Consider the following 50,122-nt stretch of genomic DNA (forward strand, 5'->3'; position numbering starts at 1 on the left):
ACCCCTCCGCCCCGCCGGCCCCCGCCCCTTGTGATTGCGTCGCCCCCCCGCGCTTCCCACCCTCACCTGCCCGGCCGCACCGTCCGAAAGGCAACAGCGCGGGGGCTGACGGGGTCCCTCCCCCGGCCCCCCCCGCCGTTCGGCCCCGCCGGCCGGCACCCACGCCCGGCTGGGCACCGCGCGGACGCTCTCCCGGGCTCGGGCCGCCCGACTCCGGGCCCGGGCCCGGCCGGGCCCCGCGCTCGACTCCTGTCCGAGTTCGGCGCGGGACCCGTCCGGTCGTCCGTCGCTCAGTTCCCCCGGCTCAACTGCCTCCGGCGAGGCATCCTTTGAACCGCGCGGGCCCTTCGCGCCGGCTCAGTTGACGTTGACCGCGGTCCAGGTGGCGGCCACCGCGTTGTACTCCGCTCCGCCCGAGCCGTACAGGTCGGCCGCCGCGCTGAGGGTGGCCGCACGGGCGCCCGCGTAGTCGGTGGTCGAGGTGAAGTACGTGGTCAGCGCGCGGTACCAGATCTGCGCGGCCTTGTCCCGGCCGATGCCCGCGAGCGTCGAGTTGTCGTACGTCGGGCTGTTGTAGTTGAACCCGTTGAGCGTCTTCGTGCCGCTGCCCTCGGACAGCAGGTAGAAGAAGTGGTTCGCCACACCCGACGAGTAGTGGACGTCCAGGTTCCCGACGTTCGCGTCCCAGTAGTCGGCGGACTGGCCGTCCTTGCTCGGCTGGTCCATGTACCGCAGCGGGCTGCCGTCGCCGCGCAGGTTGATCAGCTCGCCGATCCAGTAGTTCGGCGGGTTGGAGGGCAGGTTGGCGTACCACTCGACCATCGTGCCCATGATGTCCGAGGTGGCCTCGTTGAGGCCGCCGGACTCGCCCGAGTAGTTCAGGTTGGCGGTCGCGGCGGTGACGCCGTGGGTCATCTCGTGGCCGGCCACGTCGATCTCGGTGAGCGGGGCGGAGTTGCCGTTGCCGTCGCCGTACGACATGCAGAAGCAGTCGTCGCTCCAGAACGCGTTGACGTAGTTGGAGCCGTAGTGCGCCCGGCTGAGGGCGCCGACGCCGTCGTTGCGGATGCCGTTGCGGCTGAAGGTGTTCTTGTAGAAGTCCCAGGTCGTGGCGGCACCGAACTGGGCGTCCACGGCAGCGGATTCGCGGTTGCCGGTGGTGCCGTCGCCGAAGCTGTTGCTGGTGTTGGCGAACAGGGAGCCGCTGCCCGAGGTCCCGTTGTTCATGTCGGTGGTGGACTGGCCGCCGCGGCTGTCGTCCTTGAGCTGGTACTGCGAGCCGCTCTGCGCGGTGGTCAGCGGCACCTGGCCGACGAAGACGCCGTTGCCGGTGCCCGCCGCCGTCTGAACCTTCTCGTGCGTGGACAGCACCTGGCCGCTCGCGGCGTCGGTGACCAGGATCTGGCTGCTCGGGGTGCCGTCGGCGCGCACGCCCTCGACGGTGGTGCGGTAGGCCAGGCGGGGGCTGCCGTCGGTGGCCCAGACCACCAACTCGGCCTTGCCGGTCTGGTGGACGTCGGCCAGCGGCGACTCGTCGGCATCGAGGGTGACCCCGACCGTGGCCTTGACGGCGCCGGTGGCCTGCGCGGCGGCCTGGTCAGCCGGGACCTTCGGGGTCACGCTCGGGAGCGCGATGCGGGCGGAGACCGCCTTGGACACGGACTTCACCGCGCCGTCGGCCTTCTGGTGGACGACCAGGTCGCCGCCGATGACCGGCAGTCCGGCGTAGGTGCGCTCGAAGCGCAGGTGACGGGTGCCGTCCTTGTCGACGACGGCGTCCTTGGCGACCAGGTGCTCCTTGTCGCCGAGGCCGAGCGCCTTGGCCAGCGGGCCGGCCTGGCCGCTCGCCACGGCGAGCACGGTGGCGTGCTGCCGGGCGGCCTGGGCCTGCGGCGAGGCGGCGGGGACGGCCTGGGCGGCGGTGCTCACCTGGATCACACCGGTCAGCAGGGCGGTGGCCGAGAGTACGGCGACGGCCGCGAGCTTACGCTTCACGTACGAGTCCTTCCGGGAAACCGCGTCTGGGCGCGGTCACGCCGCGTCCCGGGGGCCGGGGTCGGCACCTGTGGGGCGGAACGGGCGCTGACGTGCTGAAATCCCGTGCAGTCGAGCGGCTCGCCACCAAGGGGTGGGGGTGGGGGCTGCCGCTGGGGGATGACCAGAAGCATGACAATCCAGCAGGTGAATTGACAGGTCTGCTTCAGTTATTGGCCAGGTCCCGCCACCAGGTAAAGGATGTTCATGTGGTGGGCAAAACGGGGCAATTCATCTCAACTCGCAAGTGGTCAATACACGAAGCACGTCCGGCCGCCTGCGCCGACAGGCGCCCGCCCACCGAACGGGGGTTCGGCGGGCGGACCCGATCGGTCGGCGATCGACTTTTACATCTGTGTAGAAGTTTCCATACGGTCCCTTGACACACGGGTGGCGAGGGTCCGCCACCCCGCCCCCTTGCCGATCGGCCGGACGGCTGCTAATCCGCCGGGATCGCGCGCCGTTCCCGCAGTTCCACGAGGCGCCGCTCCAACCCGGCCCGCCGGGACGGCCATTCCTCCCCCGTGATCGAGAAGATCGCCGAGTCCCGCAGCAGCCCCGCCTCCCCCGGCGCCCACGAGCGCGACCAGTTCCGCAGGACGCCCTCGAACGTGGCCCCCGTCTTCTCGACCGCCGCGCGCGAACGCCCGTTGCGGGCATCGGTCTTGAGGTCGACCCGGGCCACCCCCCACACCTCGAAGGCGTGCCGGAACAACAGGTACTTGGCCTCCGTGTTCAGCCCGCTCCCCTGTGCGGAGGCCGCCAGCCAGGTGAACCCGATCTCGATCGCGAACAGCGAACCGTCCTCCGCCCTGCGGCGCGGATCCCAGAACGCCGTCGCCCCGACCACCCGGCCCGAGGCGCGGTCCACCTGCACGTAGGGAGCCAGCAATCCCGCTGCCCGCCGCGCCAGTTGGGCCTCCAGGTAGGCACCCATCCCATCCGCCGACGGCACCCAGGTGAACCCGTACTCGCCGCGGTCCTCCTCGGCGGCGAGTGCCAGGCCCGGGAGATGCCCGGGCCCCAGCGGTTCCAGACGGACGAACTCGCCCTCCAGCACCGGTCCTTCGAGCAGCGGGCTTCCGGGCGACGATGCCTCGGTACCGGACCCCATGGTTCCTCCTTCGCGCAACGGCGGCAGTGACCCCGGCAGCCTCCCAGGACACCCCGCCCCCCGCCTGCCAATTTTCACCCCGCGGACAACAACCGCCCCGACCGCCGGGGCAGTCGGGGCGGGGCGGGGCGAGGTGAGGCGGGGCGGGACGATGCCCGTCGCCGCTACTGGAAGCGCCACTCCTGACTCGCGTTGCCCGGAGTGCAGGTGACCAAAGTGACGGCGTTGCCCGGACCGTTGTTGGTCATGCAGGTCGAGTTCATGTAGTCGGCCAGCGTGTACGAGTTCGCCGTACTGCCGTTGCGGACGGTCCAGTTGGTGAGAAAGCTGTACCCGTCGCTCAACACGACCTTCCCGTCCATGGTCTGGACGAGTGCGGGGCCACCGCTGTTGCAGGCGTTGAACAGGATCCACGCGCCGGGGTTGGTCGACCGCACCCAGCCGTACTGCGAGGCGCCGCCGACCACGATCGGGTTGCCGCCGCTCAGGTTGTCGCTGCCCATCCCGATCGGGCGACCGTCCTTCACGCTGACGATGGTGGTCCAGCTGCTGCCGCCGCAGGACGGGGGCCGGGCCGGGACCTGCGGGGCCGCGGTGGTGCCGCCGCCCGTGGTCTGGGCCGGGGGCTGCGGGTTCTGGTTCGCCGGCGGCGCGGGCGGGTTGCCGCCGGCGCCGCCGCCGGGCTGGTTCGCCTGACCGCCCCCGGAGCTCCCGCCGGACGTACCGCCACCGGAGGTCGTGGCCGCGCCGCCGCTGCGGCCGCCGGCCGCTGTGCCGCCCGCCGTGCCACCGCTCGTACCGCCGCCGGACGCACCCTGTGCCGGGGCCGGAACGGGCTGCTGCGGGTTGGGGGTGCCCGGCGCGGGCTGGTCGGCGACCGGGGTGGCCGCCGGACTGTCGGCCGGCGGCGGGGTGGCCGGCGCTGTGGTGCCCGCGGCCGTCGGGGTGCCGGCGGCCGGGTTCCCGGAGACGGTGACCACGACGGTCGGCTGGACGGCGGGCGAGGCACCCGCGTCGGAGCCGCCCGCGCTGCGGTCGATCAGCAGAGCGGTGGCGGTGCCCATCGAGATGATGACGGGGATGATCACGGGTATCAGCACGGTACGCCGCGACCGGCGCTTGCCAGGCTCGGTCTGCGCGTGCGGCTGTGGCTGCGGCTCCACCTTCGCGACCTCGTCCGGCACGGGTACGGGGGCGCCGCCGACGACGGGAACGACCACCGCCCCGGCCGCTCCGGCCTTGACCGGCTCACCTTCGGCGGCGCCGCCCTCGGCCGGCTCGCCTTGAGCCGCACCTCCCTTGGCAGCGCCGTCCTTGGCAGCACCGTCCTTGGCAGCACCGTCCTTGGCACCGTCCTTGGCAGCACCGTCCTTGGCAGCCGAGCCCGCCCCCGGCCGGAGGGGCAGCGTCCCGGTGTCGGCCGCGCCGGCCTCCGCACCCGCCTCCGCGCCGCCCTCCTGCCCGCCGATCGCCGCACGGGCCGCCGCCGCCATCTCGGCGGCGTCCGCGAACCGATCCTCGGGCTTCTTCGCCAGCGCCTTGGCCACCAGCGCCCGGACCGCCGCCGGGAAGGTCTCCGGCAGCTCGGGCACCGGTTGGTTGACGTGCTTCAGCGCGATCTGCAACGGCCCCTCACCGGAGTACGGCGGCACGCCGACCAGCAGTTCGTAGCAGACCACACCGATCGAGTAGAGGTCGGAGGCCGGTCCGAGGCTCGATCCCTCGGCCTGCTCCGGGGACATGTAGAGCGCGGTGCCGATGATCGCGAACGGAGCGGTGAGCTTGGTGCTGGCGACCGCCCTGGCGATGCCGAAGTCGGTGATGGCGACCCGGCCGTCGTCGCGCACCATCAGGTTGGAGGGCTTGACGTCCCGGTGCACGATGTCCCGCCGGTGCGCGGCGTGCAACCCGTCCAGGGCGTCGGCCACCAGGCCCAGCGCCCGCTCGACGGCCATCGGGCCGCTGTCCTCCAGGACGCGGTCCAGCGGACTGCCTTCGATCAGCTCCATCACGATGTACGCGCAGCGGTCGTCGCCGTCCGTGCCGCTCTCACCGTAGTCGTGGACATCCACCACACCGGGGTGGTCGATCGCGGCGACCAGCTGCGCCTCACGGCGGAAGCGCTGGGTGGCGGTGCCGTCCTCGAAAAGCTCCGAACGCAGGATCTTGACCGCCACCTGCCGTGCCAGCACGGTGTCCTCGGCCCGCCAGACCGAGCCCATCGCGCCGCCGCCGATCTTCTCGACCAGCCGGTACCGCCCGCCGAGCACTCTGCCAGCCCCGCCCATACCCCGGTCCCCCAGTGTGTCGTGACCCGCCCCGCCGGATCGTCGGCACACAGTGTGCCAGAGCGTGTCGTGACCACAGCAGACCGGATGTGAAAAGGAATTGAGGACGGCTGACAAGTAGTGGTCAGGTGCTCCGGGCGTACCGGGCGTGGTCGGCCACTTCCAGGACGGCCGCGATGACGGCCCGGGGTCGGTCGGCGTGGATGGCGTGGCCCGCGCCGCGCACCACGATGTGGGTTCCCCTGGTGGCGCCGGACGCGATCTGGGACTGGAGGGCCGTCCAGCGGGACCGCAGCACCCGGGGCAGCCCCTCGGTCGCGCTCAGGACTGCCACCGGCACCTCGGGCAGGCGGGCGGCGGAACGGCGCCGCCGGATCTCGGGGACGGCGGTGGCCGTCAGCCGGTTCTCGGCGAGGACGGTCCACCGCTGGTGGGGGTAGGCCACCACGGCCGCCTCGGCCCGGGCCGAGCGGTCCGCCCGGTCCGCCCGGTCCGCCCGGTCCGCCGACTGCCCCGGGCCGGGCGACGAGGTCGCCAGCGCCGTCCGGAGCAGCCACAGCCGGTTGAGCGCGGCTTCGGCGACCCGGATGGACGGGGGCTGGAACTCCTCGTGCGCCGGGTCCACCAGGACCAGTCCGGCCACCAGATCCGGCCGCTGCCAGGCGAGGAGTTGGGCCAGCTGGCCGCCCCAGCTGTGCCCGACCAGGACGGCCGGGCCGGCGTCCAGGTGCCGCACCAGGGCGGCGAGGTCCTCGACCTGGCCGCCCAGCGTCGGCGCGGTCCGGCCGACGGCCCGGTCGGTGGCGGCGTGGGGGTCGCTGGCGCCGAGGCCGGCCCGGTCGTACGCCACAACCCGCCCGTGGCGGGAGAGTTCGGGCAGGACGGACCCCCAGGTGAGCGAGGAGGCGCCGCAGCCCGCGACCAGGACCACCGGCGCGCCGCTGCCCTGTCCGGCTTCCACCCAGCGCAACGCGCGCCCTTCCCGGTCGAGTTCGCCCGTTCGCACCCCGCCGGGCGTGCTCTCCGCGAAGACCTGCGCGATGGCTTCCCGGACGTCCGGCAGGCCCGACCCGGCCCGCCCTCCCCGCTTGCCCTGCATGCTGTGCACCTGCGATCCCCCCTTGGTCCGCCGCGTCGCCCCGTTCCCCCGGTGCCCCTGTTTCCTGGGCGGCGCGGCCGGACTCCTCGTCAGAACGCCGACGTTGTCCGCCGGGCTGTTCCGGCGCCCGACGGCCGCCCGTCCGGGAAGTGAACCGGAGACCAACAGATCGGGCGCGGACCGTACCAGCGGCAGCCGGCAGCCGGCCGACGGGCCTCAGGCCGGCAGGGCTCGCTTCAGCAGGCCGAGCAGTGCCTCCCAGTGCCGTTCGTCGGCGGCCGCGTCGTAGCGGGTGGTGTCGGCCTGGGTGAAGCCGTGCGGCGCCCCGGCGTAGACCTCGGCCCGGAACCGGACCCCGGCCGCGGTGAGCGCCTGGGCGAGGCGGTCGATCTGCTCGGGCGGCAGCGACGGGTCCTGGTCGGCGTGGCCGAAGTACAGCTCGGCCGTGATCCGATCGGCCCCGAGGTGCGGGCTGTCGGGGCTCTCGGTGGCGAGGCTCCCGCCGTGGAAACCGGCCGCGACGGCGATCCGGTCCGGGTGGGTGGCGGCCGTCCGCAGGGCGAGGACGGCCCCCCGGCAGTACCCGGTGAGGCCGACCGGTCCGTCCTGGACCAGCGGGGAGTCGGCGAGCCACCGCAGGAAGGCGTCCGCGTCCCGGGAGGTCGCCTCGGGGGTGAGGGTGGCGAGCAGCGGGATGATCCGGCCGAAGAGTTCTTCGGCGTTCTCCACGTCGATGAGCTCCGGCAGTTCGACGACGGGCGCGCGGCCGTTCCGGTAGAAGGCGTTGGGGACGAGCACGGTGTACCCGGCCCCGGCCAGCCGGTCGGCCACCCGCTCCAACTGCGGCCGGAGCCCGAAGGCGTCCATGTAGAGGATGACGCCCGGGTGGGCCCGGTCGTCGTCGGGGTGGGCGAGGTAGGCGTCGGCGGTGCCGTCCGCCGTCGGGATGTCCACGAGGGTTCCGCGTACGGTCATGGTGAGGGGTGCCCCTTCCGTTTCGTGCGGCAGTTTCGTGCGGCAGCGTATCCGGTGGGCACCGGGCCCCGAGCGGCCTGCGGCACGGCCGGGCCGCCCGGGGAGGCGTGCCGGGAACGCCGCCGTACCGGTGCGGCGTTGAGCGGGCATGGGGTTGATCGTGGGTGTGGCGGCGGCGGTGGCGGCGGTACTGGGGCTGATGGTGCTGGCGGCGTTGCAGATCCGGGACGAGTCGTCACCGCGCCCGCGAAAGCGCGGCCCGGGTGCGGGGATGGGTGCCGGCGGGCTGGACGAGCTGCACGCGCTGTTCAGCCCGGGCAAGCGGATACAGGTCGAACAGAAGCGGGAGCAGCTCGCGCTGCGGGACGACGCGCAGGCCGGGTCGCCCCCGGGCTTCGGTGTGGACCTGGACCGGGGCGTAGCGGTCCTGCGCGGCGGCGCCGGAGAGCCCGCGCCCGGCCCCGCGGCTCGCGAGGGGCACGGAACGGATCCGGCCGGTCATTCCCCCCAGGTGCGGGAGCAGAGGACCAGCCGGTAGCCGTCCGGGTCGGCTATCGTCACGCCGAACTCGTCCCAGTACGGGTTGTGGGCCTTGACCCGGGTGCCGCCGGCCGCTTCCAGCCGGGCCACCAGGGCCTCGTCGACCGGGGCGCCGAGGTAGACGACGAAGAGGTCGTCCACCGTCGGGGTGGGCTCCAGCGGATGCTCCGGGTCGTGGGTCAGCTCGAAGTGCCAGGCGCCTCCGGGCGGACCGACCATCAGCAGGTCGTGCTCACCGGACACCCGCTCGGTGGTGCGCCACAGCACACCGAGGCCGAGGCCGCCGACGTAGAAGCGCTCGGCCGCCGCGAGGTCGCGTGAGGGGCGGGCGACCCGGATCCGCATCGTGGAATCGATCATGCCCGCGACCATAGCCGATGCCACTGACAGCGAACCTCCCTGCGGGGCCAGCCTGTGGACGACCCGTCAGGTCCACTGCCCTCGGGCCGTCCGCACTCCTCCCGTCGGAGACAGCTGCCGGAGCCGGCTGTCAGAGCCGCCGGAGCCGCTCCTCGTCGGAGGTCCGCGGGCAGGTCAGGCAGGCGACGGCCGCGGGCTCGACCGCGTAGTAGAGGCAGCAGCCGAGCCGGGTGCGGGTGTGGTGGGCGCGCCCGTCGGGGGTGTGCAGGCGGCGGAAGTCGGCGGCGCCCGGGAGGGGCAGGGTGCCGCCGGGCAGGACCGCCTCGGCGGCCGCGACGGCGGCGTCCTCCTCCGCTACGGCGACGGAGGGGTCCTGACCGCCGAGCATCCGGCCGAGGTACCAGAGGGCGGAGGCGAGATCGTCCGTCACCATGCCCCAGAGCGCGCGGTCGCGGCGCCGGGTGGGCCCGGCGAACGCGGCGAGCACCGGCTCCAAGTGCGCGACCACGGCGGCCCGCAGTTCGGCGCGGAGTTCGTCGTCGCCGGGGAGGGTCACGTGTCCGCCCGGACGCAGCGCGAGCGCGCCGGTGGGGGCGTGCAGCCAGAGGCCGGCGGGGTCGATGACGGGGACCCGCCGGGCGAGGTGCCAGGGTCCGGCGGTGATCAGACAGGCCGACCAGACGTAGTGGTGGAGCAGCCGGGAGGCCGTGACGTGCGGTCGCGGGGCGCGGCCGTGCGCGTCGGCGATGCGGGCCTCCTCGCCGGCCAGGACGGCGGCCAGGGCCCGTTCGTCGGTGGCGACCTCGACCGCGGAGTACCAGCCGTCGGCGGCGGACGGCGCGGGTTCCGCGGCGTCGAGCAGGCGTAGTTCCAGCACCGGGCAGAGTTCCAGCAGGCGCCGGTAGTCGCCGACGAGGGCAGCGGACGCCGGGCTGGGCAGGGCAGCGGACGCCGCGCCGGGCTGGGCGTGGTGAGGCGTGACGGACAGGGGTGTTCCGGGAACCATCGACACTCCCGAGATCGATTCCACATGATCGATTAAGGTGAGGCTCACCTTACAATGCCCCATGCGGCATGGTGACCATCCCCGGTCGCACCGGTCGGCACCGGTCCGCATCGGCCGGTACATCGGACCGATCGAGCCAACCGACCCATTCGGCGCAACAGGCCCAACCGGCCCGATATTGACTGACTTAGGCAAACCTAACCTAAGATGTCGCCTCGTGCTGAGAACCGATCCGCCGGCCCCCACAGCCCCGGCGACGCCCCGCGCCCCGGCGCTCCGGCGGCCCCTGCTGCTGGCCGCCGGCCTGGGCGCGCTCCTGCTGTGCGCCGCCCTGAGCCTCGCGCTGGGCTCCCGATCCATCCCGCTGTCGACCGTCGTCGACGCCCTCACCGGCGCCGCCCACGGCGGTGACGCCGATGTGGTGACGGGCCTTCGGGTACCGCGCACGCTCATCGGACTGGCCGTCGGGGCAGCCCTCGGGGTCGCCGGGGCGGTCGCCCAGGGCGTCACCCGCAACCCGCTCGCCTCCCCGGTCACCCTCGGCATCAACGCGGGCGCGAGCCTCGCCGTCGTCGCCGCGATCTACGCGCTGGGCCTCTCCCGCCCGGTCGAGTACGTCTGGTTCGCCTTCGCCGGAGCCGCGGTCGCCGCCGTCTCCGCGTACGCGATGTCCCGGCGCGGCGGGGACCTGGACCCGGTCCGACTGGCACTCGGCGGCACCGTGCTCACCGTGGTGCTCACCTCCTGGACCTCGGCGCTGATGCTGGCCAGTCACCGCACCCTGGACGAGGCCCGGTTCTGGCTGGCCGGCTCGATCGCCGGGCGGCACCTGGACACCCTCCTCCCCGTACTGCCCTTCCTCGCCCTCGGCCTGGTCGGCGCCCTCGCCGTCTCTCCGGCGCTCAACGCGCTGGCGCTCGGCGACGAGGCCGCGCAGTCGCTGGGCGTGCCGGTGGCCCGGATCCGGGTGGTCGGCGGGCTGGCCGTCGTCCTGCTCGCGGGCAGCGCGGTGGCCGTCGCCGGACCGGTGGCGTTCATCGGACTGGCCGCCCCGCACCTGGTCCGCCCGCTGCTCGGCAACGACCACCGGTGGCTGCTCCCCGGCTGCCTGGTGGCCGGTCCGCTGCTGCTGCTCGCCGCCGACGTGCTCGGCCGGCTGGTGGTCAGTCCGTCCGAGATCGAGGTCGGCATCGTGACCGCCTTCCTCGGCGCGCCGCTGCTCGCGGTCCTGGCCCGGAAGGTGGCCCGGTGACCGCGCTCGCCCTGCCCGCCCGGGCGCTCACCCGCCGCCGGGCCCGGACCGCCCTGTGGTCGCTGGCCGCCGCCGCGCTGCTGGTGCTGCTGACCGGGATCGCGCTCGGCACCGGGCAGCTCGACATCCCCGTCTGGGACGCGCTGCGCGCGCTGGTCGGCCAGGGAGACCCCGGAAACGTCCTGGTGGTCCAGCAGTTCCGCGCGCCCCGCGTCGTCTCGGCACTGATCGCGGGTGCCGGGCTGGCGGTGGCCGGCTCGATGCTGCAGCGGCTGTTCCGCAACCCGCTGGCCGCCCCCGACACCATCGGCATCACCGGCGGCGCCTCCTTCGGCGCGGTGCTGATGCTCGCCACCGGCGCCTCCCAGCAGCTGATCCCGCTGGCCGCGGTCGGCGGCGGACTGCTCGCGGCCCTGCTGCTCGGCGGCCTCGCCTGGCGTTCGAGGATGGCCGTCACCCGGCTGGTACTGGTCGGCCTGGCGGTCCAGCAGGGCCTGGCCGCCGCCGTGAACCTGATGATCGTACGGTTCCCCGCCGAGCTGGCCTCCTCCGCGCTCCAGTGGACCACCGGCTCGCTCTACGGCCGCAACTGGAACGAGGTGTCGATCGGCGGCACCGCCATCGCGCTGACCGCCGTCGGCGTGCTGCTCTCCCAGCGGCGGGTCGCCGTGCTCGACCTCGGCGACGACTCGGCCGGCGGCCTGGGCCTCACCCCGGCCCGCGACCGGCTCTGGCTGCTGCTGCTCACCATCACCCTCGCCTCACTGGCCGCCGCCCTCACCGGACCGGTCGCCTTCGTCGCACTCGCCGTCCCTCACCTGGTCCGGCTGCTCGCCGGGCCGCCCACCCTCGGCACCCTCGGTCTCACCGCGCTCACCGGCGCCGTGCTGCTCCTCTCCGCCGACCTCCTCGTCCTCCACGTGATCCCCGTCCATGGGCTGCCGGTCGGTGCCGTCACCGCCACCCTCGGCGCGCCCTGGCTCCTGGTACTGATGATCCGCCAGGGCCGGCCTCCCCAGAGGAACAGCCGATGACCTCCCCCGCGACCTCCTCCGGGACCTCGACCTCCGCCGTGACCTCGACCTCCGCCGTGACCTCGACCATCGCCGCGAACCGGCTGGCCGTCCGGGACCTCGACCTGCGCTACGGCGACCGGACCATCGTCGAGGGACTCGACCTCGAACTGCCCGGCGACGCCGTCACCGCCATCGTCGGGCCGAACGCCTGCGGCAAGTCGACCCTGCTGCGCGGGCTCGTCCGGCTGCTCGACCCGGCCGCCGGCGCCGTCACCCTGGACGGCCTCGACATCCACCGGATGCCCGCCCGGGCGCTCGCCAAGCGGATGGGCCTGCTGCCGCAGCAGCCCGTCACGCCGGAGGCGGTCACCGTCGAGGCGCTGGTGCGGCTCGGCCGGTACCCGCACCAGCGGATGCTCAGCCCGTGGTCCAAGGCCGACCAGGCCGCCGTCGAAGAGGCCCTGGAGCGCACCGGCACCGCCGAACTGCGCGACCAGCAGGTCGACCGGCTCTCCGGCGGGCAGCGCCAACGGGTCTGGATCGCGCTCGCGCTCGCCCAGGAGACCGACCTGCTGCTGCTGGACGAGCCGACCACCTTCCTGGACCTGCGCCACCAGCTCGACGTGCTCGACCTGGTCGCCGACCTGCACGCGGAGGCCGGGCGCACCGTCGTCATGGTGCTGCACGACCTCGGGCAGGCCGCCCGGTACGCCGACCACCTGGTGGTGCTCAAGGACGGGCGGCTCGCGGCAGCCGGGCCGCCGTCCGAGGTGCTGACGGCCGAACTGGTGGAGGCCGTCTTCCAGGTGCCGTGCCGGGTCGTGCCCGATCCGGAGACCGGTACGCCGTTGGTCGTGCCCCGCGCGCGGGCACGGACGGCGGCACGTGGCTCCGGCGCCGCCGCCGGCTCCGCGACCGCGACCGCGACCGCGACCGCCTGAACTTCCACTCCCCTCCCTGTCCCCCGTTTCGATCCGATCCAAGGAATTCCCGATGAACCGCCGACTCCCCGTCGCCGTCCTCGCCGTCGCCCTCTCGACCACCCTGCTCGCCGCCTGCGGCAGCGGCGGGGACGGTGCCAAGTCCGGCGGCGACTCCGCGGCCTCCGCCCCGGCGGGTGCTGCGGCCGGGTTCCCGCGCAGCGTCAAGCACGCCGCCGGGACGGCCGAGATCAAGAGCGCGCCCAAGCGCGTCGTGGTCCTGGACAGCGGCGAGCTGGACGACGTCACGCTGCTCGGCATCACGCCCGTCGGCGCGGTGTCCCCGCACATGAAGACCGAGGGCGGGTTCCCGAACTACCTCAAGGACAAGATCAAGGACACCAAGGACGTCGGCCCGATGAACGAGCCGAACCTGGAACTGATCGCCTCCCTCAAGCCCGACCTGATCCTCTCCTCCAAGGTCCGCCACGCCAAGGTGTACGACCAGTTGAACGCGATCGCCCCGACCGTTCTGGCCGAGACCACCGGCTTCCCCTGGAAGGAGAACCTCGCGCTGTACGCCCAGGCGCTCGGCAAGGAGGACCAGGCGAAGAAGGCACTCGCGGACTACGAGGCGCGGGCGAAGAAGCTCGGCGATGAGATCAAGGCCAAGTCCAACGGGACCATGCCGACCGCGTCGGTGGTCCGCTTCGTGGCCGGCCCGACCCGCCTGTACGCCAAGGCCTCGTACAGCGGTGTGGTGCTCACGGACGTCGGTCTGGCCCGCCCGGCCTCGCAGGACGTGGACAAGAACATCGTCGAGGTCAGCGCCGAGCAGATCAACCAGGCCGACGCCGACCTGGTGTTCGTCACCACCGCCGACGACCCGACCAAGACCAAGGAGAGCGAGGTCCAGCAGACCCCGGTCTGGCAGGGCCTGAACGCCGTCAAGAACAACAAGGTGTTCAACGTGCCGGACGAGACCTGGATGTCCGGCATCGGCGTCCAGGCCGCCGACGCGATGCTCGTCGACATCGCCAAGGCCGCGGGCGTGGACGCGCCCAAGTAGTCGTCCCGCGAACGCCGGCGAGCGGATGACAGCTGACGGCTGACGACCCGCGGCTGTCGACCGGCGACCGGCAGCTGACAGCTGACAGCTGACAGCTGACAGCTGACAAGTTTCAGATGACAGATTTCGAAAGTTGTCAGCTGTCATCTGTCAGTTGAAATCCGTCAGCCGCCGGCTGCCGTCCGCTCGCCCTTCCTCCTCCGTCATCCCACCGAGGACCACCATGCGGCTCTACCTGCTCGCCCTGAACCCCACCGACTCGGTCACCGCCGGCTTCCTGCCCGCCGCCGTTCGGCTCGGGCTCGATGTCACCGTCCTCACCGACTGCGCCGACGCCCACCGGCGGGCCTACGCCGCGCTCCCGTTCGCCGCGCCCGAGGTCGTGGAGTGCGACGTGCGCGACTTCCGCGCCGTCGTCAGCCTGGTCTCGCGCCGGAGCATGGCCTCCGACGACCATGAACCCGACGCGGTGTTCAGCGACAGCGACCACCTCCAGACCCAGACCGCCCTGGCCGCCGAGTACTTCGGCCTCCCGGCGAAGGACTGGAGGGCCACGCTGCGCGCCAAGGACAAGGGCCAGCTGCGCCGCCACCTCGCCCTGACCGGCCAGGACACCGTCTGGTCCGCCGAGTTGGCCCCCGGACAGGACCCGGCCGAGCTGGATCCGCCGTTCCCCTGCGTGGTGAAGCCGCGCGAGGGGGTGGCCAGCGAGGACGTCACCCTGGTCGCCGACGCCGCCGAACTCGCCCGGCGCTGCAAGGAGGTCCAGCACCGCAGGGCCGGCGCCACCCTGGTGGTCGAGGAGTTCCTCGACGGGCAGCTGTACACCCTGGAGACCCTCGGCGACGGCCGCCGTCGGCACGTCCTCGGCGGATTCCGCACCCGGGTCTCCCCGCCGCCGGCCTTCATCGAGGAGGTGCTCACCTTCGTCCCGGCGCACCGGCAGCCCGCGGCGGACCAGGTGCTCGCCCAACTCGACGCGCTCGGCGTCGGATTCGGCGCCTGCCACACCGAGTACGTCCTCCAGCCGGACGGCCGCGCCCGGATCATCGAGGTCAACTACCGCGCCATCGGGGACCAGTGCGACCTGATGCTCGCCGAGATCCTCGGCATTCCCCTGTTCGAACTCATCCTCGGCGCCCACCTGGGCCGCGCACTGCCCGCCGACCTTGCCGAGCAGTGCGCGGCCGCCCCGCACCGGGCCCGCAACCAGGCGGTCTGCGCCGACCGCGCGGGCATCCTCACCGCCGCCCCCGGACCATACGACGAGGAACGCGACGGCGTCCGGCTCGCCTACCGCCCGCTGCGCCCGCTCGGCGAACGCCACGAGCACTACCGCACCAACCGCGACTACCTGGGCGTCGTCTGGGCGATCGGCGCCGACCAGGACGCGGCGGACTCCGCCGTCGCCCGCTTCCTCGCCGCCAACCACTGGGAGATCACCCCGTGACCGCCGGAGACCGTCCCGTACTCGCCGAAGCCCGCCCCGAGGCTGCCGCCCGTCCCACCCCAGCCGAAGGCCGCCCCGAGGCTGCCGCCCGCCCCCGGACCGCCGCCGATCGGCTCACCCTGCGGGTGCTCTCCGCCCTGCTGCGCGAGGACGTCCTCGGCCTGCGCACCCGTGGCACCGTCGTGGACCGGCCGGACGGCCCCTGGCTGACCACCGCCGGGGCGCGACTCGCCCTGCCGGTCGAACCGGAGGGCTTCCAGTGCGAGTACGCCGCCCGGCTGCCGCTGCTGGAGCTCGACGGCCGCCGGATCACCGGCCCGGACACCGTCGTGGCGGCCCTCGCCGAGTCGGCCGAGGCCGAGGACCGGCCCGGCTGGGCGGCCTTCGCCGAGGAGTGCCGACAGACCCTCGCCACCATGGAGTTGCACGAGCGGTCCCGGGCCGGGGTGCACGACCGGCTGACCGACCTCTACGGCGCCGACCCGGCCGACTGGACCGGCCTCGCCGCCGCCCTCGGCCATGACACCTTGGCCGCCTACCTCGACCACCCGGTCTACCCGACCGCGCGCGGCCGGTCCGGCCTCTCCGATCACCAACTGCTCTCCTACGCACCCGAGTTCCATCCGGCATTCGAGCTGCGCTGGCTGGCCGTGCCGCCCGGCGCGCTGACCGTCCACGGCGAGCGCCCGCTACCGAGCTGGTGGCCCACCCCGGCCTGGCTCGGCCTCGCCGACCGGTGCCCGGGCGACGGCTGGACGACCCTGCCGGTCCATCCGCTCACCGTCGGCGCCCCGCTGGAGGAGGCCCTGGCGGCCACCGGCCTGGCCGGTCGCGCGGTGCTCGCCGAGCGGCCGTACCTGACCGTCGTCCCGACCCTGTCCATGCGCACCGTCGCCGTCGCCGACGACCCCGCCTGCCATCTCAAACTCCCGCTCGCCACCGCCACCCTGGGCCGCCTCAACCGCCGCACCATCAAGCCCGGCACACTGCTCGACGGCGCCGCCGGGCAACGGCTGGTCGAGGCCGTACTGGAACGCGAACCACGGTTCGCCGACCGGATCCTGCACGCGGACGAGCAGACCTGGGCGCACGCCGGGCACGAGCTGCTGGCGGTCCTGCTGCGCCGCTCCCCGGCCGGGCTGGAACGGGCGTCGACCATCCCGCTGGCGGCCCTGCTGGCGCCCGCACCCGGTGGCCGGCTGGTCATCGACCACCTCGCCGACCGCTACCACGGCGGTGACGTCCTGGCCTGCCACGACGCCGTGTCGGAGCTGCTGCTGGACTGGCAGGCGACGCTGTTCGGCTACGGCATCGCCCTGGAGTCGCACCAGCAGAACACCTCGCTGGTGTTCGACCGGGACGGCCTGCGGCTGCTCTACAAGGACAACGACGGTCCGCGCGTGCACGGCTCCCGGACGGCCGAGACGCTGGGTGAACTAGCCCCCACCGCCGACGAGTTCGACGACGCCAGGATCTTCGGCGAGGACGACCGGCCGCTCACCGACCTGTTCGCCACCATCACGGTCCACCTGTGCGCCGGCGCGCTCGCCTTCGGCCTCGCCGACCACGGCCGGGCCGAACTCCACGACGTCCTGGCCCTGTTGCGCAAACGCACGGCCGAGGCCGTGGAGCGGCTCGGGCCGGTGGGCGAACCGCTGCGGGCCGCGTTGCTGGAAGCCGAGCGCCTGCCGGTCAAGGCGATGGTCACCGCCGGGACGCTGCTCAGCAAGCAGCGCTCGGGCGCCGCCGACATCAACAAGCACTACACCAGCGGGCCCAACTACCTCCGCGACCAGCCGGGTTCGCTGTCGCAGAGCGTCCCGCCCGGCCTGATCGGCCCGCCCAGCCCGCCCGGCGTCGCGGACGACCAGCGACGCGACCGTCCGCACGACCACCCGCACGACCACTCGCACGACGACCTTCGCGACAACCCACCGCCGGACGGTCCCGCCCGGTGACCGTGGAGACCCTGCCACGGCAGTCTCGGCGCCCGTCCGAGCAGTCCGGCGGGCTCGGCCGGCGCCAGGTGCACGCCGTCGCGGCCTGCTACTTCGTCGCGTCCTTCGCCGCGCTCGGCCTCCCGCCCTACCTGACCGCGATCCTGCCGACGCTCGGTGACCCCGAAGCCCGGTGGGCGGGCGTGCTGTACATCGTCCCGACGGTGTTCAGCGCGCTCGGCGCGCCGCTGTGGGGCCGGCTGGCGGACCGCTTCGGCCGCAAGCGACTGCTGCTGCGCGCCCAACTCGGCCTCACCGTCTCGTTCCTGCTGGCCGGAGCCGCCGACAGCCTGCCCGCCTTCACCCTCGCGCTGGTCCTCCAGGGCTTCCTCGGCGGGACCTTCGCCGCCACCAACGGCTACCTGGCCGCCGCGCTCGACGGGGCCCGGCTCTCCCGTGCGCTCACCCTCATGCAGGGCAGCGCACGGGCGGCGCTGGTGGCCGCTCCGGTCCTGGTCGGTGCGCTCTCCCCGTGGATCGGCCCGCACCGCCAGTACCTGGTGATGGCCCTGCTCCCCCTCGCGGCAGCGGTGTTCCTCGCGCTGCTGCCCGAGCCGGAGCGCCCGGCGGTACCGGGGGCCACCACTGCCGGGCGGTCGCCCGCGAGGACCGCCACGACCCCGCTCCTGCCGCTCTACGTCTTCGAGTCCGCCTTCGTCTTCGCGACGGTCATCTCCTTCCCGTACCTCATCGCCCTCGCCCAGCAGCGCCTGCCGGGTGTGGACGGCACCACCACCGGCCTGCTGTTCGCCCTGCCGCACCTCTGCTACCTGGTGTTCGCCGCCCGCACCCTCGGCCTGTTCGGCCACCGCCCGCACACCGGGATCGCGCTCGGCTTCGGCTTCGTCGCACTCGGCCTCGCCGGCCACGCGGTCGCGCACTCGCTCCCGGTGTTCGTCGCCGTCCGGCTGCTGCTCGGGATCGGGCTCACCCTGGGCCTCGTCTGCCTCGCCGTCCTCGCCGCCGGGGCCGCCCAGGGGCGGGCGCCGGGCCGGATGTTCGGCACCCTCGAACTCGTCTCCAAGGGCGGCGCCGTCGCCGCCGGCACGGTCGCCGCGCTGGCCAACGGACGGTTCGGCGCCGCCGCCCCGGTGATGGCCGGAACCGCAGCCGCCCTGCTGGCCGCCGTCGCGGCCACCGCACTCACCCTCCCGTCCCTCCGCCAGCGCTGGAGTCGCCGATGACCGCCGAGCAGAACGCCGGACAGACCACCGCGAAGGCCGTCAAGAAGGCCGCCGGAAAGCCCGCCGGAAAGCCTTCCGAGCAGCCCGCCGACGCGCCTGCCTGCGGCGAACTGCCCACCGCCGACGAGGCGGTGGCCCACACCCTGCTGAACTGCCTGCTGCGCGAGGTCTCCGCACCCGAACACCAGACCGCCGTCGTCGACGGCCGCCTGCTGCTGCGCCTGCCCCGGCGCGGCACCGTGCTACGGGTCGCCCTGCGCCGCACCTCGCTGCTCGGCGCGCACCGCTTCACCGGCCCGGTGGAGGTCGAACGGGACGACGGCTCGGGCGAGCCGGGCTGGGGCGAGCCCGGCTGGCACAAGCTGGGCTGGCACGAGTTGGGCTGGCACGAGCTGGGCTGGCACGAGTTGGGCTGGCACGAGCTGGCCGCGTACATCCAGGACGAGCTGGAGCTGCGCACCGGCACGGTCAACGAGGAGTTCCTCGACCAGGTGACGTCCAGCCACGACGGCCTCCGCCAGGCCCTGGACGGCCGCCCGGCCGCCGGAGCCGACCGCTACCTGGAGTCCGAGCAGGCCCTGCTGTTCGGCCACCGCTTCCACCCGGCCCCCAAGTCCCGCTCCGCCGCGCGCGGCGACTGGCGCCACTACGCGCCCGAATCCCGCGCGGCCTTCCCGCTGCGCCACCTCGCCGTCCGCACCGGGCTGCTGGCCGAGGAGTCGTCGGACGCCGGCACGAGCGCCCTGCTGGACGGGCTCGGCGAGGTGCCGGACGGCTACCGGCTGCTGCCGGCCCACCCTTGGCAGTACCGACTCATCGGCGACCACCCGCTGTTGCGCAGGGCCATGCGGCGGGGCGACATCCTCGACCTCGGCCCGCGCGGCGAGCGCTTCACCGCCACCGCCTCGGTGCGGACCCTGCACGGCGCCGATGCCTTCCTCAAGTTCAGCCTCAATGTGCGCATCACCAACTGCCTGCGCAAGAACGCCGCTTACGAGCTCACCGGCGCCGTCGCGCTCACCCGGCTGCTCGCCCCGGCGCTCGCCGACCTCGCCCGGCGCTTCCCCGACGCGGCGATGCTGCGCGAACCGGCCTTCCGCACCCTGGCCCTGCCCGGCCCCGACGGCCGGCCCGACCGGGCGCTGTACGAGGGCTTCGGCCTGATCGTCCGCGAGGGCCTCGGGAGCGCCCTGCGCCCCGGTGTCACCCCGCTGCTCGCGGCCGCCGTCGCCGACGAACACCCGACCAGTTCCGCTCACATCTCCCGCCTGCTGGAACGGAGTCCGAGCGACGTTCCGGACGACCAGGCGGCACTCGACTGGTGGCGCGCCTACCTGCGACTGCTCGTACCGCCGGTACTGGCCGCCTACTTCGACCACGGCGTGATACTGGAGCCGCACCTGCAGAACGTGCTGATCGGCGTGGACGCCACCGGGCACCCCGCCCAGGTGCTCTTCCGCGACCTGGAGGGCACCAAGCTCGTCCCCGGGCCGAACGCCGACATCGCCGAACTCCCGCCCGAGGTGGCCGGCCCGATGACGTACGACGCCGAACGCGGCTGGGACCGGGTGGTCTACTGCCTGCTGGTCAACCACGTCTCCGAGCTGCTCGCCGCCCTCGCCGACCGCCACCCCGAGCTGGAGTGCGCGCTCTGGCGGGCCGTCCGGGACACCTTGGAGGAGTACGCCGCGGCCCACGGCTGCCCGCCCCGGCTGCGCGCCCTGCTCGCCGGCGTCCCGCTGCCGGCCAAGGCCAACCTGCTGACCCGCTGGGAGCGCAAGGCCGACCGCGAGGCCGGCTACGTCCGGCTGCCCTCCCCGCTGGCCGGCTCCGTCCTCGCCGAGGCCGCCCGTATGCCCGCCCGCGCACACGCCCGCGTTCCCGTCCACGGGCCCGCCCACCTGCCCGTCCGCCTTCCCGCCGGGAGCAGCGCCCGATGAGCGAGACCAGCCGCCCTGCCCGCAACGCCCGCCCGCCCGCCCGTGCCAACCCGACCGACGGCGTCCGGCCGACCGAGAGCGTCCGGAACCACGTCGCCGCCCTCGCCCCCGACCAACTGCCCGCCTACGTCTACGACCTGGCCGCGCTGAGCGAGCACGCCGCCGCCGTCCGGGCCGCGCTGCCCGACCGGGTCGAGCTGTACTACGCCGCCAAGGCCAATCCGGAAGCGCCGCTGCTCACCGCGCTCCGCTCCGCCGTCGACGGCTACGAGGTCTCCAGCGGAGGCGAGTTGACACATGTGCGGGCCGCCGTGCCGGACGCCCCGCTGGCCTTCGGCGGGCCCGGCAAGACCCCTGCCGAGATCGCCGCGGCGGTGGCGGCCGGGGTGCACCGCTGGCACGTCGAGAGCGAGCACGAGCTGCACCTGCTCGCCGCCGCGCTCACGGACCGGCCGGGGACGGTCGTGGACGTGCTGCTCCGGGTCAACCTGGCGGTCGCCGCGGACGCGCTCGACGCGGTGCCGCTCGCCATGGGCGGACGGCCGACACCGTTCGGCCTCGACCCGGACCGCGCCGGGGAGTGCGTCCGGCTGCTCACCGGCGGCGGACCGCTGGGGCAGCAGCTGCGGCTCCGCAGTGTGCACGCCCACCTGGCGAGCGGGCTCGCGGCGCCGGAGCAGTTGTCGGTGGCGTCGCAGATCGTCGCCTGGTCGGCCGCGCTCGCCGAACGGCACGGCTTCCCACTGGCCGAGGTCAACATCGGCGGCGGCATGGCCGTGGACTACGAGGACCCGGCGGCGCACTTCGACTGGACGGCCTTCGGCAAGGGCCTGGCCGAGCTGCTGGACGCCCGTCCGGGACTCACCCTGCGCATCGAGCCGGGCCGGGCACTCACCGCCCACTGCGGCTGGTACGCGACCGAGGTGCTGGACGTGAAGCGGAGCCACGGCGAGGACTTCGCGGTGGTCCGCGGCGGCACCCACCACCTGCGCACCCCGGCGACCCGGGGGCACTCCCAGCCCTTCGCGGTGCTCCCGGTGGACGCCTGGCCGCACCCGTGGCGGCGCCCCGCCGTCACCACCGGCCGGGCCACCCTGGCCGGGCAGCTCTGCACCCCGAAGGACGTCCTCGCCCGGGCCGCCGAGGGCGCGGACGGACTGCGGGCGGCGGACCGCGTGCTGTTCGCCATGGCGGGCGCGTACGCATGGAACATCTCGCACCACGAGTTCCTGATGCACCCTCGCCCCGGCTTCCACTACCTGGGCGGCTGACGGCGGGCGGGCGGGCAGCGGCCGGGGCACCAGCCGGACAGCGACGGCAGGCGAGTCGCACCGGGCGCGCGGGAACAGATGACGAATGACAGATGACAGCTGACAGATTTCGAAATCTGTCAGCTGTCATCTGTCATCTGTTATCCGTTGGCTGTCATCTGAAGTCTGTCGCCTGTTGGCTGTCCGCACCCCCGTCCGCCGCCGACCCCTTCCTCCCACTCGTGGGAGAGTGGTAGGCAGCGAAGGGAGCGCGAACGTGCTGATGGACAAGGTGGCGGAGATACTCGCCGAGGCGTCGGCCGAGGTGGTGGAGCCGCGCTTCCGGGCGCTGGCCGCCGGCGAGGTCATGGAGAAGGCCCCCGGCGAGGTGGTGACGGTCGCCGACCGCGAGGCCGAGGCCATCATCGCCCGCCGTCTGCACGAGCTGCTGCCGGTCCCCGTGGTCGGCGAGGAGGCCGTCTCCGCCGACCCCTCACTGGCCCGGGCCCTCCACGACGAGCCTGCCGCCTGGCTGGTCGACCCGGTCGACGGCACCGCCAACTTCGTCGCCGGCCGCCCCGAGTACGCCGTGATGTGCTCCCTCGTCCGCGCCGGCCGGACCGTCGCCTCCTGGATCTGGCAGCCCGCCACCGCCACCGCGTACAGCGCCGAACTGGGCTCCGGCGCCTGGCGCGACGGCGAGCGCCTCACCCGCCCGCCGGCCCCGCGGGACGCCGCCGAGCTGCGCGGCTCGGTGAAGAGCCGCTACCTCGACCCCGAGCACCGCAGCCGCATCCAGGCCAACGCCACCGCCTTCGGCGAGATCCTCCCCGGTCGGCACGCCGCCGGGATCGAGTACCCCGACCTCATCGAGGGCCGCTTCGACTTCCTCCTCTACTGGCGCACCCTCCCCTGGGACCACGCGCCGGGTTCGCTCCTCGTCACCGAGGCCGGCGGTGTCTCCGCCCGTCTGGACGGCGTCCCCTACCGCCCCGAGGCGCCCGGCTGCGAGGACGGCCTGCTGGTCGCCGCCGACCCGCACACCTGGGAGCTCACCCACAAGGTGCTGATGGGCGGCTGACCCGCCCCGGGGCCGACCACCCGTCGGCCCCGGCCGGGACACCCCGCCCCGGCGACCGGAGGCCGGCCGCCGTACCCCGCGCCCGGCCCCCGTACGCCGCGCCCGGTACCCCGACCGTCACGGCGCAAGGCACGACCGCCCTACCCCGCGCGCTCCCCGGCCACCTTCCGGCCCGCGCCAACCACCTCCCGCAGCAGGGTCCCGACCTCCCCCACCGTCGTGTGCGGGTTGAGCAGCGTCAGCTTCAGCCGCACCCGCCCCGGGCCCTCCCCCGGGAGCTCGGTACGCCCCACCACCGCCCGCCCGGTGCGCAGCAGCAGCCGTCGCAGCCGGCCGTTCATCTCGTCCAGCGCCGCCTCGTCCGTCACGCCCGGCGGCCGGTAGCGGAAGAGGAGGGCCGTGAGGACGGGGTCGGCGTGGAGTTCGAGCGAGGGGTCGGCGCGGACGGCGTCCGCGGCGGCGCGGGCGAGGTCGTGGCAGGCGTCCACGAGGCGGCCGAGGCCGTCACGGCCGAGGGTGCGCAGGGTGACGGCGAGCTTGAAGGCGTCGGCTCGGCGGGTGGTGCGCAGGGAGCGGCCGAGCAGGCTGGGGTAGCCGGCCTGCTCGTCGTCGACCGGGTTGAGGTACTCGGCGCGGCGGGCGAGCGAGACGTACGTCTCGGCGCGGCGGGCCAGGAAGACCCCGGCGGCGGCCGGTTGCCAGCCGAGCTTGTGCCAGTCGAGGGAGACCGAGTCGGCGCGGGCGATGCCGTCGAGCAGCGGGGCGAGCCGGTCGGACAGCAGGGCTCCGCCGCCGTACGCGGCGTCCACGTGCAGCCAGGCGCCGTAGCGGCCGGCGAGGTCGGCGGCCGCGGACAGCGGGTCGATGGCTCCGGTGTCGGTCGTTCCGGCGGTGGCGACGATGGCGATCGGGGTCCGGCCCGCCCAGCTGGCTTCGGCCATCGCCCGTTCCAACTCCGCCTCCCGCATCCGGAGTTCACGGTCGACCGGGACGGGGATGACGGCGCGTTCGCCGAGCCCGAGGAGTGCGCAGGCGCGTTGGACGGAGAAGTGCGCGGCCTCGGAGGCGAGGACGCAGGGCCGGACGCCCGCCGGGATGCCGTCCAGTTCCACGATGCCGTCGAGCTTCTGGTCGCGCGCCAGCATGAGTCCCATGAAGTTGGACTCGGTGCCGCCTGAGGTGAGGACCCCGGCGGAGCGTTCGGGGTCGTAGCCGACCAGTTCGGCGAGTTCGGCGAGCAGCGCGGTCTCCAGGGCGGTGGCCGTGGGGGCCTGGTCCCAGGAGTCCTGTGACGGGTTGAGGGCGCTGACGGCGAGGTCCGCGGCGGCGGCGACGGCGAGCGGCGGGCAGTGCAGGTGGGCGGCGCAGGCCGGGTCGGCGGGGTCGGCGGCCCCGTAGGCGAGGAGTTCGGTGAGCCGGGCGAGGGCGCCGCGGCGGTCGGTGTCGGCCAGCGCCTCGCCGACCAGCGCGGTGATCTCGGCGGGGCTGCCCGCGGGCAGCGGCCCGGAGCGCATGGCGATGCCCGCGTCGAGGGCGTCGAGGACGGTGGCGAGCAGCGGCGCCAGCGCACCGGGGCCGCCCGCGCCGCCGGCCAGGGCGTCGACGGCGCCCTCGCCTCCCGGCAGCCCGGCCGACTCGGGCCCGGGGCCGAGCCCGCTCACCGCTCCACCCGGTCCGCGCCGCCCACGGCCCCGGCCCCGGACCCGGACCCGGCCACGGACGCGGGACCAGAGCCGGACCCGGACCCGCCCCTGGACGCTGCCGCGATCGCCTCCGCCAGCCGGTCCAGCACCGCCGTCACCTGCTCGTCCGTGACGGTGAGCGGCGGGAGCAGCCGCAGTACCGCGTCGTGGCGCCCGCCGAGTTCGACGATCAGCCCCCGCGCCAGGCACGCCTCACGGACCCGTACGGCGAGCGCCGGGTCCGCCGGACGGGCGCCGCACGCGTCGGCCTCGGCCGCCGGGTCGACCAGCTCCACCCCCAGCATCAGCCCCCGACCGCGCACGTCGCCGATCACCGGTAGTTCGCCCGCGAGTTCGCGCAGCCGGGCGGCCATCCGCTCACCGACCACGGCGGCGCGCTCGACCAGCCCGTTCGCCGTGACGTACCGGAGCGTCGCGGCCCCGGCGGCCATGGCGAGGGTGTTGCCGCGGAAGGTGCCGGTGTGGGCGCCGGGCCGCCAGCCGTCGTAGTCCTCGCGGTAGACGACGACGGCGAGCGGCAGGCTGCCGCCGATGGCCTTGGAGAGCACCATCGCGTCGGGGACGATGCCGCTGTGCTCGACCGCCCACATCGCGCCGGTGCGGCCGACGCCGGTCTGCACCTCGTCCACGATCAGCGGGATGCCCCGTTCGGCGGTGATCCGGCGCATCTCGCGCAGCCAGCCGTCGGGCGCGGGGACGACGCCGCCCTCGCCCTGGACGGCTTCCAGGATCATCGCGGCGGGCGGCACGACCCCGCCCGAGGGGTCGTCCAGCAGCCGTTCGACGTACGTCGCGGCGAGGCCGGCGCCCGCGTCGCCGCCGACGCCGAACGGGCAGCGGTAGCCGTACGGGTAGGGCAGCCGGACGACCTCGCCACCGCTCGGCAGCGGCTCCTTGACGGCGACGTTGCCGGTGAGCGCGAGGGCGCCGGCCGTCATGCCGTGGTAGGCGCCGGTGAAGGCGAGCGCGCCGGAGCGGCCGGTGGCGGTCTGCATCAGTTTGAGCGCGGCTTCGACGGCGTCCGTCCCGGCCGGGCCGCAGAAGTGCACCCGGGCGCGGGCCGCGAACTCGGCGGGAAGGCTTTCGAACAGCGTGTCGGTGAAGTCGTCCTTCTCGGCGGTGGCGAGGTCGAGCAGGTGCAGCGGGGCTCCGCTGTCGAGCGTGCGGCGGATGGCCTCCAGCACCACCGGGTGGTTGTGGCCGAGGGCGAGGGTGCCCGCGCCGGAGAGGCAGTCCAGGTAGCGCCGGCCGTCGGCGCCCTCGACGGTCATGCCGTTGGCGCGGACCGGGACGATCGGGAAGGAGCGGGCGTACGTCCGGGCGGCGGACTCGCGCACGCGCTGGCGGCGCAGGATGGCCTCACCGGCGGCCGGGGCTCCGGAGGCGGCCTGGACGGGTACGGCAGCGAGCGACACGACAACCCCCACAGGAAATTAGGTTAGCCTAACCTTACTGCCCTTGACCTGGCGGAATGCCATCCGGGCCCCTGGAACCACCCGAGTGAGTGAACCTCCCCCGATTCCCGCGCGCTCTCCCCCGGCGGACCCCACGACCGTACAACGACCGACATGACGAAAAGTCACGCCGCCCCCGGGCCCGAACCCTCCGGCGGGGCCTCCTGCGGGACCCGGCCCTTCCCGGCCCCTGCCCTTCCCGGCCCCGGCCCTTCCCGGGGCCCGGCCCACCCCGGGCCGGCGCCTCAGGGCCCGGCGCCTCAGGGCTTCGTCCTCCACCGGTAGCAGAGCTCCGGCCGCCCGACGCTCCCGTACTGCGGCTCCCGCACCGCCCGGCCGGTGTCCACCAGGTGCTCCAGGTAACGCCGTGCGGTGATCCGCGAAACCCCCGCGGCGGCACCTGCGGCCGCCGCCGACAGTCCGGTCGCCGCGTCGCGCAGCACCGAGGCGACGGTGTCCAGGGTGGGCGCGCTCAGCCCCTTGGGCAGGGTGCTGCGCTCGGGCGTGCGGAGCAGGGCGAACGCCTGGTCGACCTCGTCCTGGCCCGTCGCCTCACCGGTACGCCCGAGGCTGTCGCGGTAGCGGGCGTAGCGCTCCAGCCGGTCATGCAGGGCAGCGGCGCCGAACGGTTTCAGCAGGTACTGCACGACACCCGCCGACACCGCCTGCCGGACCATGGCGAGGTCGCGGGCCGAGGTCACCGCGATGACGTCGGTGCTGTGGCCGGCGGCGCGCAGCGTCCGGCACAGCTGCAAGCCGTGGCCGTCCGGCAGGTAGAGGTCGAGCAGGGTGAGGTCGACGGGCGTCCCGGCGGCGCGGGCCCGGTCCAGGAAGCGCAGCGCGTCCGCGCAGTTGTGGACCGTGCCGGCGGCCCGGAAGCCGGGTTCGCGCTCGACGTACAGGGTGTGCGCGGCGGCGGCCACCGGGTCGTCCTCGACGACCAGGACGGAGATCCCGGCCACGGCCCCGGGCTCCGCGCGCGCGGTCACGCCGACACCCCGTCGCGCGCACGCCCGGCTTCGCCCCCGGGTCCGGCTTCGGCTTCGGTTCCGGCTCGGATCCCGGTCCCGGTCCCGGTCCCGGTCCCGGTCCCGGTCCCGGGTGTACGCCCGGCTTCGGCCCCGAAGCCAGGGGACCCGCCCGGGCGACCGGCCAGCGGCAGCCGCACCGTGAGCACCGCGCCACGCTCCCGCCCGACCTCGACCGTGCCACCGTTGCGCCGGGCCGCCTGGGCGACCAGCGCCAGGCCGAGGCCGTGCCCGCGGCCGTCCTGCTTGGTGCTCCAGCCGTGCCGGAACACGTCCTCGACGGCCGACGGGTCGATACCCGCGCCGGTGTCGGCGACCCGCAGCAGCAGACAGTCGCCGTCACCACCCGCACCGTCACCCCCACCGGTACCGCCGCCACCACCGTCGATCCGCGCCGTGACGGTGACCTCCGGCGGGACGGGGCTCTGCCCGGCCCCGGCGATGGCGGCGTCCACGGCGTTGTCGATCAGGTTTCCGAGCACGGTGATCAGGTCCCGCGCGGAGAGCCCGGGCGGCAGCACCCCGTCATCGATCCGGCTGTCCTCGGTGAGGTTCAACTCCACTCCGCGCTCGGCGGCTTGGGCCGCCTTGCCGAGCAGCAGCGCGGCCAGCACCGGCTCGCCCACCGCCGCGACCACCCGGTCGGTGAGCTGCTGGGCGAGTTCGAGTTCGGCGGTGGCGAACTCCACCGCCTGCTCGTGGCGGCCGATCTCGATCAGCGAGACGACCGCGTGCAGCCGGTTGGCGGCCTCGTGCGCCTGGGCGCCGAGCGCCTCGGTGAAGCCGCGGACCGAGTCCAACTCGCCGCTGAGCGCCTGCAGTTCGGTGTGGTCCCGGAGGGTCACCACCCGGCCGAGACCGGTGCCGATGGTGGAGGTATTGAGCACCACCACGCGCTCGGCGGTCAGGTGCACCTCGTCCCGGACCGGCTCCTCGCCCAGCACGGCCGCCACCAGCGCCTCCGGCAGCCCCAGCTCCGCGACCGGCCGGCCGTCCACGTCGCCCGCCAGGCCGAGGAGTTCACGGGCGGCGTCATTGCACAGCACGACCCGGTGCGAACGGTCGAGCAGGACCAGGCCCTCGCGGACCGAGCGCAGCGTGGCCTGGTGGTACTCGTAGAGGTGGCTGAGCTCGTTCGGGCCCATGCCGTGGGTGTGCCGCCGCAGCCGGGAGTTGGCGAGGTAGGTCCCGACGCCGCCGAGCGCGAGCGCGGCCACCGCCACCCCGACCAGCGCCATCAGCGGCCCGCTGAGCTGAGCGGAGATCGACTCGACCGTGATGCCCGCACTGACCAGGGCGACCACCCGGTGCCGGTCGTCCCACACCGGCGTGACCACCCGGACGGACGGGCCGAGCGTGCCGGTGTACGTCTCGCTGCGGGTCTGCCCGGCGAGGGCCCAGTCGATGTGCCCGAGGTAGCGCTTGCCGATCTGCTCGGGCAGCGGGTGGGTCCAGCGCACCCCGTCGGTGTCCATGACGGTGATGAAGGAGACCCCGGTGTCCGTCCGCACCTGCTCGACGTACGACTGGAGCACCGCGGTCGGGTCCGGCCCGGCGACGGCGTCCCGGACGGTCGGCGAGTCGGCGACGGCGTGGGCGACCGCGGTGACCTCGCGACGCGCCCCGTCCTCGGCGCGGTCGGCGGTGAACAGGTACGCGAGCACCGCGCCGCCCGCGACGACGGCGGCGACGATCACCACCTGGACGACGAACAGCTGCCCGGCCAGGCTGCGGACCAGTCGACGGGGAAGCCGGCGGCGCGGGGCGGCGGGGGCGGTGCGCTCGGACATGCCAGCCAGTGTGCACCACGCTCCGCGCCCCCGACCCCGACCCGATCCCGGCCCGATCCGATCCGATCCCTCCTGGTCCCGCCCGGCCCCGACCAGGCGCCGCCGGGCCGACCGTGAACTCTATGAACGCAAACGTGACCTCCGTCACTCCCCGGCCCATAGTCAGAGCGGCCCACCACCCGGGGCCGCCAGGACTGCAGGGCGAAGGAGCCGCAGATGTCGATCGCTGGAGCCGCAACGGCGGGGGGACCCAGACGCAAGGACCGGACCCACTACCTCTACCTCGCCGTGATCGCCGCCGTGGTCGCGGGAGTGGTGGTCGGGCTGGCCGCCCCCGGCTTCGCCGTGGAGCTCAAGCCGGTCGGCACCGGCTTCGTCAACCTGATCAAGATGATGATCAGCCCGGTGATCTTCTGCACCATCGTGCTGGGCATCGGCTCGGTGACCAAGGCCGCCAAGGTCGGCAAGGTCGGCGGCCTGGCCATCGGCTACTTCCTCCTGATGTCGACCGTCGCCCTGGCCATCGGCCTGGTCGTCGGCAACCTGCTGGAGCCCGGCGGCGGCCTGCACCTCACCGCCGCGCTCGCCAAGTCCGGCCACGCCCAGGCCGCGGCCGGCGGCGCCCAGTCGACCACCGACTTCCTGCTCGGGATGATCCCCGACACCATGTTCTCGGCCCTCACCCAGGGCAAGGTGCTGCAGACCCTGCTGGTCGCCCTGCTCGCCGGCTTCGCCCTCCAGGCCATGGGCCCGGCCGGCGCCCCGGTGCTGCGCGGGATCGAGCACGTCCAGCGGCTGGTCTTCCGGGTCATGGCGATGATCATGTGGGTCGCGCCGATCGGCGCCTTCGGGGCGATGGCGGCCGTGGTCGGCGCCACCGGCACGGCCGCACTGAAGAGCCTCGCGGTCATCATGATCGGCTTCTACCTGACCTGCGCGCTGTTCGTCGTCGTGGTGCTGGGCACCCTGCTGCGCCTGGTCGCCGGGGTCAACGTCTTCGCGCTGCTGAAGTACCTCGGCCGCGAGTTCCTGCTCATCCTCTCGACCTCCTCCTCCGAGAGCGCGCTGCCCCGCCTGATCGCCAAGATGGAGCACCTGGGCGTCAGCCGCCCGGTCGTCGGCATCACCGTCCCGACCGGCTACAGCTTCAACCTCGACGGCACCGCGATCTACCTGACCATGGCGTCGATCTTCATCTCCGAGGCGATGGACAAGCCGATGTCGATCGGCGAGCAGCTCTCCCTGCTGGTGTTCATGGTGATCGCGAGCAAGGGCGCGGCCGGGGTCACCGGCGCCGGCCTGGCCACCCTCGCGGGCGGGCTCCAGTCGCACAAGCCGGCACTGGTGGACGGCGTCGGCCTGATCGTCGGCATCGACCGCTTCATGTCCGAGGCCCGCGCACTCACCAACTTCGCGGGCAACGCCGTGGCCACCGTGCTGATCGGGCACTGGACCGGCGAGCTCGACGCCGAGCGCGCCCGACAGGTACTGGCGGGCGAGGTGCCCTTCGACGAGCGGACCCTGGTCGACAGCCACGGCCACGGCGACAGCACCGGAGCCGCTCCCGAGACCGGCCCCGAGACCACTCCCGGAGCCGGCCCCGAAGCCGTACCGGCCAAGGGCGCCGCGCCCGTCGCTGCCTGAGCGACCGCGCGGACCCTCCCCCGCTCCCCCGGCCCGGCGCCACCCACCAACCCCCGGAAACGGCGCCGGGCCGGGGGTCCCTCATTCCCCGACCCCTTCGGCACCCCGACACCTCGCATCCGCGGCTCGTCGCGCCCCGGGACTCCAGCGTCCCGGGGCGCGCTGCGTTCCGGGGCGCGCTGTGTTCCGGGGCGCACTGCGTTCCGGGCCTCCGCCTCTCCACCTCCCCGCTCACCCACGGCCGCCCGCAGACCCTCGCCCGCCACAGCTCCTGCCCGTCACAGCTCCTGCGAGCCGCTGACCGCCCAGGCCACCCCGCTGGCCGGATCCTCCAGCGCGACGTGCAGGTGGTGCAGCCCGGCCGCCGGCTCGTGCCAGGTGAAGCAGCGCATCCGGTCCACCAGCGCGTTCACCTCACCCGGCTCCGGCCCCTCCGCCCCGGCCATCGTGGCCAGCGCCCGCCACAGCCCCAGCCGGCCGTGCGCGCACCCCTGCGCCCGGCCCACGGCGGCGGCCCGCACCAGCGCCGGGTAGGCGAGCGCGAACGGCAGGTAGCCGCCGACCACCCGTCGACCGTCGGCCAGCGACGCGGCCGCCAGCGGGGCCTGGCCCCGGACGCAGACCACCTCCGCCCACGGTGCGAGCGCGCTCAGCTCGACCAGCGCCCGGTTCACCCGCGGCCCGCCGGGCCGGCCGACCGCCCGTGCCGCCGGCAGTTCCACCTCACCCAGGCCCTCCCGGCTGGCCGGCAGGGTCAGCAGCGCGCTCCGCGCACCCCCGCCGGGCAGGTACTCGCGCACCCGCGCGGCGTCCTCCCACCCGGCCGCCTCCCACGGCTCCAACCGCAGCGGTACGCCCTCCGGATCGGGCTCGGCCCCGTACGAGAGGTCCTCGCCGAGCAGCACCCGGGTGTGCGCGACCAGCCGGCGCACCGGGGCCGGGCCGAGCAGCGGGGCCAGCCGCAGCCAGGAGTGCCGGGTCGCCAGCACCTCCCAGAGCGGACCGGCGTCGTGGTCGGCCACCCCGGCGAACGCCCCCTCGCCGCCGTCGCCGTCGAACAGCCGGACGGCCAGCTCGGGCGGCGCCGCGTAGGCGATCAGGTGGCCGAGCGGGGCCGTCAGGGCCGCCGCGGTCTCCTCCCCCGCCTCCAGCGCGGCGGCCGCGCGGCCCTGCCGGTAGGCGACGAGCAGTTCGTGCCAGCGGCCGTCCTCGGCCAGGGCGCGCAGGCGGTGGTCCTCGTACGTGATCACGATTTTCAGCGTACGGGCCGGGGTCGCGCATCAGCTGACTTGCCGTCAGCTCGGTGCGTCGGGCCACCGCGGCGACCGCCACCCGGCCCCGCGCTACCCGCCGCCCCGCTCGCGCTCCCGTTCGAGGACGGCGCGCAGCCGGCGGTGGGCCCGGCGCCGGGTGACGGCCAGGGTGCTGCGGTGCAGGCCGAGCAGTTCGGCGGCCTCGTCGACGCTGTAGCCGTCCAGGTCCACCAGCGCCACCGCGCGGGCCTGCTTGGCGGTCAGGAAGCCCAGCAGCCGGACCACCTCCCAGCGCGCCTGCAACTCGGCCGGCCCGCCGGGCCACGGATCCGGCTCCGCGCAGCCCCGCTCGACCGCCTCGCCCGCCTCCGACACCTCCGGCATCGGGACCCTCCGGCGCTCCCGGCGCCACTGGTCGCGCAGGATGTTCACCATCGTGGTGAACGCGTAGGCGTACGGCTGCGGATGACCGAGGAAGCGCTCCGGCCGGCGGGCGATCCGCAGGTACGCGTCGTGGACGACGTCCCCGGCGGCGAACGGACTCCCGGTGAGCGAGGCGGCCGCCCGCTGGAGTCTCGGCAGCAGATCGGTGAACACCCTGTTGAATTCGGCCGCTTGACCGCCGCTCCCGCACCGGCCGAAGCCCTTCTCCGGCCCGCCGCCCACGCATCGACCACTGCATTCCGCCATGCCGCTCTCCCCGGGAATCGGCACCCCACGCGCCCGGCCGGGCCTGACCGCACCCCGACCCGAGCCCTTGTGACACAGGTCACATCATAGGTCGTCGCATCACGGTGCGCAGTCATTCGTGTGCAATACGTCACCGGCCGTACGGGAAGCGGACCACCAACGCTCCACCTCCGTCCGCCCCGGACGGCCGAGGCACTCCGCCCGACGGGAACCGCTCACCAAGGAGGATCACCGTGCGAGGTCGTATCGCCAGAAGGATCGCCACGTTCGGGATGGCCGCCGCAGCCGCCCTCGGCGCGCTCGGTGCCACCGCCCTGCCGGCCGCGGCGGCGGCCACCCCCGACCAGTCCGTCACCCCGGGGTCCGTCGCGGCGTCGAACACGGTCGCGGCCGCGCCCTACCACTGCGTCATCACCGCGAACTACGGCTGGCGCTGGGAGGGTTACTGCAACGTCTACTCCGGCCGGCTGCGCACCATCACGTACTGTGCCGACGGCTCGCACACCACCGGGCTGTGGATCGGAGCGCGACCGCAGGCCTGGGACGTCTGGGGCAACTGCCCGGGGTCGACGTGGACGAACATCGTCTTCCAGTGGCACAGCTGAACGCGGTCGGAGGCCTGACGCCCGGCCGCTGACGGCCGACTGCTGACGGCCGACAGGGTTCAGGAAACAGATGACAGATGACAGCTTTCAGATTTCGAAATCTGTCATCTGTCATCTGTTGTCTGTCTGTTGTCTGTTGTCCGGCGCTCGTCGTCCGGCGCCTCACCCCACCGGCGCGGTGTCCGCGAGCAGCCGGGCCGCGCGCACCCGGCCCGCGTGCTCGACCAGGTTGATCAGCACGTGCTTGCCCGACGACCGGAGGCGCGCGTCGCAGAGCACCACCGGCGTCCCGCTGTCCAGGTCCAGCGCGCGGGCGACCTCGTCCGGGCCGAACTCCCGCGCCCCGGCGAACCGGTTCACCGCCACCACGAACGGGATGCCCCGGTCCTCGAAGAAGTCGACGGCCGGAAAGCAGTCGGTCAGGCGGCGGGTGTCGGCGAGCACCACCGCGCCGAGCGCGCCCTGCGCCAACTCGTCCCAGAGGAACCAGAACCGGTCCTGTCCTGGAGTGCCGAAGAGGTAGACCGCCAGGCCCTCCCGGATGGTGATCCGTCCGAAGTCCATCGCCACGGTCGTGGTGGCCTTGCGTTCGACCCCGCCGAGGTCGTCCACTCCGCGCCCGGCCTCGGTCAGCCGCTCCTCGGTGCGCAGCGGACGGATCTCGCTGACCGCACCGACCAGCGTCGTCTTCCCGACCCCGAAGCCGCCCGCCACCAGGATCTTGAGCGCGAGCACGGTGTCGTCCCCCTCCTCCCCGGAGGCCGGGCCGGACGCCACGGACGCGATGGACGCCGCAGGCAAGCCGGAGGGGTCCGCCGGATGGTCAGAGTGCACGGAGTCCATGGATGACCTCCTGGAGGATGCGCTCGTCGGGAAGCAGAGCGGGCGGGACGGGACGGTTGATGCGGACGAGTCCGGCCGTCAGCAGGTCGCCGAGCAGCACGCGCACCACGCCCACCGGCAGGTCGAGGTCGGTGGCGAGCTCGGCCACGGACAGCGGAGTACCCCGGCACAGCGCGAGGATCCGCGCCTGTTCGGGGCCGACCGGTGGCTCGGGCGCATCCGGGGAGAGCGCCGGGTCGGGCAGGTCGCAGACGACCACGGCGATCAGGTCGAACTGCTGCTCACCGGCCCCGGTACGCCCCCGGGTCATGGCGTACGGGCGCACCAGCGGGCCCGCGTCCTCGTCGTACCAGCGGGCCCGACGGGCGGCGGCGAGCGGATTGCGGGGCTGCCGGTCGGGCTCGGCGTGCGGGTCCTCCGGATGTCGCTCGTGGGGCGGCCCTTCGTGGCGCGGCCCTTCGTGGGACCGTCCACCTTGGGGCCGTCCATCGTGGGGCCGTCCATCGTGGGGCCGTCCATCGTGGGCAGGCTGCTCGTCGAACGGCTGGGGCACCGGGCTCACCAGCCGCCCAGCGCGCGCGGCACGGTGTCCAGGTGTTCCCCGACCCGGCGGACCATACCGGCCATCTCGTAGGCGATCAGGCCCAGGTCGGCCCGGGCGGTGGCGAACACAGCCAGGCAGCTGCCCTCCCCGGCGGCCGCGACCAGCAGGAAGCCGCCCTCCAACTCCACCATGGTCTGCCGGACTTCGCCCGCGCCGAAGTGCCGACTCGCGCCCTTGGCCAGGCTGTGGAACCCGGAGGCGATGGCCGCCAGGTGTTCGCCGTCCTCGCGCGGCAGGCCGGCCGAGGTGCCCATGGCCAGGCCGTCGGCGGAGAGCATCACGGCGAGACGGACCTCGGGGGCGCGCCGGACCAGTTCGTCCAGCAGCCAGTTCAGGTCTCCTGCGCGGTGGGTGGTGCCGATCACGGACGCTCTCCTTCGGGTCGGGTCGAGGGCGGGGAATGGCGCCTCGCCGCCGCCGGCGGGAAGGCGTCGGCCCGGTCGACCGATCGGTCCGCTGATCGGTCCGCCGGCCGCTCGCACCCCCCGTCGTCGGGGCGCAGGCCTCGCGCCCATCCGTTCCGGAAGGCCGACACCGCCGCGCGCGCCGCCTCGGGGCTTCGGCTCTCGGGGCCGGCGCCGGGCTTGGGTCCTGGACCTGGACCTGGACCCGGACTACCCGACGTCTCGCGCAGCTGCGGCGCCAGGCTCGCCTGACGGGTCCGGCGCGGCAACTCCTCTACTTCTCCTCCGAGTTGGCCAGGCGTTCCGGCTCGTCCCCCATCAGGAACCTGCCCGGAATCAGGTCCCGTACGGTACGGCTGCGGCGGCCCGGACTGCGTGCGGGCGGCCGTATCCGGGCCCCCGTCCGCAGCCGGGCCCGCCGCCCGGGCGCCGGAGGCCCGGAAGGGGGTGCGGCGCGCCGGCCCGGGGTCGTCCCCCCGGATGCCGAACGGCAGCAGTGCCCCGTTCTCCGGCGGCGGCCCACCCGCCGCCGGAAGTCCCTCGCCGCCCCGGTCGTGCGGGCGCTCCGCCCACGACCGGGCGGACTCCCGCTCCGCACCGGGCGGGTGCACCCGCCCGGCCGGAACCGGCAGGCCGCCACCGGCCACCGTTGCACCAACCGCCGTGGCACCGGCCGCCGTGGCACCGAACTCCGCTGCGGAGCCCAACGGTTGCCACACCTCGTCCGCCATCCCCCCGGGTCCCCCTTCCGCTGTCCCGCCGTGCGGAGGCGGAGCAGTCGGACGGCCGGTGGCCAGCAGCGAGGTCGGCAGCAGGACGACGGCGGTGGTGCCGCCGTACGCGGAGGTCACCAGCGAGACCTTGACGTCCTGCCGCCGGGCGAGCCGGCTGACCACGAACAGCCCCAGCCGGTCACTGTCGAAGAGGTCGCTCTGCTCGGCCGCGGCGATCCGGCGGTTGGCGGCGGCCAGGGCCTCCCGGCCCATGCCGAGGCCGCGGTCCTCGATCTCCAACGCGTAACCGGTACCGACCCGTTCGCCCCGGATGCGGATCCGGGTGTGCGGCGGGGAGAAGCCGGTCGCGTTCTCGACCAGCTCGGCGAGCAGGTGGGTGAGGTCGGCGACGGCGTACCCGGCGACGGCGGCGCGCGGCAGCGGGTGCACCTCGACCCTGGCGTACTCCTCGACCTCGGAGACGGCCGCGCGCACCACGTCCACCAGCGGGACGGGCCTGCGCCAGGCGCGGCCGGGAGCGGCGCCGGAGAGGATGATCAGGCCCTCCGCGTGGCGGCGCATCCGGGTGGTCAGGTGGTCGAGCCGGAACAGGTCGGCCAGCTCGGACGGGTCCTGGGTGCGGCGCTCCATCGCGTCCAGCAGGGTGAGTTGGCGGTGCACCAGGACCTGGCTGCGCCGCGCGAGGTTGACGAACACCCCGGAGACCCCGGAGAGCACCTCGGCCCGCTCGACCGCCGCGGTGACGGCCGCCCGCCGGACGGTGCCGAGCGCCCGGTGCACCTGGCCGATCTCGTCGTCCCGGCCCGCAGGGCGCGGCGCCTCAGCCTCGACGTCCACCTCCTCCCCCGCACGCAACTTTCGGAAGGTGGCGGGCAGTTCGCGAGCGGCCAGCCCAAGTGCCGAATCGCGCAGCCCGATCAGCTCGGTGACCAGGCCCCGCCCGATCCGTACCGAGATCACCAGCGAGGCCAGCACGCCGACCAGCCCGAGCAGCACGGCCGCCCCGGCGGTGGTGAACAGGCCCAGCGCATAGGGGTTCTGGCGTTCGGCGGCGACCCGGCCCGCTTGGTCCTCGACGGCGCGCAGGCCGCCCGCGACGTTCCCGGCGACCATCGCCCACCGGTCCGCCGGAACCGCGACGACCGCCGCCCGGCCGTCGGCCGCCGTACGGACCCTGTCCTCGTACCCGGCCAGCTCCCGGTGGTCCTGGCCGCCGGTGACGGCGAGCAGCGCGGTCCGGTCGGCGGGGCGCAGGTCGGCGGCCGCCGCCTGCTCGAACTCCCGCCGGGCGAAGGCCGCGCCGGAGAACTCGCGCACCTGGTCGTCGCCGAGCGCTCCGGACGGCTGGGCGGCGCGCAGCAACGCGTCCTCGCGGGCCAGCAGTTCACGGGAGCAGGCCAGTTCGGGGAGCACCCGGGCATCGGCGGCGGCTGGGTGGTCCTGCACCGGGGTGACGGCTCCGGCCACCGCGAGCGCCCGGTCCACGGCCTCACCGTACGCGGCGTACGCCTCGGGCCAGCCGACGCTTCGGGCCAGCACGCGGCCGCGCAGCTCGGGCAGGGCGGCGAGGGCCGCACCCAGGGCGTCCAGGCGAGTGGCGGCGTCACCGCCGAGGCCTTGGGCGTCGGCACGGTTGTAGGCCCGGTCGGGGTGCCGGGGATCGGGGAACAACGGGGTGATCGCACGGTCGGTGGCGGCCGAGGCGGTACGCAGGGCGTTCTCCCGTACGGCGTCGGGCGGCGCGGTCGCCGGGGCGGCCAACAGCTGTCCGGCGGCGGTGCGTTCGGCCTGCAGCCCGGCGACCGTCTCGGCGACGGGCGTGAGCACCGTGCGCTGGGCGTCGCGCTGGCGTAGCAGGTCCCACACGCCCTGCGCGGTGGTGACGGTGGCGAAGCCCCACAGGGCGATCACGGACACGACCGGGACCATCAGCAGGGCGATGACGCGGGCGCGGACGGTCCGGGGACGCAGCCCGCGCGGACCACCCGGTCCGCCCGATCCGCCCGGTTCACGCAGTCCACGCAGGCCACGTGCCGGACGGGAGGGCCTCCCGGCATGGGCACCCCGACGGGTACCGGGGGTGGTACCGCGGTCTTCTCGCATCGGTGAGGAGCCTTTCGGGCGGGGCGGGGCAGGGCGGGGATGGCGGGACGGTCGAGGTGGGCGCGGACGGCGGTGGAAGGCTGGACGGCGGGCGCGGCACTCAGGCGGCGCGACGGCTGCGGCGCGCGCCCTCGCAGTCCGCGTGGTCGCAGGCAGCGTGGTCACAGTCCGCGCCGCCGAGGTCCGGTCCATGGCGACCGGGACCGGGATGCGCCTGTCCGGGGCGGGCCTGTCCGGGGTGTGCCGGTTCCGGCCGGGCCGGCCCGGCCGGGAACTCCTCGATGACCAATTCGCCCGCCACCCGGTGGCCGTCCCGATCCTGGGCCGTCGGGGAGAGCGCGACGAAGGCCGAGGCGAGGAAGAGGAACGAGCCGAGGCCGACCGCGAGCGGGAAGACGAAGTCCATCGGGCCGACCCCGCCGAGGACGGTCCGGGTCGGCTCCAGCCGGACGTGGACGGCGGCCATGCCGGTGTAGTGCATGCAGCTGACGGCGAGTCCCATGGCCAGCGCGGCGGCTGCGGCAGCGTAGACGTTGCGGATGGTGACGGCGGCCCAGAGCGCTGCGGTGGCGGCGCCGACCGCGACCAGTACGGAGAGCGCGACCGTCCCGGCGTCGTAGCGCAGACCGCCGTGCATCCGTACCGCGGCCATGCCCAGGTAGTGCATCGCGGCGACACCGAGGCCGGTGGTGACGCCGCCCGCCAGCAGGGCGAGGCCGCGGTGCCGCCCGTAGCAGACCACGGTCAGGCCGAGGCCGGTGACCAGGACGGCGACCGCGAGGCTGAGGACGGTGAGCGGGACGCTGTAGCGCAGCTCGGTGCCGTCGACGGAGAAGCCGAACATGGCGACGAAGTGCATGGTCCAGATGCCGGAGCCGATCGCGGCGGCGGCCGTGACGAGCCAGTTGCGTCGGGCGGCGCCGCTCGCGGCCAGTCCGCGCAGGGTGCAGCGCAGGCCGAGGGCGGCACCGGCGCAGGCCATCAGGTACGAGAGGGCGGGGGTGATCCAGCCGAGGCTGAGGTGGTTGAGGGTGCCCATGGGACCTCCGGTCGACCGGTCGGGCCCGGGGCGGTAGGCGGTGCGCCCGGGCACCCCGGGCCGGGCGGACTCCACGCGGCCGGCGGCGAGGGGGCACCGGGCCCCTGGGGGGCACGGTCTCGTCATATGCCAGCCGCATGTGCGCTTTCGGCCTGGGGTGCGTGGGACGCTATCGAGGGGCCGGAATCGGTCACCCGAAGATCTGAAAAGCTGCCCGCAGGCGACGGGCGGTATGTTCGAATGACCCGGTCTTCTGCCCAGACGACGGGCGATGGCGGCCGACGGCAGCCGCGAAGTACGAACAGCGAACAACAAACAGCAGACAGATAACAGCGGACAGATAACAGAGTCTGAAATCTGTCATCTGTCCGCTGAATCCTGTCAGCCGCCGGCCATCAGCCGCCCGGCCCTCAGCCGCCGGCCCTCACTTGTCGGCCCGCACCCGGATCCGCATCGGGCTCGCCGCCCGCAGCGTGATCCCCTGGGCCAGCGCCACCCGCCGGTCCACCGCCTCTACCTCGAAGTCCCGCAGCAGCACCCCCAGGGTCAGCACCGACTCCAGCATCGAGAAGTGCTGCCCGATGCACGCCCGCGGGCCGCCGCCGAACGGGAACCAGGCGTAGCGGTGCCGGGCCTTCTCCTCCTCCGGCAGGAAGCGGTCCGGGTCGAAGCGGTCCGGGTCCGCCCAGTGGTCGGGGTGCCGGTGGGTGACCAGCGGCGCGACCACGACCTGCGCCCCCGCCGGGATGACGTACCCGTCGATCACCGTCTCGGCGACCGCCCGCCGCCCGCCCAGCGCCGCCGCCGGGTAGAGCCGCATCGCCTCCTTCAGCACCCGGGTGGTGTACGGCAGCGCGTCCAGGTCCGCGGCCGTCGGTGCCCGCCCGGCCAGGACGGTGCGCGCCTCCTCCTGGGCGAGCTTCCGGTGCTCGGGGTGCTTGGCCAGCAGGTGCAGCGCGAAGGCCAGCGAGGTGGCCGTGGTCTCGTGCCCGGCGAGCAGGAACACCAGCACCTGGTCCCGGAGTTCTGCCGGGTCGAGCCGTTCCCCGTCCTCGCCGCGCGCCCGTCCGAGCAGCGTGAGCAGGTCGTCCGCGTCCTCGTCGCCGCCCCCGCGCGCGGCGCGTTCGGCGATGATCCGGTCGCAGACCTCGTACAGCGCCCGCTGGGCCCCGAGGCCGCGCCGGTTGCCCGGGGTCGGCCAGCCGCGCGGGACGCGGACCGGGGCGAAACCGCGCTCCTTGACGTACTCGCCGAGCACCGGGAAGCTGCGGTGCACCACGGCCACCGCCTCCTCCACGTCCGCGCCGAAGAGGATCCGCGAGACCGCCCGCAGGGCGAACCGCGACATCTCGTCCGCCGCGTCCACCAGCCCGTCCGGCACCGCCCGCCAGCGTTCGGCGAGCGACTGCGCCTCCTGCGCGATCGCGTCCGCGTAACCGTCCACCCGGCGGCGGGTGAACAGCGGCTGGATCAGTCGGCGCTGGCGCTGGTACTCGTCGTCCTGGCTGGTCAGCAGCCCGTTCCCGACGCTGGTCCGCAGCTCGTCGTAGAAGGCGTTCTCCTTGCGGAAGTTGGCCGCCTCGGTGCCGAGCACCTGCTGGACGCCCTCCGGGGAGAACACCGCATGGAAGTCGACCCGCAGCCCGGGCGGACCGGCCTGGATCCGCACCACGTCCCCGTGGTCGCGCCGGGCCGCGAGGTAGGTGCGCAGCGGGCGGCGGGTGAGGTCGAACAGCGATCCGACCAGCGGGTTGCCGGCCGGTCCGGGTATGGCGGTTTCGGTGGCCATGGACGACTCCTTCGGCACAGGGATGCGCACCGTCGATTCTACTGACGGGTAGTCAATGCCGGAAGGAGCGAGCGCCGGTCGTCGGACCGACGGCTCGCTCCCGTTCACCCACTCGGCCTACTTCCGGGCCCACATCCAGGCCTACTTCCGGGCCCACATCCAGACCCGAACCCGGTCGCCCCCGGCCGCACCCGGTCGCACTCAGGCGCACCCTGGGCGCCGCCGGGCCTACTCGTACTCGGTGCCGCCCTTGCGCGTCAGGTAGGCGTCACTGACCACCTTGGCGATCGCCCGCCCGCCGAGCACCGGGCTCCAGCGCTCGGTCACCGGCCGCACCACGACGCCCTCGCGCAGGTGGAGCCCGCGCCCGGAGAAGGTCTCCTTGCCGTGGGCATGGCCCAGCACCACCTCCGGGTCGAACGGGCCGCGCCACAGCTCCGGCGCCAACGGCAGCTCGCCGTCCAGCAGTTCGGCCGCCGACAGCCAGGTCAGTCGGCCGTCCACCACCGCCGAGACGTCGAAGGCCGCGTACCCGGGCCGCCCGGTACGCGCGGAGGCCCCGTACCCCAGGTCCTGGACGCCCTCGCCGAAGACCTCGCCGAAGATGCCGACCCGCTCGACGCCGAGCCGCTCCGCCAGCCGGGCCGCGACCGCCGGGATGTCGTACGCGCGCACCGCCCGCCAGTAGAGGTTGCGCTCGTCCTCGGCCAGCGCCAGCCCCTGCGCGCCGATCCCCTTGGACGAGACCCGCACCTCACCGGTCGCGGCCGTGTACGTGACCAGGCAGCAGCTGCCGTGCAGCTTCTCGGTCAGCACCACGGGCTCGCCGGGCTCGAAGGCGTCGGGGTAGCGCTTGAGGTTCTCGATGTCGACCCAGGGCAGCAGGTCCGGGGCGCTGAGCACATCGCCGTTCATCGAAGTCGGCACCGGCGGCTGCCACTTGACCACGCCGAGCAGTTCGGCGAAGTCGGCGTCGCGCTCGGCCGCGGCGGCCAGGTCGGTGTCGGCGAGCGCGGCGGGCCGGCAGACGATGCCCTGGGACAGCTCGCCGCGCAGCCGGACCGCCTTCACCCGGTCCGCCCGGGAGCCCGCCAGCTTGCCGGTCAGGCCCAGCTCGGCGATCAACTCCTGTGGGAGGACGGACTGTTCGGGGATGTAGACGGCGTAGTCCCCGGTCCGGTACACGCCCTTCGCGACCACCGCCCGGTAGAGGCCGACCTGTGCGAGCTCCAGAGCATCGGCGTTCGGGTGCTCCAGGACGGTCAGCTTCTCGGCGGTGACGCGCAGCGTGGACATGGACGGGCCCCTCCCCTTGACTCGGCCCGGGCGGCGGACCTCTGCCCCCGGGCCGCATGTACTGCTGTACGAATGTACGGACAGTGACCACTCTGACCGTTCGGGCACCCCCGGCGCGACGCATTTTCCGCGCGCCCCCTCCCGCCACCTGCGCTGCTCACCGCCCCCTGCCACCCCACCGCCTCACCGCTCCGCCACCCCGCCGCCCCACCACGCCCCACGCCCCACACCCCCACCGCCAACCCCACCGCCCCCACCCCCCGGGACGGCAGCCGTTTGAGCCATCCCACAGCAGGTCCGAGGCCCTCCCCCACCCCCGCCTGTGCAAAGCAACAGAGGATTTATCGCTCGTATTTGCGGCACTATGATCGCCATAAAGGCCGCAGTTGCGGTCTGTCTCTCGCGCCCTCCCGGCGCGCACCCGGAGGGGAAGCACCGATGAGTACCCGTACGACCGGCACCACCCGCAGATTCGCCGTCGCCGCCGCAGCGGCCCTCGTCCTCAGCCTCGGGGCCACCGCGTGCGGCAGCGACGGCGGCACGTCCTCCGGTTCCGCGGCCTCGAACGCGGCGTCCTCCGCCGGTGCCTCCGCGGCCTCGGCCGGCAGCGTCCCGAAGGCGAGCGGCGCCGTCACCGTCTTCGCCGCGGCCTCGCTCAAGGAGACCTTCACCGAGCTCGGCAAGAAGTTCGAGGCCGCCAACCCGGGCAGCAAGGTCACCTTCAACTTCGGCGGCAGCTCCAGCCTCGCCACCAGCATCAACTCCGGTGCTCCGGCCGACGTGTTCGCCGCCGCCAGCCCGGCCACCATGAAGACCGTGACCGACGCGGGCGGCGCGAGCGGCCAGCCGGCCACCTTCGTCAAGAACACGCTCACCATCGCCGTCCCCAAGGGCAACCCCAAGCACATCGCGGGCCTCAAGGACCTCACCGGCTCGGGTGTGAAGGTCGCGCTGTGCGCAAAGGAGGTGCCCTGCGGCGCCGCCGCGCAGACCGCGCTGAAGGCCGCCGGCGTCGACCTCACCCCGGTCACCCTGGAGCAGGACGTCAAGGGCGCGCTCACCAAGGTCGAACTCGGCGAGGTCGACGCCTCGCTGGTCTACAAGACCGATGTGCAGGCCGATGCTGCGAAGATCGACGGTGTGGACTTCCCCGAGGCCGACAAGGCCGTGAACGACTACCCGATCGCCGCGCTCGCCAAGGCCCCGAACAAGGACGGCGCCGCCGCCTTCGTCGCGTACGTCCAGTCGCCCGAGGCCAAGCAGGTGCTGACCGCGGCGGGCTTCCAGGCGCCGTGAGCGACCGCACCACCGGGCCCGCTGGCGACCACTCCGACCGGCACCGGCCCGACCAGGACGAGCCCGGCGAAGACCGGCCCGTCGGAGACCGGCCCGGCCAGGACGAGCCCGGCGAAGACCGGCCCAGCGGGGACCGGCCCGGCGGCAGCGCGGCAGGACCCACGCAGGTCCTGCCGCGCCGCCGACGCCGGGCGCGCCCGCACCGCGTCCCGGTCACCCTGCTGCTCCCGGCGCTGCTCGGGCTGGCGTTCCTGATCCTGCCGCTGGTCGGCCTGCTGGTCCGGGCTCCCTGGAGCGGACTGTCCGAGCAGCTCACCAGCACGGCCGTCTGGGACGCGCTGCGCCTGTCGCTGATCAGCGCGACGGCGGCCACCGCCGTGTCGCTGGTCCTCGGGGTCCCGCTGGCCTGGCTGCTCGCCCGCACCGAGCTGCCGGGCCGACGGGTGATCCGTGCCCTGGTCACCCTGCCGCTGGTGCTGCCGCCGGTGGTCGGCGGTGTGGCCCTGCTGCTGGTGCTCGGGCGGCGCGGCATCGTCGGCTCCTGGCTGGACTCGGCCTTCGGCATCACGCTGCCCTTCACCACCACCGGTGTCGTGATCGCCGAGGCCTTCGTGGCGATGCCGTTCCTGGTGATCAGCGTCGAGGGCGCGCTGCGGGCCGCCGACCCACGGTTCGAGGAGGCCGCCGCCACCCTCGGCGCCTCCCGGCTGACGGCGTTCCGCCGGGTCACCCTGCCGATGATCGCGCCGGGCATCGCCGCCGGTGCCGTACTGGCCTGGGCGCGGGCGCTCGGCGAGTTCGGCGCGACGATCACCTTCGCGGGCAACTTCCCCGGCCGCACCCAGACCATGCCGCTCGCCGTCTACCTGGCGATGGAGTCCGACCCGCAGGCCGCGATCGCGCTGTCGCTGGTGCTGCTGGCGGTCTCCGTGGCCGTCCTGGTCGGCCTGCGCGACCGCTGGCTGTCGACGCCGTGACAGCCCCAGCGGCCCCGCCGACCCCGCCGAACCTGCCGGACCTGCCGACCCCGCCGACCCCGCCGACCCCGCCGAACGCACCCGCGAACGTATCCGTGAACGCCCACCCGGACGCCTGGACGCCGACCCGATGAGCACCTCGAACAACGCGAACAACGCAAGCAACGCGACCAACACGACCAACACGAGCGACGCGGACGCCACGAACACCGACAACGGCGCGCACGAAGCCCTCGACGCCCGCCTCCTGGTCGACCGCGCCGCGTTCACCCTCGACCTGGCCCTCACCGCCGCCCCCGGGGAGGTCGTCGCGCTGCTCGGCCCCAACGGCGCCGGCAAGTCCACCGCCCTGCGCGCCCTGGCCGGCCTGCTCCCGCTCACCGGCGGTCACCTGCGCCTGGACGGCCGTCTCCTGGAGGACCCGGCACAGCGCGTGCACACCCCCGCCGAGGAGCGGCCGGTCGGCGTGGTGTTCCAGGACTACCTGCTGTTCCCGCACCTCAGCGCGCTCGACAACATCGCCTTCGGCCCGCGCTGCCAGGGCCGCCCCAAGCGCGCCGCCCGGGCCGAGGCCGCCGTCTGGCTGGAGCAGATGGGCCTGGCCGACCACGCCTCGGTCCGCCCCGGCCGGCTCTCCGGCGGCCAGGCGCAGCGGGTGGCGCTGGCCCGGGCGCTCGCCGTCCGCCCCCGGCTGCTCCTGCTGGACGAGCCACTGGCCGCCCTGGACGCCCGCACCCGTCTCGACGTACGGTCCCGGCTGCGCCGCCACCTGGCCGAGTTCGAGGCCGTGGCGGTGCTGGTGACGCACGACCCGCTGGACGCGATGGTGCTGGCCGACCGGCTGGTCGTGATCGAGGACGGGCGGGAGGTGCAGTCGGGCAGTCCGGCGGAGGTCGCCCGGCGGCCCCGCACCGACTACATCGCCCGCCTGGTCGGGCTGAACCTGTACCAGGGCCGGGCCGAGGGCACGCACGTGACGCTCCCGGACGGCCCCGTCCTGGCCACCACCGAGGAGCTGTCCGGCCCGGCCTTCGTCGCGTTCCCGCCGTCGGCCGTGACCCTCTACCGGGAGCGGCCGCAGTCCAGCGCGCGCAACCTGTGCAAGGCCGAGGTCACCGGCCTGGACCTGCACGGGGACCGGGTCCGCGCCGACCTGGCCGGCGACCTGCCGATGGCGGCCGACCTCACCCCGGCCGCCGTCGCGGAGCTGGAGCTGGCGCCGGGAGTCGAGGTCTGGGCCTCGGTCAAGGCCACCCAGACCCACGCCTACCCGGCCTGACGCCCGCCCCCGCCCCTCGCCCCTCGCCCCTCGCCACTCACTCCCCGCCACTCACTCCCCGCCACTCTCCCCCCGCGACCGTCCCCGGGCCGGCCCGCAGAGACCCTGCGGACGCCGACGGCACTACTCGGACGGCTCGACGAACCCCGACTCGTACGCGGCGATCACCGCCTGGGTCCGATCCCGCGCGCCCAGCTTCGCCAGCACACTGCTGACGTGCGTCTTCACCGTCTGCACCCCGAGGAACAGCAGCTCGGCGATCTCCCCGTTGCTGAGTCCGCGCGCGACCAGGCGCAGCACCTCCTCCTCGCGCCCGGTCAGCGCCGCCCCCGCCATGACCGCACGGGCGGTCGGGTTGCCGTGTCCGGCGGCCAGGCGGCGGATCGCGGCGGGGAACAGCAGCGACTCGCCCGCCGCCGCCAGCCGTACCGCGTGCGCGATCTCGGCCGGACGGGAGCGCTTGAGCAGGAAGCCGTCGGCGCCCGCGCGCAGCGCCTCGTAGACGTAGTCGTCGTTCTCGAAGGTGGTCACGACAAGGATCCTCGGCGGCCGCTCCCCCGGGGCGCCGGGGCGCACCAGCTCACGGGTGGCCGCGAGCCCGTCCATCACCGGCATCCGGACGTCCATCAGCACCACGTCCGGGCGCAGCGCGCGTGCCAGGGCCACCGCTTCCACGCCGTCGGCCGCCTCGCCGACCACCCTGAGGTCGCCCTGCGCCTCCAGGACGGCCCGCAGGCCGGCCCGGACCAGTTCCTCGTCGTCCGCGAGCAGGATGTCCGTCATCCCGGTCCCGGCGGCCCCGCCGGTTCGGGAGGCCCCGCCGGGTCGGGAGGTGTCGGCGGTTCCGGGGACTCCGGCGGTTCCGGGGACTCCGGCGCCGTGGCGGCCGTCTGCCACAAGATCGTTCGTCACGAGCCCAAGCGTAGGGGCAGCCGGACGCTGAGCACCCACCCTCCGCTGCCGTCCTCCGGCGCACCCGCCGCCGCCTCCCCGCCGAGCAGCACCGCCCGTTCGCGGATCCCGCGAAGCCCCTTGCCGCCCTTGCGCGCGCCGCCGGCCGGCGGCCGTACCCCACCGCCCGACGGCCAGGTTCCGCCACCGGAGGGAAGGTTGGCGCAGCGCAGCTCCAACTGCCCGTCCCGGACGGCGATCCGGACGTCCACGGGCGCACCGGGCGCGTACTTGAGCGCGTTGGTGACGCCCTCCTGGACGATCCGGTAGGACTCGCGGGAGAGCACCCCGGGCAGCACGCCGCCCGGCACCTCGACGTGTGCCTCGACCGGGCTGCCGGCCGCCCGGACGGTGTCGAACAGGGCGGGCAGCTGCTCGACGCCGGGCTGTTCGGTGGCCGCGCCGTTCGCCCCGGGCGGGGTCTCGCGCAGCAGGACGAGGGTGCGTTCGAGGTCCTCCATGGCCTGGCGCCCGGTCTCCTCGATGACTTCGAGCGCCCTGGCGACGAAGGCCGGGTCCCCGACCTCGCGCGCCGCGCCCGCCTGGAGGACCGTCACCGTCAGTGCGTGGCCGATCGAGTCGTGCAGCTCCCGGGCCAACCGGTTGCGTTCCAGCAGCCGTTCGGCCCGCAGCTCCGCCTCCGCCAGCCGCTCCGCCGGGGACGGCCCCAGCAGCCTTACGGCCATGGCGAGTTGGAGGCGCCCGGCGAAGACCAGGAACCAGCCGAGGCCGAGCACCAGCGGCGGGGCGACGGGGATCCACCAGAGCGCGTCCGGACCGGTCAGCCGCTCGTACACCGCCACGGAGCCGAACGTCAGCGTGCAGCCGACCGCCGTGCCGAGCGCGACCCGCCCGATCAGCCACCCGGCCGTCCGCCGCCGGTCGGCCCAGGTGGAGGCCGGATCGACGGCGATGTCCTCCTCGCGGTCGGGGACCAGCAGCAGCCTCGCCTGCACCCCTTCGGCCTGCCGCGCCGCCGGGATGAGGGCGACCACCGCGAGCAGCACGCAGTCCACCGGGATGCCCGCCGTCAGGATCTCACCGAGGCCCTTCCCGTACGTCCCCGGGTAGACCAGCAGCACCACGCCCGCGAAGATCCACCCGACCAGCAGGTGAAGCAGCCGCGCGTACGTCGAACCGGCCAGCAGCGGCGCGACGAGCCCGGACACGGCGCCGCCCGGCACAGCGGCCCCGGCCGCTCCGGCTCCGGCCGCACCGGCCCCAGGCACCCGGTTCCCGAGCACCGCTCCCCTGAACGCTCTGATCTTGGGCATTCCGCCATCCTCCCAGCCCGACGACGGCTCCCGGATCCCGCGCCGGTCGGCGGCGGCCTCCCTCCCGGGAGGGAGACGGCTCCACGCCCCGGCGGGATCCGCTGCGGCGGCCCCTCCGGTCGAATGGAACCGGCAACGAACCCACCGACGAGACCCACCGACCGAGAGGGGACGGCGATCGTGATCGAGATCCAGGGCCTGACCAAGGAGTACGACGGCCGACGTGTCGTCGACGAACTGTCCTTCGAGGTCCGGCCCGGCATCGTGACCGGCTTCCTGGGCCCGAACGGCGCCGGCAAGAGCACCACCATGCGCCTGGTCCTCGGCCTCGACCGCCCCACCGCCGGCCGCGCCCTGGTCGGCGGCCGTCCGTACACCGAACTCACCGAGCCGCTGCGCCGGGTCGGCGCCCTGCTGGACGCCCAGGCCCTGCACGGCGGGCGGACGGCACACGGCCACCTGCGCTGGCTCGCTGCGAGCAACGGGCTGCCGGGGCGCCGGGTCGACGAGGTGCTCGCCCAGGTCGGTCTGGCGGACGCGGCCGGGCGCCGGATCCGCAGGTTCTCGCTCGGCATGCGCCAGCGCCTCGGGGTGGCCGCCGCGCTGCTCGGCGACCCGCCCGTCCTGATGCTGGACGAGCCGGTCAACGGCCTCGACCCGGAGGGCATCCGCTGGATCCGCACCCTGTTGCGCGACCTGGCCGCCGAAGGACGGGCGGTGCTGGTCTCCTCCCACCTGATGACCGAAATGGCTCTCACCGCCGACCACTTGGTGGTGATCGGCCGGGGCCGGCTGCTCGCCGACGCCGCCACCACCGACTTCATCGACCGCCACGGCCGCACCCGGATCCGCGTCCGGGCCGTCGACCCGGCCAAGCTCGCCGCCCTGTTCGGCGGCGCCGGCCGCGACCTCGACGCCACCCAAGTCGACGGCGGCGCCTGGGAGGTGAGCGGATCCGGACCCGAGCGGATCGCCGCGCTCGCCGCCGCCGACGGCGTGGTGCTGTACGAGATCTCGGTCCGACAGGACTCCTTGGAGGAAGCGTTCATGCGGATGACCGCGGACAGCGTCGAGTACCGGAGCGAGGCCGCCGCATGAGCGCCGAAGCCCGACCCGCCGACACCGACCGGACCGACCGGACCGACCGAACCATCCACACTGACCGAACCATCCACACCTACCGCGCCTTCCGCGCCTTCCGCGCCGAGCTGGTCAAGCTCACCACCCTCCGCTCGCTCTGGATCACCCCGCTGATCTCCGTCCTGCTCACCGTCGGGGCCACCACGGCGGTCGGCGCGGCGCTCGGCGACAAGGACCACAGCATCACGGACGACCCGGGTATCGGCATCTTCTACGGGCTCAACTTCGGCCAGGCGGCCCTGGCTTGCTTCGGCATCCTGCTGATCGGCCAGGAGTTCAACACCCGCATGATCGACGTGTCGCTCACCGCTGTCCCCCGGCGCGACCGGCTCTACGGCGCCAAACTGGCGTTGGGCGCGCTGGTCGGTCTCGCCGTGGGCGCCGTCGGCACGGTGGGCGCGTTCGCCGGGTACGCGGCGACCGCCCCCGGCGCCTGGGACGGACCGGGCGCGGTGCGCGGCGCCGTCGCCGGAGTGCTCTACCAGGGGCTGCTGGTGGTGCTCTGCCTGGGTGCCACCGCCCTGTTGGGCAACCTCACGGCCGCCATGGGGCTGCTGGTCCCGACCGTCTTCCTGCTCTCTCCGCTGCTCGGCAGCGTGCCCGGGGTCGGCCGGGTGGTGCAGTTCCTGCCCGACCGGGCCGGCCAGTACGCGCTGCGGTACGTCGACGACCCGCACGTCGCGTACGGGCACTGGACCGGGCTGCTGATCATGGCGCTCTGGACCGCCCTGGCGGCCTACGGCGGCCTGCTCGCCCTGCGCCGCGGCCGCACCGCGTGACCCCGCGCGAAGGGGACACGGGATCGACGAGGGACCGGAGGACGATGAGCACGCTCGCCGGCGCCCTGCGCGCCGAACGGATCAAGTTCACCACCCTGCCCTCGCAGTGGGCGGCGCCACTGGTCGCACTGGCACTGACCGTCGGCATCACCGCCGCCGTCAACGCCGCCTCCGGACCGGCGGACCACGCCCCCGGCGGGGACCCCGCCAACGGGATCTACTACGGGCTGCTGTTCGGCCACGTCGCCGTGGCCTGCTGCGGAATCCTGCTGATCGGGCAGGAGTTCAACACCCGGATGATCGGCGGCTCGCTCCTCGCCGTCCCGCGACGCGGCCGGCTGTACGGGGCCAAGCTCGCGCTCGGCGCCGGGCTGGGCCTCCTGCTCGGGCTGGCCTCGACCGCGGGGTCGTTCCTGGCCGTCGACGCCACCGACGGCCTGGACTTCTCGACCCCGGGCCTGACCCGCAGCTTCCTGGCCGGCGTGCTCTACCACCCGATGCTGGTGCTGATCTGCCTCGGGCTGACCGCGATGCTGGGCAACTTCAGCGCGGCACTCGGCCTGCTCACCCCGATGGTCTTCCTCGGCACCACCTGGCTGGGCGCCATCCCCGGCGTCCGCGAGGCCGGCCAGTTCCTGCCCGACCGGGCCGGCCTCTACGCGATGCGCACCCGGTCCGAGGCCGGCGTCCACTACGGGCACTGGACCGGGCTGCTGATCATGGCACTCTGGACGGCCCTCGCCGTCTACGGCGGCTTCCGGAGGATGCGGCGGGCGTCCTAGTGTCCTGAGTCGGGAATTCGCTTCAGATATCCGGCGAGGCGTTCGAGGATCTCGTCGGCGGTCTTGGTCCACACGTAGGGCTTCGGGTCG

40 protein-coding genes and 1 pseudogene are annotated in these 50,122 nt (G+C 74.3%); 19 read left to right on the forward strand and 22 right to left on the reverse strand.

The window, feature by feature from the left end; all coding sequences use genetic code 11:
- Positions 1-357 precede the first annotated feature (357 nt).
- The 5 genes from ACFQ6N_RS30770 to ACFQ6N_RS30790 form a co-directional block, all read right to left on the reverse strand.
- On the reverse strand, positions 358-1,995 hold the full coding sequence (locus ACFQ6N_RS30770; protein WP_380656063.1) for a M4 family metallopeptidase: 1,638 nt from the start codon (positions 1,993-1,995) through the stop codon (positions 358-360).
- 478 nt (positions 1,996-2,473) lie between these two features.
- A complete protein-coding gene (locus tag ACFQ6N_RS30775) occupies positions 2,474-3,148 on the reverse strand; it encodes a GNAT family N-acetyltransferase (protein WP_380656066.1) in 675 nt (224 codons plus the stop codon).
- Between the two features lie 164 nt (positions 3,149-3,312).
- The gene (locus ACFQ6N_RS30780; protein ID WP_380656069.1) at positions 3,313-5,436 is read right to left on the reverse strand and encodes a serine/threonine-protein kinase; all 2,124 of its coding nucleotides are present in this window, start codon (positions 5,434-5,436) and stop codon (positions 3,313-3,315) included.
- A 124-nt stretch (positions 5,437-5,560) separates the two neighbouring features.
- On the reverse strand, positions 5,561-6,535 hold the full coding sequence (locus ACFQ6N_RS30785) for an alpha/beta fold hydrolase (RefSeq protein ID WP_380656072.1): 975 nt from the start codon (positions 6,533-6,535) through the stop codon (positions 5,561-5,563).
- A gap of 216 nt (positions 6,536-6,751) precedes the next feature.
- Positions 6,752-7,510: a dienelactone hydrolase family protein gene (locus ACFQ6N_RS30790; RefSeq protein WP_380656075.1), complete on the reverse strand. Its 759-nt coding sequence runs from the start codon at positions 7,508-7,510 to the stop codon at positions 6,752-6,754.
- Positions 7,511-7,658: 148 nt separating this feature from the next.
- Here ACFQ6N_RS30790 and ACFQ6N_RS30795 point away from each other — a divergent pair, with 148 nt between their 5' ends.
- Positions 7,659-8,048, forward strand: a complete 390-nt coding sequence (locus ACFQ6N_RS30795) for a DUF6191 domain-containing protein (protein WP_380656077.1) — start codon at positions 7,659-7,661, stop codon at positions 8,046-8,048.
- Here ACFQ6N_RS30795 and ACFQ6N_RS30800 read toward each other — a convergent pair.
- Both ACFQ6N_RS30800 and ACFQ6N_RS30805 read right to left on the reverse strand, forming a co-directional pair.
- Positions 8,009-8,410, reverse strand: coding sequence for a VOC family protein (locus tag ACFQ6N_RS30800; RefSeq protein ID WP_380656080.1), 402 nt, complete (start codon positions 8,408-8,410; stop codon positions 8,009-8,011). The genes ACFQ6N_RS30795 and ACFQ6N_RS30800 overlap by 40 nt on opposite strands.
- A 130-nt stretch (positions 8,411-8,540) precedes the next feature.
- Complete coding sequence (locus ACFQ6N_RS30805; protein ID WP_380656082.1) at positions 8,541-9,440, reverse strand: (2Fe-2S)-binding protein; 900 nt, start codon at positions 9,438-9,440, stop codon at positions 8,541-8,543.
- Positions 9,441-9,633: 193 nt separating this feature from the next.
- Here ACFQ6N_RS30805 and ACFQ6N_RS30810 point away from each other — a divergent pair, with 193 nt between their 5' ends.
- The 10 genes from ACFQ6N_RS30810 (at position 9,634) to ACFQ6N_RS30855 (ending at position 22,575) form a co-directional block, all read left to right on the forward strand.
- The gene (locus ACFQ6N_RS30810; protein ID WP_380656084.1) at positions 9,634-10,668 is read left to right on the forward strand and encodes a FecCD family ABC transporter permease; all 1,035 of its coding nucleotides are present in this window, start codon (positions 9,634-9,636) and stop codon (positions 10,666-10,668) included.
- On the forward strand, positions 10,665-11,702 hold the full coding sequence (locus ACFQ6N_RS30815) for a FecCD family ABC transporter permease (RefSeq protein WP_380656086.1): 1,038 nt from the start codon (positions 10,665-10,667) through the stop codon (positions 11,700-11,702). Before ACFQ6N_RS30810 ends, ACFQ6N_RS30815 begins: the two co-directional genes overlap by 4 nt.
- Complete coding sequence (locus ACFQ6N_RS30820; protein WP_380656088.1) at positions 11,699-12,625, forward strand: ABC transporter ATP-binding protein; 927 nt, start codon at positions 11,699-11,701, stop codon at positions 12,623-12,625. The genes ACFQ6N_RS30815 and ACFQ6N_RS30820 overlap by 4 nt, the downstream gene beginning before the upstream one ends.
- Positions 12,626-12,677: 52 nt before the next feature.
- Positions 12,678-13,673: an ABC transporter substrate-binding protein gene (locus ACFQ6N_RS30825; protein WP_380656090.1), complete on the forward strand. Its 996-nt coding sequence runs from the start codon at positions 12,678-12,680 to the stop codon at positions 13,671-13,673.
- Between the two features lie 223 nt (positions 13,674-13,896).
- Positions 13,897-15,123 (forward strand): acetyl-CoA carboxylase biotin carboxylase subunit family protein, encoded by a 1,227-nt coding sequence (locus ACFQ6N_RS30830; protein ID WP_380656092.1) that lies wholly within the window; start codon positions 13,897-13,899, stop codon positions 15,121-15,123.
- On the forward strand, positions 15,120-17,081 hold the full coding sequence (locus tag ACFQ6N_RS30835; RefSeq protein ID WP_380656094.1) for an IucA/IucC family protein: 1,962 nt from the start codon (positions 15,120-15,122) through the stop codon (positions 17,079-17,081). The genes ACFQ6N_RS30830 and ACFQ6N_RS30835 overlap by 4 nt, the downstream gene beginning before the upstream one ends.
- On the forward strand, positions 17,078-18,304 hold the full coding sequence (locus ACFQ6N_RS30840) for an MFS transporter (RefSeq protein WP_380656097.1): 1,227 nt from the start codon (positions 17,078-17,080) through the stop codon (positions 18,302-18,304). The genes ACFQ6N_RS30835 and ACFQ6N_RS30840 overlap by 4 nt, the downstream gene beginning before the upstream one ends.
- Entirely contained in the window at positions 18,301-20,244 is a 1,944-nt protein-coding gene (locus ACFQ6N_RS30845; protein WP_380656099.1) for an IucA/IucC family protein, read from the forward strand. Before ACFQ6N_RS30840 ends, ACFQ6N_RS30845 begins: the two co-directional genes overlap by 4 nt.
- Positions 20,241-21,515, forward strand: coding sequence for a type III PLP-dependent enzyme (locus ACFQ6N_RS30850; protein ID WP_380656102.1), 1,275 nt, complete (start codon positions 20,241-20,243; stop codon positions 21,513-21,515). The genes ACFQ6N_RS30845 and ACFQ6N_RS30850 overlap by 4 nt, the downstream gene beginning before the upstream one ends.
- 262 nt (positions 21,516-21,777) lie before the next feature.
- Entirely contained in the window at positions 21,778-22,575 is a 798-nt protein-coding gene (locus ACFQ6N_RS30855) for an inositol monophosphatase family protein (RefSeq protein ID WP_380656151.1), read from the forward strand.
- Positions 22,576-22,715: 140 nt separating this feature from the next.
- Here the strand turns inward: ACFQ6N_RS30855 and ACFQ6N_RS30860 are convergent, their stop codons facing one another.
- The 4 genes from ACFQ6N_RS30860 to ACFQ6N_RS30875 form a co-directional block, all read right to left on the reverse strand.
- Positions 22,716-24,200 carry a pyridoxal phosphate-dependent decarboxylase family protein gene (locus ACFQ6N_RS30860; protein ID WP_380656154.1) on the reverse strand — a complete coding sequence of 495 codons (1,485 nt, stop codon included), beginning with the start codon at positions 24,198-24,200 and terminating at the stop codon, positions 22,716-22,718.
- 32 nt (positions 24,201-24,232) lie between these two features.
- Positions 24,233-25,705: a diaminobutyrate--2-oxoglutarate transaminase gene (locus tag ACFQ6N_RS30865; protein ID WP_380656103.1), complete on the reverse strand. Its 1,473-nt coding sequence runs from the start codon at positions 25,703-25,705 to the stop codon at positions 24,233-24,235.
- 287 nt (positions 25,706-25,992) lie between these two features.
- Entirely contained in the window at positions 25,993-26,721 is a 729-nt protein-coding gene (locus ACFQ6N_RS30870) for a response regulator (RefSeq protein WP_380656106.1), read from the reverse strand.
- A complete protein-coding gene (locus ACFQ6N_RS30875) occupies positions 26,718-28,550 on the reverse strand; it encodes an ATP-binding protein (RefSeq protein WP_380656108.1) in 1,833 nt (610 codons plus the stop codon). Before ACFQ6N_RS30875 ends, ACFQ6N_RS30870 begins: the two co-directional genes overlap by 4 nt.
- 216 nt (positions 28,551-28,766) lie before the next feature.
- On the opposite strand from ACFQ6N_RS30875, the gene ACFQ6N_RS30880 reads away from it, so the two are divergent.
- The gene (locus tag ACFQ6N_RS30880; RefSeq protein ID WP_380656109.1) at positions 28,767-30,194 is read left to right on the forward strand and encodes a cation:dicarboxylate symporter family transporter; all 1,428 of its coding nucleotides are present in this window, start codon (positions 28,767-28,769) and stop codon (positions 30,192-30,194) included.
- Between the two features lie 278 nt (positions 30,195-30,472).
- On the opposite strand, the gene ACFQ6N_RS30885 is transcribed toward ACFQ6N_RS30880, so the two are convergent.
- On the reverse strand, positions 30,473-31,444 hold the full coding sequence (locus ACFQ6N_RS30885) for a hypothetical protein (RefSeq protein WP_380656111.1): 972 nt from the start codon (positions 31,442-31,444) through the stop codon (positions 30,473-30,475).
- A 93-nt stretch (positions 31,445-31,537) separates the two neighbouring features.
- A complete protein-coding gene (locus ACFQ6N_RS30890; protein ID WP_380656114.1) occupies positions 31,538-32,044 on the reverse strand; it encodes an RNA polymerase sigma factor in 507 nt (168 codons plus the stop codon).
- 326 nt (positions 32,045-32,370) lie between these two features.
- Between ACFQ6N_RS30890 and ACFQ6N_RS30895 the strand changes: the two genes are divergently transcribed.
- Positions 32,371-32,742 (forward strand): hypothetical protein, encoded by a 372-nt coding sequence (locus tag ACFQ6N_RS30895; protein WP_380656117.1) that lies wholly within the window; start codon positions 32,371-32,373, stop codon positions 32,740-32,742.
- A gap of 162 nt (positions 32,743-32,904) precedes the next feature.
- Here ACFQ6N_RS30895 and ACFQ6N_RS30900 read toward each other — a convergent pair whose 3' ends face one another.
- The 7 genes and pseudogenes from ACFQ6N_RS30900 to ACFQ6N_RS30930 all read right to left on the reverse strand — a co-directional run bounded on the left by ACFQ6N_RS30900 (position 32,905) and on the right by ACFQ6N_RS30930 (position 41,554).
- A complete protein-coding gene (locus ACFQ6N_RS30900) occupies positions 32,905-33,585 on the reverse strand; it encodes an ATP/GTP-binding protein (protein WP_380656120.1) in 681 nt (226 codons plus the stop codon).
- Positions 33,566-33,913, reverse strand: coding sequence for a DUF742 domain-containing protein (locus tag ACFQ6N_RS30905; RefSeq protein ID WP_380656157.1), 348 nt, complete (start codon positions 33,911-33,913; stop codon positions 33,566-33,568). The genes ACFQ6N_RS30900 and ACFQ6N_RS30905 overlap by 20 nt, the downstream gene beginning before the upstream one ends.
- Before the next feature lie 230 nt (positions 33,914-34,143).
- Positions 34,144-34,554 (reverse strand): roadblock/LC7 domain-containing protein, encoded by a 411-nt coding sequence (locus ACFQ6N_RS30910; RefSeq protein WP_380656122.1) that lies wholly within the window; start codon positions 34,552-34,554, stop codon positions 34,144-34,146.
- Positions 34,551-37,244, reverse strand: a complete 2,694-nt coding sequence (locus ACFQ6N_RS30915; RefSeq protein WP_380656124.1) for a nitrate- and nitrite sensing domain-containing protein — start codon at positions 37,242-37,244, stop codon at positions 34,551-34,553. Before ACFQ6N_RS30915 ends, ACFQ6N_RS30910 begins: the two co-directional genes overlap by 4 nt.
- 496 nt (positions 37,245-37,740) lie before the next feature.
- Positions 37,741-38,469: pseudogene (locus tag ACFQ6N_RS30920) on the reverse strand (MHYT domain-containing protein); the annotation flags it as partial.
- Positions 38,470-38,893: 424 nt separating this feature from the next.
- Positions 38,894-40,258, reverse strand: coding sequence for a cytochrome P450 (locus tag ACFQ6N_RS30925; RefSeq protein WP_380656126.1), 1,365 nt, complete (start codon positions 40,256-40,258; stop codon positions 38,894-38,896).
- Between the two features lie 228 nt (positions 40,259-40,486).
- Positions 40,487-41,554 carry an RNA ligase (ATP) gene (locus ACFQ6N_RS30930; protein WP_380656129.1) on the reverse strand — a complete coding sequence of 356 codons (1,068 nt, stop codon included), beginning with the start codon at positions 41,552-41,554 and terminating at the stop codon, positions 40,487-40,489.
- A 438-nt stretch (positions 41,555-41,992) separates the two neighbouring features.
- Between ACFQ6N_RS30930 and modA the strand changes: the two genes are divergently transcribed.
- The 3 genes from modA (at position 41,993) to ACFQ6N_RS30945 (ending at position 45,106) form a co-directional block, all read left to right on the forward strand.
- Positions 41,993-42,850 carry a molybdate ABC transporter substrate-binding protein gene (modA, locus tag ACFQ6N_RS30935; RefSeq protein ID WP_380656132.1) on the forward strand — a complete coding sequence of 286 codons (858 nt, stop codon included), beginning with the start codon at positions 41,993-41,995 and terminating at the stop codon, positions 42,848-42,850.
- Positions 42,851-43,020: 170 nt separating this feature from the next.
- Positions 43,021-43,827, forward strand: a complete 807-nt coding sequence (locus ACFQ6N_RS30940) for an ABC transporter permease (RefSeq protein ID WP_380656158.1) — start codon at positions 43,021-43,023, stop codon at positions 43,825-43,827.
- Positions 43,828-43,957: 130 nt separating this feature from the next.
- Positions 43,958-45,106, forward strand: coding sequence for an ABC transporter ATP-binding protein (locus tag ACFQ6N_RS30945; protein ID WP_380656135.1), 1,149 nt, complete (start codon positions 43,958-43,960; stop codon positions 45,104-45,106).
- A 123-nt stretch (positions 45,107-45,229) separates the two neighbouring features.
- Here ACFQ6N_RS30945 and ACFQ6N_RS30950 read toward each other — a convergent pair whose 3' ends face one another.
- Both ACFQ6N_RS30950 and ACFQ6N_RS30955 read right to left on the reverse strand, forming a co-directional pair.
- On the reverse strand, positions 45,230-45,889 hold the full coding sequence (locus tag ACFQ6N_RS30950) for a response regulator (RefSeq protein WP_380656138.1): 660 nt from the start codon (positions 45,887-45,889) through the stop codon (positions 45,230-45,232).
- Positions 45,890-46,014: 125 nt separating this feature from the next.
- Positions 46,015-47,331 carry a sensor histidine kinase gene (locus ACFQ6N_RS30955; protein ID WP_380656141.1) on the reverse strand — a complete coding sequence of 439 codons (1,317 nt, stop codon included), beginning with the start codon at positions 47,329-47,331 and terminating at the stop codon, positions 46,015-46,017.
- 180 nt (positions 47,332-47,511) lie between these two features.
- Between ACFQ6N_RS30955 and ACFQ6N_RS30960 the strand changes: the two genes are divergently transcribed.
- From ACFQ6N_RS30960 to ACFQ6N_RS30970, 3 genes are read left to right on the forward strand one after another with little or no spacing between them, the layout of a single operon-like run.
- Positions 47,512-48,429: an ATP-binding cassette domain-containing protein gene (locus ACFQ6N_RS30960; RefSeq protein WP_380656143.1), complete on the forward strand. Its 918-nt coding sequence runs from the start codon at positions 47,512-47,514 to the stop codon at positions 48,427-48,429.
- Positions 48,426-49,250: an ABC transporter permease gene (locus tag ACFQ6N_RS30965; protein ID WP_380656146.1), complete on the forward strand. Its 825-nt coding sequence runs from the start codon at positions 48,426-48,428 to the stop codon at positions 49,248-49,250. The genes ACFQ6N_RS30960 and ACFQ6N_RS30965 overlap by 4 nt, the downstream gene beginning before the upstream one ends.
- A 44-nt stretch (positions 49,251-49,294) precedes the next feature.
- Positions 49,295-50,032, forward strand: coding sequence for a hypothetical protein (locus ACFQ6N_RS30970; RefSeq protein WP_380656148.1), 738 nt, complete (start codon positions 49,295-49,297; stop codon positions 50,030-50,032).
- The last annotated feature ends 90 nt before the right edge of the window (positions 50,033-50,122 follow it).

The sequence above is a fragment of the Kitasatospora sp. NPDC056446 genome (assembly GCF_042796115.1).
Taxonomy (GTDB): Bacteria; Actinomycetota; Actinomycetes; order Streptomycetales; family Streptomycetaceae; genus Kitasatospora.

Bases quoted from the DNA above. Each gene is read 5' to 3' on its own strand.
- ACFQ6N_RS30790 (WP_380656075.1), bottom strand. From the start codon at position 7,510: ATGACCGTACGCGGAACCCTCGTGGACATCCCGACGGCGGACGGCACC.
- ACFQ6N_RS30945 (WP_380656135.1), top strand. From the start codon at position 43,958: ATGAGCACCTCGAACAACGCGAACAACGCAAGCAACGCGACCAACACG.
- ACFQ6N_RS30830 (WP_380656092.1), top strand. From the start codon at position 13,897: ATGCGGCTCTACCTGCTCGCCCTGAACCCCACCGACTCGGTCACCGCC.
- ACFQ6N_RS30855 (WP_380656151.1), top strand. From the start codon at position 21,778: ATGGACAAGGTGGCGGAGATACTCGCCGAGGCGTCGGCCGAGGTGGTG.
- modA (WP_380656132.1), top strand. From the start codon at position 41,993: ATGAGTACCCGTACGACCGGCACCACCCGCAGATTCGCCGTCGCCGCC.
- ACFQ6N_RS30785 (WP_380656072.1), bottom strand. From the start codon at position 6,535: ATGCAGGGCAAGCGGGGAGGGCGGGCCGGGTCGGGCCTGCCGGACGTC.
- ACFQ6N_RS30900 (WP_380656120.1), bottom strand. From the start codon at position 33,585: ATGGACTCCGTGCACTCTGACCATCCGGCGGACCCCTCCGGCTTGCCT.
- ACFQ6N_RS30875 (WP_380656108.1), bottom strand. From the start codon at position 28,550: ATGTCCGAGCGCACCGCCCCCGCCGCCCCGCGCCGCCGGCTTCCCCGT.
- ACFQ6N_RS30800 (WP_380656080.1), bottom strand. From the start codon at position 8,410: ATGATCGATTCCACGATGCGGATCCGGGTCGCCCGCCCCTCACGCGAC.
- ACFQ6N_RS30970 (WP_380656148.1), top strand. From the start codon at position 49,295: ATGAGCACGCTCGCCGGCGCCCTGCGCGCCGAACGGATCAAGTTCACC.
- ACFQ6N_RS30780 (WP_380656069.1), bottom strand. From the start codon at position 5,436: ATGGGCGGGGCTGGCAGAGTGCTCGGCGGGCGGTACCGGCTGGTCGAG.
- ACFQ6N_RS30965 (WP_380656146.1), top strand. From the start codon at position 48,426: ATGAGCGCCGAAGCCCGACCCGCCGACACCGACCGGACCGACCGGACC.
- ACFQ6N_RS30930 (WP_380656129.1), bottom strand. From the start codon at position 41,554: ATGTCCACGCTGCGCGTCACCGCCGAGAAGCTGACCGTCCTGGAGCAC.
- ACFQ6N_RS30880 (WP_380656109.1), top strand. From the start codon at position 28,767: ATGTCGATCGCTGGAGCCGCAACGGCGGGGGGACCCAGACGCAAGGAC.
- ACFQ6N_RS30950 (WP_380656138.1), bottom strand. From the start codon at position 45,889: ATGACGGACATCCTGCTCGCGGACGACGAGGAACTGGTCCGGGCCGGC.
- ACFQ6N_RS30925 (WP_380656126.1), bottom strand. From the start codon at position 40,258: ATGGCCACCGAAACCGCCATACCCGGACCGGCCGGCAACCCGCTGGTC.
- ACFQ6N_RS30845 (WP_380656099.1), top strand. From the start codon at position 18,301: ATGACCGCCGAGCAGAACGCCGGACAGACCACCGCGAAGGCCGTCAAG.
- ACFQ6N_RS30795 (WP_380656077.1), top strand. From the start codon at position 7,659: ATGGGGTTGATCGTGGGTGTGGCGGCGGCGGTGGCGGCGGTACTGGGG.
- ACFQ6N_RS30850 (WP_380656102.1), top strand. From the start codon at position 20,241: ATGAGCGAGACCAGCCGCCCTGCCCGCAACGCCCGCCCGCCCGCCCGT.
- ACFQ6N_RS30825 (WP_380656090.1), top strand. From the start codon at position 12,678: ATGAACCGCCGACTCCCCGTCGCCGTCCTCGCCGTCGCCCTCTCGACC.
- ACFQ6N_RS30820 (WP_380656088.1), top strand. From the start codon at position 11,699: ATGACCTCCCCCGCGACCTCCTCCGGGACCTCGACCTCCGCCGTGACC.
- ACFQ6N_RS30955 (WP_380656141.1), bottom strand. From the start codon at position 47,331: ATGCCCAAGATCAGAGCGTTCAGGGGAGCGGTGCTCGGGAACCGGGTG.
- ACFQ6N_RS30775 (WP_380656066.1), bottom strand. From the start codon at position 3,148: ATGGGGTCCGGTACCGAGGCATCGTCGCCCGGAAGCCCGCTGCTCGAA.